Annotated in this window: 56 protein-coding genes and 1 riboswitch (2 of these 57 only partly in view); of the genes, 29 read left to right on the plus strand and 27 right to left on the minus strand. The window is 66.3% G+C overall.

Annotated features, from left to right (window positions below; all coding sequences use genetic code 11):
- The 4 genes from EDF57_RS09035 to EDF57_RS09050 all read left to right on the plus strand — a co-directional run.
- A protein-coding gene (locus EDF57_RS09035; protein ID WP_166675218.1) for a polysaccharide biosynthesis tyrosine autokinase crosses the window boundary here: on the plus strand, window positions 1–1,622 show its 3' portion. The gene continues 607 nt to the left of window position 1, outside the view; only the last 1,622 of its 2,229 coding nucleotides appear in the window; its start codon lies beyond the left edge, outside the window; the stop codon is at window positions 1,620–1,622.
- A 6-nt stretch (window positions 1,623–1,628) separates the two neighbouring features.
- Window positions 1,629–2,801, plus strand: coding sequence for a hypothetical protein (locus tag EDF57_RS09040; RefSeq protein WP_132268396.1), 1,173 nt, complete (start codon window positions 1,629–1,631; stop codon window positions 2,799–2,801).
- Window positions 2,802–2,994: 193 nt separating this feature from the next.
- Window positions 2,995–4,365, plus strand: a complete 1,371-nt coding sequence (locus tag EDF57_RS09045; RefSeq protein WP_132268398.1) for a UDP-glucose/GDP-mannose dehydrogenase family protein — start codon at window positions 2,995–2,997, stop codon at window positions 4,363–4,365.
- 224 nt (window positions 4,366–4,589) lie between these two features.
- A complete protein-coding gene (locus tag EDF57_RS09050; RefSeq protein WP_166675219.1) occupies window positions 4,590–5,432 on the plus strand; it encodes a hypothetical protein in 843 nt (280 codons plus the stop codon).
- A 91-nt stretch (window positions 5,433–5,523) separates the two neighbouring features.
- On the opposite strand, the gene EDF57_RS09055 is transcribed toward EDF57_RS09050, so the two are convergent.
- The 4 genes from EDF57_RS09055 to otsB all read right to left on the minus strand — a co-directional run bounded on the left by EDF57_RS09055 (window position 5,524) and on the right by otsB (window position 10,221).
- The gene (locus EDF57_RS09055; RefSeq protein ID WP_243654367.1) at window positions 5,524–5,784 is read right to left on the minus strand and encodes a hypothetical protein; all 261 of its coding nucleotides are present in this window, start codon (window positions 5,782–5,784) and stop codon (window positions 5,524–5,526) included.
- A gap of 209 nt (window positions 5,785–5,993) precedes the next feature.
- The gene (otsA, locus tag EDF57_RS09060) at window positions 5,994–7,412 is read right to left on the minus strand and encodes an alpha,alpha-trehalose-phosphate synthase (UDP-forming) (RefSeq protein WP_132268399.1); all 1,419 of its coding nucleotides are present in this window, start codon (window positions 7,410–7,412) and stop codon (window positions 5,994–5,996) included.
- Window positions 7,413–7,513: 101 nt separating this feature from the next.
- Entirely contained in the window at window positions 7,514–9,328 is a 1,815-nt protein-coding gene (locus EDF57_RS09065) for a glycoside hydrolase family 15 protein (protein WP_132268401.1), read from the minus strand.
- Window positions 9,325–10,221: a trehalose-phosphatase gene (gene otsB / locus EDF57_RS09070; protein WP_134093964.1), complete on the minus strand. Its 897-nt coding sequence runs from the start codon at window positions 10,219–10,221 to the stop codon at window positions 9,325–9,327. The genes EDF57_RS09065 and otsB overlap by 4 nt, the downstream gene beginning before the upstream one ends.
- 296 nt (window positions 10,222–10,517) lie before the next feature.
- Here otsB and EDF57_RS09075 point away from each other — a divergent pair, with 296 nt between their 5' ends.
- The 6 genes from EDF57_RS09075 to EDF57_RS09100 all read left to right on the plus strand — a co-directional run bounded on the left by EDF57_RS09075 (window position 10,518) and on the right by EDF57_RS09100 (window position 14,274).
- A complete protein-coding gene (locus tag EDF57_RS09075) occupies window positions 10,518–11,270 on the plus strand; it encodes an HAD-IIB family hydrolase (RefSeq protein WP_132268405.1) in 753 nt (250 codons plus the stop codon).
- Between the two features lie 28 nt (window positions 11,271–11,298).
- Entirely contained in the window at window positions 11,299–11,856 is a 558-nt protein-coding gene (locus tag EDF57_RS09080) for a hypothetical protein (RefSeq protein ID WP_134093965.1), read from the plus strand.
- A 124-nt stretch (window positions 11,857–11,980) separates the two neighbouring features.
- Entirely contained in the window at window positions 11,981–12,439 is a 459-nt protein-coding gene (locus tag EDF57_RS09085) for a DNA starvation/stationary phase protection protein (protein ID WP_132268409.1), read from the plus strand.
- A gap of 197 nt (window positions 12,440–12,636) precedes the next feature.
- The gene (locus EDF57_RS09090) at window positions 12,637–13,257 is read left to right on the plus strand and encodes a 6-phosphogluconolactonase (protein ID WP_134093966.1); all 621 of its coding nucleotides are present in this window, start codon (window positions 12,637–12,639) and stop codon (window positions 13,255–13,257) included.
- 83 nt (window positions 13,258–13,340) lie between these two features.
- Complete coding sequence (locus EDF57_RS09095; protein ID WP_243654368.1) at window positions 13,341–13,736, plus strand: NUDIX domain-containing protein; 396 nt, start codon at window positions 13,341–13,343, stop codon at window positions 13,734–13,736.
- Complete coding sequence (locus EDF57_RS09100) at window positions 13,726–14,274, plus strand: GNAT family N-acetyltransferase (protein WP_166675220.1); 549 nt, start codon at window positions 13,726–13,728, stop codon at window positions 14,272–14,274. The genes EDF57_RS09095 and EDF57_RS09100 overlap by 11 nt, the downstream gene beginning before the upstream one ends.
- 71 nt (window positions 14,275–14,345) lie before the next feature.
- On the opposite strand, the gene dinB is transcribed toward EDF57_RS09100, so the two are convergent.
- On the minus strand, window positions 14,346–15,467 hold the full coding sequence (dinB, locus tag EDF57_RS09105; RefSeq protein WP_134093968.1) for a DNA polymerase IV: 1,122 nt from the start codon (window positions 15,465–15,467) through the stop codon (window positions 14,346–14,348).
- A 172-nt stretch (window positions 15,468–15,639) separates the two neighbouring features.
- Here dinB and EDF57_RS09110 point away from each other — a divergent pair, with 172 nt between their 5' ends.
- Window positions 15,640–16,863 (plus strand): multidrug effflux MFS transporter, encoded by a 1,224-nt coding sequence (locus tag EDF57_RS09110; protein ID WP_243840970.1) that lies wholly within the window; start codon window positions 15,640–15,642, stop codon window positions 16,861–16,863.
- Window positions 16,864–16,990: 127 nt separating this feature from the next.
- Here the strand turns inward: EDF57_RS09110 and EDF57_RS09115 are convergent, their stop codons facing one another.
- From EDF57_RS09115 to crtY, 6 genes are all read right to left on the minus strand, one after another.
- Window positions 16,991–17,140, minus strand: a complete 150-nt coding sequence (locus EDF57_RS09115; protein ID WP_132268417.1) for a lmo0937 family membrane protein — start codon at window positions 17,138–17,140, stop codon at window positions 16,991–16,993.
- A gap of 423 nt (window positions 17,141–17,563) precedes the next feature.
- Window positions 17,564–18,547, minus strand: coding sequence for a phytoene/squalene synthase family protein (locus EDF57_RS09120; RefSeq protein WP_134094168.1), 984 nt, complete (start codon window positions 18,545–18,547; stop codon window positions 17,564–17,566).
- A 51-nt stretch (window positions 18,548–18,598) separates the two neighbouring features.
- On the minus strand, window positions 18,599–19,195 hold the full coding sequence (locus tag EDF57_RS09125) for a TIGR00730 family Rossman fold protein (protein WP_132268419.1): 597 nt from the start codon (window positions 19,193–19,195) through the stop codon (window positions 18,599–18,601).
- A 3-nt stretch (window positions 19,196–19,198) separates the two neighbouring features.
- On the minus strand, window positions 19,199–19,648 hold the full coding sequence (locus tag EDF57_RS09130) for a hypothetical protein (RefSeq protein ID WP_132268421.1): 450 nt from the start codon (window positions 19,646–19,648) through the stop codon (window positions 19,199–19,201).
- Window positions 19,645–21,123, minus strand: a complete 1,479-nt coding sequence (locus tag EDF57_RS09135) for a phytoene desaturase (protein WP_134093969.1) — start codon at window positions 21,121–21,123, stop codon at window positions 19,645–19,647. The genes EDF57_RS09130 and EDF57_RS09135 overlap by 4 nt, the downstream gene beginning before the upstream one ends.
- Window positions 21,120–22,325, minus strand: coding sequence for a lycopene beta-cyclase CrtY (crtY, locus tag EDF57_RS09140; RefSeq protein WP_134093970.1), 1,206 nt, complete (start codon window positions 22,323–22,325; stop codon window positions 21,120–21,122). The genes EDF57_RS09135 and crtY overlap by 4 nt, the downstream gene beginning before the upstream one ends.
- 74 nt (window positions 22,326–22,399) lie before the next feature.
- Between crtY and EDF57_RS09145 the strand changes: the two genes are divergently transcribed.
- The gene (locus tag EDF57_RS09145) at window positions 22,400–22,954 is read left to right on the plus strand and encodes a GNAT family N-acetyltransferase (RefSeq protein ID WP_132268427.1); all 555 of its coding nucleotides are present in this window, start codon (window positions 22,400–22,402) and stop codon (window positions 22,952–22,954) included.
- 118 nt (window positions 22,955–23,072) lie between these two features.
- Window positions 23,073–23,927 (plus strand): MipA/OmpV family protein, encoded by an 855-nt coding sequence (locus tag EDF57_RS09150; protein ID WP_134093971.1) that lies wholly within the window; start codon window positions 23,073–23,075, stop codon window positions 23,925–23,927.
- Window positions 23,928–23,944: 17 nt separating this feature from the next.
- Here the strand turns inward: EDF57_RS09150 and EDF57_RS09155 are convergent, their stop codons facing one another.
- Entirely contained in the window at window positions 23,945–24,538 is a 594-nt protein-coding gene (locus tag EDF57_RS09155; RefSeq protein WP_134093972.1) for a uracil-DNA glycosylase family protein, read from the minus strand.
- Between the two features lie 186 nt (window positions 24,539–24,724).
- Between EDF57_RS09155 and EDF57_RS09160 the strand changes: the two genes are divergently transcribed.
- Window positions 24,725–26,089: an FAD/NAD(P)-binding protein gene (locus EDF57_RS09160; protein ID WP_134093973.1), complete on the plus strand. Its 1,365-nt coding sequence runs from the start codon at window positions 24,725–24,727 to the stop codon at window positions 26,087–26,089.
- Between the two features lie 198 nt (window positions 26,090–26,287).
- On the opposite strand, the gene EDF57_RS09165 is transcribed toward EDF57_RS09160, so the two are convergent.
- The 4 genes from EDF57_RS09165 to EDF57_RS09180 form a co-directional block, all read right to left on the minus strand.
- The gene (locus EDF57_RS09165; protein WP_134093974.1) at window positions 26,288–28,573 is read right to left on the minus strand and encodes a TonB-dependent receptor; all 2,286 of its coding nucleotides are present in this window, start codon (window positions 28,571–28,573) and stop codon (window positions 26,288–26,290) included.
- A 73-nt stretch (window positions 28,574–28,646) separates the two neighbouring features.
- Entirely contained in the window at window positions 28,647–29,882 is a 1,236-nt protein-coding gene (locus EDF57_RS09170; RefSeq protein WP_208324826.1) for an MFS transporter, read from the minus strand.
- Between the two features lie 359 nt (window positions 29,883–30,241).
- Window positions 30,242–31,327 carry an LLM class flavin-dependent oxidoreductase gene (locus EDF57_RS09175; RefSeq protein ID WP_134093976.1) on the minus strand — a complete coding sequence of 362 codons (1,086 nt, stop codon included), beginning with the start codon at window positions 31,325–31,327 and terminating at the stop codon, window positions 30,242–30,244.
- Window positions 31,324–32,244: an aldo/keto reductase gene (locus EDF57_RS09180; RefSeq protein ID WP_243840971.1), complete on the minus strand. Its 921-nt coding sequence runs from the start codon at window positions 32,242–32,244 to the stop codon at window positions 31,324–31,326. Before EDF57_RS09180 ends, EDF57_RS09175 begins: the two co-directional genes overlap by 4 nt.
- A 30-nt stretch (window positions 32,245–32,274) precedes the next feature.
- Between EDF57_RS09180 and EDF57_RS09185 the strand changes: the two genes are divergently transcribed.
- Window positions 32,275–33,363 (plus strand): Gfo/Idh/MocA family oxidoreductase, encoded by a 1,089-nt coding sequence (locus tag EDF57_RS09185; protein WP_208324827.1) that lies wholly within the window; start codon window positions 32,275–32,277, stop codon window positions 33,361–33,363.
- Window positions 33,364–33,960: 597 nt separating this feature from the next.
- A complete protein-coding gene (locus tag EDF57_RS09190; RefSeq protein WP_132268439.1) occupies window positions 33,961–34,581 on the plus strand; it encodes an outer membrane beta-barrel protein in 621 nt (206 codons plus the stop codon).
- Between the two features lie 93 nt (window positions 34,582–34,674).
- Here EDF57_RS09190 and EDF57_RS09195 read toward each other — a convergent pair whose 3' ends face one another.
- Window positions 34,675–35,304, minus strand: a complete 630-nt coding sequence (locus EDF57_RS09195; RefSeq protein ID WP_134093978.1) for an SOS response-associated peptidase family protein — start codon at window positions 35,302–35,304, stop codon at window positions 34,675–34,677.
- Between the two features lie 44 nt (window positions 35,305–35,348).
- Window positions 35,349–35,494, plus strand: a riboswitch (TPP riboswitch).
- A gap of 49 nt (window positions 35,495–35,543) precedes the next feature.
- Between EDF57_RS09195 and thiC the strand changes: the two genes are divergently transcribed.
- The 3 genes from thiC (at window position 35,544) to EDF57_RS09210 (ending at window position 38,641) form a co-directional block, all read left to right on the plus strand.
- Complete coding sequence (gene thiC, locus EDF57_RS09200) at window positions 35,544–37,448, plus strand: phosphomethylpyrimidine synthase ThiC (protein ID WP_134093979.1); 1,905 nt, start codon at window positions 35,544–35,546, stop codon at window positions 37,446–37,448.
- A 135-nt stretch (window positions 37,449–37,583) separates the two neighbouring features.
- Window positions 37,584–37,877: a hypothetical protein gene (locus tag EDF57_RS09205; protein WP_132268444.1), complete on the plus strand. Its 294-nt coding sequence runs from the start codon at window positions 37,584–37,586 to the stop codon at window positions 37,875–37,877.
- Window positions 37,877–38,641 carry a DUF72 domain-containing protein gene (locus EDF57_RS09210; RefSeq protein WP_134093980.1) on the plus strand — a complete coding sequence of 255 codons (765 nt, stop codon included), beginning with the start codon at window positions 37,877–37,879 and terminating at the stop codon, window positions 38,639–38,641. Before EDF57_RS09205 ends, EDF57_RS09210 begins: the two co-directional genes overlap by 1 nt.
- A gap of 42 nt (window positions 38,642–38,683) precedes the next feature.
- On the opposite strand, the gene EDF57_RS09215 is transcribed toward EDF57_RS09210, so the two are convergent.
- On the minus strand, window positions 38,684–39,841 hold the full coding sequence (locus tag EDF57_RS09215) for a phospholipase A (protein WP_243840972.1): 1,158 nt from the start codon (window positions 39,839–39,841) through the stop codon (window positions 38,684–38,686).
- A gap of 307 nt (window positions 39,842–40,148) precedes the next feature.
- On the opposite strand from EDF57_RS09215, the gene EDF57_RS09220 reads away from it, so the two are divergent.
- The 4 genes from EDF57_RS09220 (at window position 40,149) to EDF57_RS09235 (ending at window position 41,995) form a co-directional block, all read left to right on the plus strand.
- Complete coding sequence (locus EDF57_RS09220; protein ID WP_134093981.1) at window positions 40,149–40,784, plus strand: hypothetical protein; 636 nt, start codon at window positions 40,149–40,151, stop codon at window positions 40,782–40,784.
- A gap of 9 nt (window positions 40,785–40,793) precedes the next feature.
- Window positions 40,794–41,165 (plus strand): hypothetical protein, encoded by a 372-nt coding sequence (locus tag EDF57_RS09225; RefSeq protein ID WP_243840973.1) that lies wholly within the window; start codon window positions 40,794–40,796, stop codon window positions 41,163–41,165.
- A 132-nt stretch (window positions 41,166–41,297) separates the two neighbouring features.
- A complete protein-coding gene (locus EDF57_RS09230; protein ID WP_134093982.1) occupies window positions 41,298–41,612 on the plus strand; it encodes a YciI-like protein in 315 nt (104 codons plus the stop codon).
- Complete coding sequence (locus EDF57_RS09235) at window positions 41,609–41,995, plus strand: DUF4440 domain-containing protein (protein WP_134093983.1); 387 nt, start codon at window positions 41,609–41,611, stop codon at window positions 41,993–41,995. Before EDF57_RS09230 ends, EDF57_RS09235 begins: the two co-directional genes overlap by 4 nt.
- 4 nt (window positions 41,996–41,999) lie before the next feature.
- Here EDF57_RS09235 and EDF57_RS09240 read toward each other — a convergent pair whose 3' ends face one another.
- Window positions 42,000–42,614 (minus strand): hypothetical protein, encoded by a 615-nt coding sequence (locus EDF57_RS09240; protein ID WP_134093984.1) that lies wholly within the window; start codon window positions 42,612–42,614, stop codon window positions 42,000–42,002.
- A 137-nt stretch (window positions 42,615–42,751) separates the two neighbouring features.
- Between EDF57_RS09240 and EDF57_RS09245 the strand changes: the two genes are divergently transcribed.
- Window positions 42,752–43,150 carry a hypothetical protein gene (locus tag EDF57_RS09245; RefSeq protein WP_134093985.1) on the plus strand — a complete coding sequence of 133 codons (399 nt, stop codon included), beginning with the start codon at window positions 42,752–42,754 and terminating at the stop codon, window positions 43,148–43,150.
- Between the two features lie 100 nt (window positions 43,151–43,250).
- On the opposite strand, the gene EDF57_RS09250 is transcribed toward EDF57_RS09245, so the two are convergent.
- Window positions 43,251–43,532 (minus strand): hypothetical protein, encoded by a 282-nt coding sequence (locus EDF57_RS09250; protein ID WP_132268458.1) that lies wholly within the window; start codon window positions 43,530–43,532, stop codon window positions 43,251–43,253.
- Between the two features lie 324 nt (window positions 43,533–43,856).
- Between EDF57_RS09250 and EDF57_RS09255 the strand changes: the two genes are divergently transcribed.
- Window positions 43,857–44,330: a hypothetical protein gene (locus EDF57_RS09255; RefSeq protein WP_134093986.1), complete on the plus strand. Its 474-nt coding sequence runs from the start codon at window positions 43,857–43,859 to the stop codon at window positions 44,328–44,330.
- Window positions 44,331–44,561: 231 nt separating this feature from the next.
- Here EDF57_RS09255 and EDF57_RS09260 read toward each other — a convergent pair whose 3' ends face one another.
- Together EDF57_RS09260 and EDF57_RS09265 are read right to left on the minus strand one after the other, a co-directional pair.
- Window positions 44,562–44,870, minus strand: coding sequence for an alkylphosphonate utilization protein (locus EDF57_RS09260; protein WP_134094172.1), 309 nt, complete (start codon window positions 44,868–44,870; stop codon window positions 44,562–44,564).
- 71 nt (window positions 44,871–44,941) lie between these two features.
- The gene (locus EDF57_RS09265) at window positions 44,942–45,370 is read right to left on the minus strand and encodes an OsmC family protein (RefSeq protein WP_132268461.1); all 429 of its coding nucleotides are present in this window, start codon (window positions 45,368–45,370) and stop codon (window positions 44,942–44,944) included.
- A gap of 542 nt (window positions 45,371–45,912) precedes the next feature.
- On the opposite strand from EDF57_RS09265, the gene EDF57_RS09270 reads away from it, so the two are divergent.
- The 3 genes from EDF57_RS09270 (at window position 45,913) to EDF57_RS09280 (ending at window position 47,442) form a co-directional block, all read left to right on the plus strand.
- Window positions 45,913–46,260 (plus strand): hypothetical protein, encoded by a 348-nt coding sequence (locus tag EDF57_RS09270; RefSeq protein WP_132268462.1) that lies wholly within the window; start codon window positions 45,913–45,915, stop codon window positions 46,258–46,260.
- Between the two features lie 217 nt (window positions 46,261–46,477).
- On the plus strand, window positions 46,478–46,789 hold the full coding sequence (locus tag EDF57_RS09275; RefSeq protein ID WP_132268464.1) for a hypothetical protein: 312 nt from the start codon (window positions 46,478–46,480) through the stop codon (window positions 46,787–46,789).
- A 110-nt stretch (window positions 46,790–46,899) separates the two neighbouring features.
- Window positions 46,900–47,442, plus strand: coding sequence for a hypothetical protein (locus EDF57_RS09280; RefSeq protein ID WP_132268466.1), 543 nt, complete (start codon window positions 46,900–46,902; stop codon window positions 47,440–47,442).
- Here EDF57_RS09280 and EDF57_RS09285 read toward each other — a convergent pair.
- On the minus strand, window positions 47,439–48,674 hold the full coding sequence (locus EDF57_RS09285) for a glycosyltransferase family 1 protein (protein ID WP_134093987.1): 1,236 nt from the start codon (window positions 48,672–48,674) through the stop codon (window positions 47,439–47,441). The two genes, EDF57_RS09280 and EDF57_RS09285, sit on opposite strands and share 4 nt — an antisense overlap.
- A 65-nt stretch (window positions 48,675–48,739) precedes the next feature.
- On the opposite strand from EDF57_RS09285, the gene EDF57_RS09290 reads away from it, so the two are divergent.
- Window positions 48,740–49,450 carry a fatty acid desaturase CarF family protein gene (locus EDF57_RS09290; RefSeq protein ID WP_134093988.1) on the plus strand — a complete coding sequence of 237 codons (711 nt, stop codon included), beginning with the start codon at window positions 48,740–48,742 and terminating at the stop codon, window positions 49,448–49,450.
- Between the two features lie 4 nt (window positions 49,451–49,454).
- Here EDF57_RS09290 and EDF57_RS09295 read toward each other — a convergent pair whose 3' ends face one another.
- The 4 genes in view from EDF57_RS09295 to EDF57_RS25955 are tightly spaced (at most 34 nt apart) and all read right to left on the minus strand, a layout consistent with a single transcriptional unit that may run on beyond the window.
- Window positions 49,455–50,735, minus strand: coding sequence for a capsular biosynthesis protein (locus EDF57_RS09295; RefSeq protein WP_134093989.1), 1,281 nt, complete (start codon window positions 50,733–50,735; stop codon window positions 49,455–49,457).
- Window positions 50,732–52,378, minus strand: coding sequence for a beta-3-deoxy-D-manno-oct-2-ulosonic acid transferase (locus tag EDF57_RS09300; RefSeq protein ID WP_134093990.1), 1,647 nt, complete (start codon window positions 52,376–52,378; stop codon window positions 50,732–50,734). Before EDF57_RS09300 ends, EDF57_RS09295 begins: the two co-directional genes overlap by 4 nt.
- Window positions 52,375–53,220, minus strand: a complete 846-nt coding sequence (locus EDF57_RS09305; protein ID WP_243840974.1) for an inositol monophosphatase family protein — start codon at window positions 53,218–53,220, stop codon at window positions 52,375–52,377. Before EDF57_RS09305 ends, EDF57_RS09300 begins: the two co-directional genes overlap by 4 nt.
- Window positions 53,221–53,254: 34 nt before the next feature.
- Window positions 53,255–54,296, minus strand: partial view of a DUF2279 domain-containing protein gene (locus EDF57_RS25955; protein WP_243840975.1) — the 3' portion only. It continues 176 nt past the right edge of the window; only the last 1,042 of its 1,218 coding nucleotides appear in the window; the start codon falls outside the window, past its right edge; its stop codon occupies window positions 53,255–53,257.

Consider the following 54,296-nt stretch of genomic DNA (forward strand, 5'->3'; position numbering starts at 1 on the left):
TGGCGCAGCTCTATGGCGAGCGCTACATGGAGCGGAACCTCAACCAGAAGTACGACAGTTCCTCCTACGCCCGGCGTTTCCTGGCCGACCAGCTGGACGAGGCACGCGCCAAGGTCACTCAGTCCGAGCGCGATCTCAACCAGTATGCCAGCGCCGCGGGCCTGATCCGCGTGACCAGCCAGGGGCAGGACGGCAACCAGGAATCGGTGCTTTCCGTCACCAACAACACGCTGGTCCAGCTCAACGATGCGGCGGCCAAGGCCACGGCGGACCGCATCGCCGCGCAGGATCGCTGGCTGACGCTGGCCAAGGCCGCGCCGCTGGCCATTCCCGAAGTCAACGCCAACCCGGCCGTCTCCACGCTCCTGGCCGAGAAGGCCAAGGTCGAGGCGGACCTTGCCGAGGAACGCACCCGCCACCTCGACGATTTCACCACGGTGAAGTCGAAGCAGGCGGAAATCGCCGAATACGAGAGCCGCATCGGCGCCATCTCGGATTCCATCAAGAAGTCGGCCTATCTCGAATACAAGTCGTCGCAGGAGCGCGAGAAGTCGTTCTCCGGCCAGGTCGAATCGCTGCGCGGCGAAGCGCTCAAGGAGCAGGACCGCGGCGTTCAGCTGGCCGTGCTGAAGCGCATCGCAGATACCAACAAGACGCTCTACGACACCCTGCTCTCGCGCTACAATCAGCTCAACGCCACGGCCGGGGCCTCGTCCAATAACCTGACGCTGGTCGACGGCGCGGAAGTGCCGGCCAAGCCCTACTCGCCGCGTCTGCTGGTCAATATCGTTGCCTCGCTGGTGCTGGGCCTGGTGCTGGCCGCCGGTGCGGTGCTGCTGCGCGAGATCTTCGACGATGCGATCCGCTCGCCCGAGGATGTCGAGCGCAAGCTGGGCATGCCGCTGCTGGGCCTGATCCCGCTGGAGAAGGGGGGCGATGTCGCCAGCCACTTCGACGACCGCCGCTCGCGGGTGAGCGAGGCCTATCGCTCGCTGGTCACCAACTTGCGCTATTCCACCGCGACCGGCCTGCCGGAAGTGCTCATGGTCACCAGTTCGCGCGAATCCGAGGGCAAGTCCACGACCGCCCGCGCGGTGGCGCACGACATCGCCGTGCTCGGCAAGCGGGTGCTGCTGGTGGACGCCGACTTGCGGCGCCCGACGCTGCACAACTTCATGAGCGACCGGAAGGCCACGGGCCTGACCGACGTGCTGACCGGCGAAAAGACCTTCGATGCGGCCCTGCAGCCCACCGAGGTCGCCAGCCTCAGCTACATGTCGGCACTGCCCGCGCCGCCGGATCCCGCGCTGATCCTCTCGGGCGAGGGGCTGCCGCACTTCATGGAGGAGGCGCGCCGCAAGTTCGACGTGGTGGTGATCGACTCCCCGCCGCTGCTGGGCCTCTCCGATGCGGCGCTGCTGGCCAACCATGCGGACGGCGTGCTGTTCATGGTCGATGCCTCCAGCTTCCATCGCGGCGCGGTGAAATCCGCGCTGCGCCGCCTGGCCCTGATCAAGGCCAACATGCTGGGCGTGGTGCTCAACCGCTTCGACCCCAAGGTGGGCGGAGAGGACTACAACTACTATGCCGCGAGCTACTACAGCTACGGCGAAAAGGACTGACGCGAGATGACCTCGCTGATCGGTCGCACGGCGTGGATCGCCATCCTGGCCCTGGCCGCCATCGTGGCGGTGGGCGTGGAGATGGACCGGGAAGGGCGGCGCAATTTCGCCGTGGCCCAGCTTGTAGCCCGCTTCGTGCCGGCCTCGCTCCAGTCTTCCTCGCTGGAATCGCTGGCTCACGAGGCTTACGATAGCGGCGATGCGGCAAGGGGTGTGGCACTGTCGCAAGCCTTCGTGCGCCGCCGTCCGGTTCCTTCGGAAGGGCTGGCGCTGCTCGCTTACGGGCAGCTTCAAAAGGGTGAGCAGGACGCCGCGCTGCGTTCGGTGGTCCTGGCGGGGGATCGGGGCTGGCGCGACCGCTTCACGCAGGAGACGCTGGTGATGCTGGCGCTCCAGGCCGAGGAATGGAGCATCGCCGCCCAGCGCACCGTGGCGCTCTGGCGGATCGGGCTCAACGACGATCGCCTCAAGGACATGACCGCCGACCTGCTTTCGCGCCCTCAGGGGGTGGATGCCTTCGCCGCACAGGTGGGCCAGGAGAAGTACTGGGCCAACGCCTTCCTGCCCTGGGCCGGTACCGCGATCAGGCCCGAGGCGCTGAAAACGGTGGCCTCCACCATGGCCCGCAAGGGTGCCAGGGTGGACTGCGCCGCGCTTTCCCCGCGCACGCTGATGCTGGTCCGCTCCGGCCGCGCCGAAGCGGCGTCGATCCTGTGGCAGAACCTCTGCGCGAATGGACACTTCACACGGGCCGCCGATTTCGCCTTCCGCGAAGACCTGGGAGACGGCGCGCCGATCGGACCGTTCGACTGGCAATATCCCGAGGAATCCGGGCTGGATCGCAGCTTCACCGGCAGCAAGGCGGGCACCGTCCTGCATTACCGCAACCGCGAGCCGCTGCGCAGCGTGATCGCCAAGCGCAATGCGCTGCTGGCACCGGGCAACTACCGCGCCCGGATGGACGGGGCTGCTCATGCGGAAGCGGGCTTCCGGCCCATCGTCCTCCAGATCGTCTGCTATGCCGAGGATGGCACGGCGCGGCGTCTCGGCGATGCGGAAATGACCTCAGGCTCTACCGATTTCTTCATTCCGGACACGTTCTGCGCGAGCCAGGAACTCGTGATCCTCTCCGGCCGGGGCGAAGGCGAGATCGGCAGGCTGGAGATCGACCCGGCCTAGAGCGCCTTTTCGATGTGATGGTCCCGGCCCGGCGTCTTGCCAGGTTTTCCGCTTCGGAAAGGAACGACCCTGATGGGGCGAAACCGCCAAGTCGAGAGAGAATTCGGTTAAGTACCTGCCCGAATGGCTGACTTGCCGACCGGGCGGGGGACAAGGATAACTTCCCCAAAGTTCATAAGGAAATGGAAGCGCCATGAAGATTGCGATGGTAGGTTCGGGCTACGTCGGCCTTGTCTCGGGTGCCTGTTTTGCCGATTTCGGCCATGAAGTGGTCTGCATCGACAAGGACGAGACCAAGATCCAGCGGCTGCTCCACGGCATGATGCCGATCTACGAGCCGGGCCTTGCCGAGCTGGTGGAATCCAATGTGGCCGCCAAGCGCCTTTCGTTCACCACCGACCTGGCCGAAGGCATTGCCGGCGCGCAGGCGATCTTCATCGCCGTGGGCACGCCTTCGCGGCGCGGTGACGGCCATGCCGACCTCTCCTACGTCTACGCCGTGGCGCAGGAAGTGGGCGAGCACCTTTCCGGCGATGCCGTGATCGTCACCAAGTCGACCGTGCCGGTGGGCACTGGCGACGAAGTGGAACGCATCATCCGCGCATGCAATCCGCCGCACCGCGTTGCCGTGGTCTCCAACCCCGAATTCCTGCGCGAAGGCGCTGCCATCGGCGACTTCAAGCGGCCCGACCGCATCGTCATCGGCGCCGAGGACGATTTCGGCCGCGATGTCATGCGCGAGGTCTACCGCCCGCTGTTCCTCAACGAATCGCCGATCCTTTTCGTCAGCCGCCGCTCGTCGGAACTGACCAAATATGCCGCCAACGCCTTCCTGGCCGTGAAGATCACTTTCATCAACGAGATGGCCGATCTTTGCGAGAAAGTGGGCGGCAACGTGCAGGACGTGGCGCGGGGCATCGGCCTCGACAACCGCATCGGCGGCAAGTTCCTCCATGCCGGACCCGGCTATGGCGGCTCCTGCTTCCCCAAGGATACCCTGGCCCTGCTCAAGACGGCGGAGGACTACGACAGCCCGGTCCGCATCGTCGAGGCGGTGGTCAAGGTCAACGATGCCCGCAAGCGCGCCATGGGCCGCAAGGTGGTGGATGCCCTGGGCGGCGTGGACGAAGCGCGCGGCAAGCGCGTGGCCATGCTCGGCCTGACCTTCAAGCCCAATACCGACGACATGCGCGATTCGCCGTCGATCGCCATTGCCCAGACGCTGGCCGATGCCGGGGTGACCGTGGCCGCCTACGATCCCGAAGGCATGGAGCAGGCCCGCCCGCTGATGCCCGAAGTGGAGATGAAGGAAGATCCCTACGCCGCGATCGAAGGCGCCGACGCCGTCGTCCTGGTGACCGAATGGGACGCTTTCCGCGCGCTCGACCTTGTCCGCATCAAGGCCATCGCCAAGGCGCCGGTGCTGGTCGACTTGCGCAATGTCTACAAGCCCGAGCATGTCCAGGAAGCGGGCTTCACCTACCTCTCGGTAGGACGCGGCACGCGTCCCAAGGAAAAGATCCGGAACGACGGGGAACAGGCACCCAGCCCCGTGCCGGCCTGATGCGTTTCGCCTGAGTTGCCACCGGCCGAACCCGGATCCGAGCCAGTCTCGGGTCCGGGCCAGGTTCGGGCCCGATGTCTGTCATCCGGGCCGGCATCCTTTCGGCAGAGCACATCCCTTGCCATTGGACAGCCTCCGGCGCGGGCCATGGACCATGTTCTTCAAGGCGTCGTGATGCCTTGCACCATGCGGAATCTGTCGTCGTTCGAAGGGGAACCAGTCCGATGTCGCTCGTCAGGATATCCATGCCCATGCTGGCGCTGGTTCTTGCCCTTTCGGCACAAGCGGCCGGGGCGCAAGCGCCGCAAGGCCTGGCCGATCTCGTCGGTGCCCGCGCCGCGGGCGGCGAAACAGAGCTGCGCGCCCGCGGCTACGAACGCGTCAAGGCCGAGAAAAGCGACGACCGCAGCTACACTTACTGGTGGAGCGCTTCCCGGTCGCAGTGCCTTTCGGTCGCGACGAGGGAGGGGCGTTACGATTCGATCGTTGCCACCCCGGCGCCGGACTGCGGACGCAGCGCCCGCAGCGGGAATGACCGCGACCGCTCGGCCTATTACCCCGATATCGGCTACAACGCCGCCCCCTCATCGCAGCGCCAATCGCCCAGCTACGTCCAGGACCGCGACCGCTATCAGGTGGAGGGCCAGAACGTGGACCTCGGGCTGGTCTGCTTCGGGGACGGCACCCGTCCCGGCATGGCCACGAGCTACGGCTGGACGTGGAACAGCCGCACCGAGCGATACGACTACGGCAATCGCACGGAGATGACGGGGCAGCAGTTCGACGCATCGCTGATGGTGCAGCTCTGGTCCGGCGGTGGGCGCATCCGCCTGCCGAAGAAGCTGGTCCCGCCGATCAACAGCCGGGGGCAGGACGGCTGGTGGGACCTCTACGATGTGGAGCAGGGGCCGGACATGATCCGCGCCAGGTATCGGCTCAACGGACTGAACAAGCCCCAGGTCACCATCGACCGCCGCAGCGGCCGGATCAGCGTGCAGGGCACCGCGCCTTATGCTTTCAGCGGCATCTGCGATCTGGTGGATGGCAGTGATCACCGCCGCTTCTGAAGCCCTGCGGTAATTCCGGGAGGGTTTGGCGCGGCGATGAATCGCGCCGATCCTGGCGGCTCTCAGTCTTGGCGGCGTCTCGTCCGCCCCATCAGATCAGGGCGAAGTGCTGCACGATCTGCCGGTCCAGCGGCTCGGCGAAGCGGACGGAAAGGCTGCGCGAATCGCGCCGCGTGGCCGTGGCCGCGAACGGGCCTATGGCGCCGATCCAGAGCGTGAGATCGCCCTCGATGCTGGCGGCCGGGGCATCGGTCTCCACGGCGCAGCCAAGGCTGGCGAGATCGGAAATGCGCACCGCGGTGGAACCGCCAGCGCTGACGCACTCGCCATAGAGAGTCGTATTCATATTCATTCTAGTGCCTGTTCTTCTTGGGTCCGGTTTCCCGGATCCCTTTCTGGTCATCCTGCAGCCCGCGGCTTTGCCGCGTGACCTTGCGGAGTCGCCTCCGCATTTCCCTTTCTAGCGAGTTTAGAGGTCAGATTGGTGGCAGGCGAGTTACGTTTCGCAAATGACAGGCGATTTCATGATGGACGACCGTTCTTCCGGGTCGAACTGAAACGTCAGGCCACTTCGTCCTGCCTGGTCGTGCTGGTCCGCTGCGGGGGCTTGCCTTCCAGCGCTTTCACGAAGTCCTCGCGCCAGCGCTGGACGTCATTGTCGCGCACGGAAGCGAGCAGCTTGGCGTGGCGCTTGCGGCGTTCGGCCAGCGGCATGTCGAGCGCCTTGCGAATTGTTTCCGCAACGTGCTCGATCGAGTGGGGATTGACCTGGAGTGCGTCCTTCAGCTGATGCGCGGCGCCCGCGAACTGCGAAAGGATGAGCACGCCGGGGTTCTCGGGATCCTGCGCCGCGATATATTCCTTGGCGACGAGGTTCATCCCGTCGCGCAGGGGCGTGACGAGGCCGATGTCCGCCGCGCGGTAGAACCCGGCGAGCTGGTCGCGCGGATAGCCGCGATTGACGTAGCGGATCGGGACGAAGGCGACATCGGCATAAGCGCCGTTGATGTGCCCGGTCTTGCGCTCCAGGTCCTCGCGGATCTGCTGATAGCTGGCGACGTCCCCGCGCGAAGGGGGCGCGATCTGGAGCAGCACGGCCTTGCCGGCATCGTCCGGGTTGTCGGCCAGGAAACGACCGAAAGCCTCGAAGCGCTCGCCAAGGCCCTTCGAATAGTCGAGTCGGTCGACGCCGATCAGGATCTTGCGGCCGCGCACGCTGGACTTCAGCCGGTCATGCGCTTCCTTGGCCCCCGGGCCGGCGGCGGATTCGGTGAATTCCGCGAAGTCGATGCCGATCGGGAAGGCGCGGGCGATGATCTTGCGGCCCTGGTACTCGACGGAATTGTCGAGATTGACCTTCAGGCCCATTTCCTTCTGCACATAGTGCAGGAAGCTTTCCAGCCATTCGGTGTTCTGGAAACCGATCACGTCGTATTCCAGCATCGAGGCCACGAGGCGTTCGTGGAACGGCAGCGAGACCAGCAGGCGCGTGGGCGGCCAAGGCGTGTGGAGGAACAGGCCCATGCGGTTCTTCACGCCCTTTTCGCGCAGCTGCGAGCCGAGCGGGAGCAAGTGATAGTCGTGGACCCAGACCAGGTCCTCGTTCTCGATCAGCGGCAGCACCGAATCGGCGAAGCGGGCATTCACCCGTTCATAGCCTTCGCCGAAATTGCGGTCGTATTCGGTCAGGTCGATGCGGTAGTGGAACAAGGGCCAGAGCGTGCGATTGGCATAACCGTTGTAGTATTCCTCGATATCCTGCGGTTCGAGGTCGATCGTGGCAGTGGTGATGCCGTCGTTGCGCTGCATGTCGAGGTGGCCGGTGAAGTCCTCGGTCTCCTGCCCGGACCAGCCGAACCATATGCCGCCATGTTCGCGAAGTGCGGAGTTGAGCGCCACCGCGAGCCCTCCCTGCGCCCCGGCGGCCCCAGCCGCCTTGGGAACCGAGACCCGGTTCGAGATGACGATCAGTCTACCCATTTACATTCCCCTGTGACGCGTCCGCGAGCACAGAGCGGACGCGTTTTGCGGGACCGGCGAGCATTCCGCGAAATTCGCCTGAGGCAAATCTCGAAACGGACTCAGCGCCAGTCCCGCCAAGACCGGGACAGTTGCCCGGCACAATTGATGATACCTACTAGCGAATAGGTCTGCGGAAAGTTCCCCCACAGCTCGCCGGTCTCGAAATCCATGTCCTCGGAAAGCAGGCCGGAGCGGGTGCGGTGATTGAGCATGGCCTCGAACAGGCGGCGCGCCTCTTCGTCCTGGCCGCTGCGGTGCAGCGCCTCGATCAGCCAGAAGGTGCAGATGTTGAAGGCGGTTTCGGGCAGGCCGAAGTCGTCCTCGCTATCGTAGCGCAGCATGTGTTCGCCGCGGCGCAGGGCCTTCTGCACCGCCTGGAGCGTGGCCTGGAACCGCGGATCGTCGGCATCGACGTAGCGCAGCTCGACCATCTGCAGCAGGCTGGCGTCGAGCTGGGATCCGCCGAAGCTGGCGGCATAGTGGCCCCCGGCACCGCCATCGTCGAAGTCGGCGCCCTCGACCGCGTGCCAGGCATGTTCGTCGATGTTCTTGCGCACGGTGGCCGCACGCTCGCGCCAGATCGCGGCGCGGTCGTGCAGTTCCAGGAACTCGGCGGCATTGGCCAGGCGGTCGCAGGCGGCCCAGCTCATGACGCTGCTATAAGTATGCACGGCCGTGCGGGTGCGCAGTTCCCAAAGTCCGGCGTCGGGCTGGTCGTGAGTCTTCCAGGCCATTTCGCCCACTTGTTCCAGGCTGGCGAAATCCTCGTGCGTGGCGATGCGCAGCAGGCGCTGGTCGGAAAACGCCTGGATCGCGGGCAGGACGATCTGCCCGTAGCAGTCGTTCTGGACCTGGTAATAAGCCGCATTGCCGATGCGCACCGGACCCATGCCGCGGTAGCCTGCCAGGTCCGGCGCTTCCCATTCGATGATCTCGCGTCCGCCGCTCACCGCATAGAGCGGCTGGATCGCGCCGCCCTCGGCATCGTCGATGATGTTGCGCAAGTAGGAGAGGTATTTCTCCAGCACGTCCAGCGCGCCCAGGTGGTTGAGGGCCTGGACCGTGTAATAGGCGTCGCGGATCCAGCAATAGCGGTAGTCCCAGTTGCGCTGGCTGCCCGGCGCTTCGGGAATCGAGGTGGTGAGCGCGGCGACGATCGCGCCGGTCTCCTCGTGCTGGCAGAGCTTGAGCGTGATCGCGGCGCGGATCACCGCGTCCTGCCAGTCCAGCGGGGTGGCCAGCCCGCGCACCCAGAGCCGCCAGTAGTCGCCGGTGTGGCGCAGCATCGATTCCAGCTCGTGCTCGATATCGCCGGTGAAGGGCTCGTCCGGGCCGAGGAAGAAGTGCTGGGTGGTTTCGAGCCGGTAGTAACGCTCGTCCAAGACGTAGCCCACCGGGGCATTGGTGGTGAGCCGCAGGGTGTTGCGCTCCACCAGGTAGCGGATGTGGTTGGAGCCGCGCGTGACGGGCGCGAGCTGCGCGCCGTAGCCGCTCATCGGCGTCAGCACCGTGCGGATGCGCGGCGAACCGCTGACCGGGCGAACGATGCGCGCATAGGCGACAGGGCGATAGGTCCGGCTCGAGCGTTCGAACCGAGGGCAGAAGTCGATGACTTCCACCACCCCGCCGCCCGCGTCTTCCAGCCGGGTGATCAGGATCGGCGTGTTGCGCGAATAGCGCTGGGTGACCGAGACCTGGTTTTCCAGCTCGAAGCGCCAGGTGCCCGCGTCCTGCCCTTCCGCGCCGCGGAGCAAGGCGCAGAACGTGGGGTCTCCATCGACCCGGGGAACGCAGCCCCAGACGAGGGCGCCGCTGGTGTCGATCAGGCCGGAGACCTGGCAATTGCCGATGGGCCAGAGTTCGAGCGAGCTCATGCCGGGCTGTTCTCCCTATTCGAATGTGAAGCGTGGTCTGGCGTGGCGCCCGCGAGCCAGTCGTGCACGGCGGGTACACCGTCCAGCCGCCAGCGGGCGAGAGTCCGGCGCATCGGCCCGACAAGAATTCCCGCGCCGCCGAGCCGGGTCACGGCCGCGAAAGCGTCCTCGTCGGTCACGTCATCGCCTGCGAAGAGCGGCCTGGCACCGGCGAACGGCGCCATTTGCATGAAACGATCGACCGCGCTGCCCTTGTCGGAACCGGGCATCGACAGTTCGATCACCTGCTTGCCGTGCTTCAGTTTCAGGCCGAACGCCTCGCCGGTCTCGGCCGCGCAGGCGAGCAGGGCGGGCATGGCTTCGGGCCGGCGGCGGTAATGGACGGCGATGCTGAACGGCTTCGGCTCCACCAGCAGGTCGCCGTTGGCCCGGGCAAAGTCCGAAAGGCGCTGCGCGACCACCGGGGGCAGGGGCTGGGCGAGCGGGACGACATCGCGGGTGCCCGCGGCCCGAAACTCGCCGCCATGCGATCCGGCGACCGCCACGTCGAGCGGCCCGAGCATGGCTTCCAGCGCATCGAGCGAACGCCCGGTCACGATCGCGAAGCGTCCGTCCAGGCGCTGCGACAGGCGCGCGATCCTTTTCGGCAGGTCGGGGGGGACGATCACCCCGTCAGGATGGTCGGCAATCTCGACGAGCGTGCCGTCGAAGTCGAGGAACAGCGCAATCGGTTCATCCGCGTCGAGGAGAGCGGAGACGACCTTGGCTTCCGTGTCGAAGGCTTCCGTGTCGAATTCCGGGCGAAATCCGGGCGTCAGAGGAGGAGGAGGCGGCAGATCGCGCGGAATTGCGCCATGTTCCGCCAGCGATGGACTTTCGCGTGGATCGGTCATTACGTTCAGTCTTGCACCTTCGAAAGAGGATGGCCACCCCTCTTGCGGCGAAACTTGCGCCGGATCGGCCGAATGTCGCAGTGCAACGAACGGTCGTCTCCAGGGTTCCAAACCGGCCCGAGAGCGCGTCCCAAAGACGGGCGAAATCAGGTGCATTTTGGCGCCAAGAGGCTGCGGTTCATGGAATTTTCCGCACAAGTCGCAGAAATTGTCATCGTATTGGCGCAGGAACACGATTTCCTTCTCCCGCCGTTGATGGCAGGGCGCTCTCACACGCAAATGCGAAAAGGCATGGAATGAAGCAGATCATCGCATTCGATCTCGACGGAACCCTGGCGCTGAGCAAGCAGCCGCTGACCGAAGAGATGGCGCAGCTCATGGCCGGACTGCTGGAAGTGGCGCAAGTCGCCGTGATTTCCGGTGGCGACTGGCCCCAGTTCGACAAGCAGGTGGCCAGCCGCCTGCCCGCCCATGCCGACCGTTCGCGGCTTTGGCTGATGCCGACCAGCGGCGCCAAGCTCTACGTCCACAAGGATGAGGCCTGGACCCCGGTCTACGCCGAACTGTTCACCGACGAACAGAAGCGCGAGATTCTGGAGGCTTTCGACGCCTCGCTCGCCGCCACCGGCTTCACCCCGGAAGAGACCTGGGGCGAACGGATCGAGGATCGCGGCAGCCAGATCACCTTCTCGGCGCTCGGCCAGCAGGCCCCGCTTGAAGCCAAGGAAGTCTGGGATCCCGACTTCGCCAAGCGCAAGGTGATCCAGGCCGACCTGGTGAAGCGCTTGCCCGGCGTTTCGGTGAATCTCGGCGGCGCCACTTCGGTGGACGTCACCCAGCCCGGTGTCGACAAGGCCTGGGGCCTCAAGCGCCTGGCCGAGCACAGCGGCGTGGCCGAGGCCGACATGCTGTTCATCGGTGATGCCATCTTCCCCGGCGGCAACGACTATCCGGCGAAGGCCATGGGCCTCGACACGATCTGCGTGCGCGATGCCGGCGATACCGCCAATGTGATCGCGGCGATCATCGCCTGCCAGAAGGCGGGCTGACGGCAACGCCTCCCGCGCGAACCGGCGGGTGCCTGCCTTCTACCTGACGCTGATCGCGGTCCTGCTCGCCGGCTTCGGCGCGCGGGACCAGGTCACGATCGCCGGTCTTGCCGCACGGCAGGGGCGGCGGCCGGGTGTCCTGCTGGTCGCCCTGCTGAGCGCGGTGCTCACCGCCGCCTTCGCTGCCTGGCTGGCGGGGCTGATGCTGGCGGAACTGCCGCCACCGGCGCGGGCCATATTCGCAGGCATGGCGCTCGGGCTGGCGGGACTGGAATCACTGGTCCTCGTGCCGCGCCGCCGCCCGGCCGAGCCGACCAATTCGCTGGGCGCGCTGCTGCTGGTGCTGCTCGCCAACCAGGCGACTGACGCGGCCCGCTTCCTGATCTTCGGCATGGGCGTGGGCATGGCGGCGCCGCTGGCTTCCGGTGCGGCGGGTGCCGTGGGCGGGGCCGTGCTGGCCGCAGCGGCCTGGGCTGGCCCTCATCTACTCGATCTTGCCGCCTTGCGCTGGGTCCGGCGGATCGTCGGGCTTGGCCTGCTTGCGGCGGCGCTGGTTCTGTTCCTGCGGGAATTTTCGATACTCTGATCGGAAATTGATCGTGAACCGGGGGTTCAATTCCGCGTTCACAAATCTACATAAGACATCGAGGGCCAGGGCCAGATCGCCAAGGCCGGCATGCAACGTCACACAGCAATTGGGGAACCACGGCATGACATCCAAGGACAATTCCAGGGCCGCTCTGATCGACAGCCTGAACGGGCTGCTGGCCGACACCTTCGCGCTCTACATCAAGACGAAGAACTTCCACTGGCACGTCCGCGGCCCGCAGTTCCATGACCTGCACTTGCTGTTCGACACCCAGGCCGGCGAGATCTTCGGCCTGACCGACCTCATTGCCGAGCGCGTTCGCAAGCTGGGCGGCACCACCATGACCTCGATCGGCTCGATCGCCGCGAAGACCTCGGTCGCGAACCAGGACGATACTGGCCTGGATGCGATGGGCATGGTCAAGGAACTGTTCGAAGACAACAGCGCCTATGTCGCGGCGCTCAAGTCCACCAAGGAACTGGCCGGCGAAGCGGGCGACAACGCCACCGACGGCATTATCGACGACTGGACCGACCAGGCCGAGCAGCGCGCCTGGTTCCTGCGCGAAATTCTCGCCTGACAGGAGTGAGGGGCCACCCGCCTGCGGGCTGGCCCTTTCCGGCGCGGAAACGCCGTCCCTTTGCGGGTCCGTTCCGGAAGCAGGATGGCGTCGCTCCCCACCGGGGGCGGCGCCGTTCGCGTTTACAGGTTCGGCCGCCGGGGGCTGGACGCAAGCTCCCTCTCGCGCAATCGGCAAAACCGGCTTAAGCAACGCGGATGCCGAAACTCGAAATCATCGAAGGCGCCGACGATGGCGCCATCGCCGCCTGGTTTGCCGAGCGCCTCAGGGCCGCGCTGGCGACCAGCCCGGAGGACATCGCGATCACCGTCCCCGGCGGTTCCACCCCGTTCCCGATCTTCGACCGCCTGGCGGCGATGGACCTGCCCTGGCACCGCATCGCGGTCTGGCCGGGAGACGACCGCATCGTCGACGAGGATCATGCCGCCAGCAATGTCGGCAAGATCCGCGCCCGCCTGGAGCCGGTCGGCGCACGGATCGTGCCGCTGACCGAAGAGGCCCAGCCGCCGCACTTTGCCATCGCCTGGCTGGGCATGGGCGGGGACGGGCACATCGCCTCGCTCTTTCCCAACACGGACCCGCAGGTCGACGATCCCCACGCGGTCCGCCGGATCACCCCCGACCCACTGCCGCCCGAAGCGCCGTTCGACCGCCTGAGCCTGACGATCCCGGCGCTGACCGACAGCGACGAGATCGTCTTCGTGATCCGCGGTGCGGACAAGCGCGCCGTGTTCGACGCCGCGATCCGGGGCGAGCATGACCTGCCCGTCGCCCGGCTGCTGCGCGCGGCCCGGCACAAGGTGACCTGCTTCTGCTGAACGGCCTGCTGAACCTGCTCCCGGCGCCGCTGCACCGGACGCTCTACCGCCTGGCCCACTGGGGCCGCAGGCAGGTGTGGCGGGTGCGGCGCCCGCGTCTCGACGGGGTGCGGGTGCTCGCGCTCGATGCCCGGGGACAGGTGCTGCTGGTGCGACATTCCTACGGTTCGGGAAAATGGATGCCGCCGGGCGGCGGTCTCAACCGGGGCGAGGAGGCGGTCACGGCGGCGCGCCGCGAATTGCTGGAGGAAACCGGCTGCACGCTGGCCGATGCACGGCTGCTCATGGTCGCCACCGAGGACCTCGTGGGCGCGAGCAATCACGTCCACATCGTTGCGGGCCGGACGCAGGACAGCCCGCATGTCGATGGCCGCGAGATCGTCGAGGCCCGTTTCTTCGCCCTCGATGCCTTGCCGTCACGGATGGCCGCGCGGCTACCGGGGGAGCTGCAGCTGTGGGTGTCCGAATATGCGCGATGACCGGGTGGAGGGCGCCAAGGCTGTGCCGATCGGCCTCGAAACGGAGCGCCTCCTGCTGAGACGCCCGATCCGCTCCGATTTCGAGCCGATGCGCCAGATGTTCTGCGATACGCAGGTCGTTGCCCATATCGGCGGATCTCCGCTTTGCCGTGCCGAGGCCTGGGCGCGGTTCCAGCGCGATGTCGGGCACTGGACGCTCGAAGGCTTCGGCCAGTTCACGGTGCTGGAGAAGGCGTCGGGCCGTTATGTCGGCAAGCTCGGCCATGCCCGCTTCATGCGCGACTTGGGCGCGCGGGCGGAAACCGAGGTGGAAATGACATGGACCCTGGCCTCCGGGTTCCACGGCCAGGGTTATGCCACCGAGGCCGGCCGCGCGGCGCTTGAATGGTTCGATGCGCACGGGGCGCGGCGCACGGCCTGCATCGTCGCGGAAGCGAATCGGGCGTCGCTGAAGCTGGCGGAAAAGCTGGGCTACCGCGAGGTCGAACGGCTGGCGGGCGCCAGCGGCGCGCGGGTCGTGCTGGTGCGCGAGGGGTGACGGGGGCGGGGTTGATGGCGGAGGGGTTGATGGCGGGCCGGGACGACCGTCCGGCCGGATCGCGCCTTCTGCTAGAGTAGCGGCAATTGCCCATCCTTGGGCGGCCGGCTGTCTTCCTCGCCGCGTTCCAGCGCCGAAAGCGTCAGGCCCATCAGCCGGATCGGCTGGGGCAGGGGCAGCAGCTCCTCCAGCAGCGCATGGCCGAGGGCGGAGAATTCCGCCTTGTCCGCCACGAAATGGTGCAGCGAACGTGCGCGCGTGAGCGTCTGGAAATCGGCGTAGCGCAGCTTCAGCGTGACCGTGCGCCCGCGGGCTTCGGCGCGCTGCACCCGGTCCCAGACGATGTCGACGATATTGCCGAGCGTCTCGCGCAGGGCCTCGGTGCCCTGGATGTTGTCGAAGAACGTGCGCTCGCCCCCTACCGACTTGCGCGGGCGATTGGCGCGCACTTGCCGCAGGTCCACCCCGCGCGCGGCCTGGTAGAGGTATTCCGCGAAGCTGCCGAACTGCGCGCGCAGGAAGCCGATGTCCCGGGCGCGCAGGTCCGCGCCGGTCTCTATGCCGAGCCGCGCCATCTTCTCGGCCCCGCGCGGGCCCACGCCGTGGAAACGGCGAACCGGCAGGACGGCCACGAACTGGGCGCCCTGGCCAGGGCGGATCACGCAGAGCCCGTCGGGCTTGTTCTGGTCGCTGGCGAGCTTGGCCAGGAACTTGTTGTAGGAAACCCCGGCGCTGGCGGTCAGGCCGGTTTCCGCCTTGATGCGCCGGCGGATCTCCTCGGCGATGCGGGTGGCGGAGCCGATGCCCTTGAGATCGGCGGTGACGTCGAGATAGGCTTCGTCCAGGGAGAGCGGTTCGACATGCGGGGTATAGTCGTGGAAGATCGCGCGGATCTGCTGGCTCACCTCGCGGTAGACCTCGAAGCGGGGCTTGCGGAAGATCAGGTCCGGGCAAAGCCGCGCCGCCCGGACCGAGGGCATGGCCGAACGGACGCCGAAAGTGCGCGCCTCGTAGCTGGCCGCGGCCACCACCCCGCGCAGAGAGGAGCCGCCCACCGCCACCGGCTTGCCGCGCAGGGCGGGATCGTCGCGCTGTTCCACACTGGCGTAGAAGGCGTCCATGTCGACATGGATGACCTTGCGCAGGCCGTCCGCTTCGTCCCCGGCGGCCGATTCGGTTTCGTGCGCTGCCATGACGGTCCTATAGGCCGCGGCGATATAGGCCGTATACGTCCAAGAGCAGGGACCGGCAAAAGCACGGGCCGGTAAAAGCATGAGCCAAGGCGCGAAAAAGCTGGCCAGTCCGGTCCAAGTGCTGCATGCGCCGGGGATGACCTCCGACACAGCGAATCCCGCGCCGTTTCCGATGCGGGGGGTCGAGTTCGTCGTCCTCATGGCCGCGCTGCAGGCTCTCCAGGCGCTCTCGATCGATATCATGTTGCCCGCTCTGGGCGAGATCAGCCGCGACCTTTCGGTCGTCGATCCCAATCAGCGACAGCTGATCGTAGGGGTGTTCCTGATCTGCACGGGCCTCGGCTCGCTGTTTCCCGGCGCCATCGCCGACCGTTACGGACGCCGGCCGGTGCTGCTCTTCGCAATTGCCGCCTATGTCCTGAGCGCGCTGGCCTGCGCGGTGGTGACCACGTTCCCGATGATGCTGGCCGCTCGCGCCGTGGCGGGTCTGTGCACTTCGGCGCTGATGGTCATGCCGATGACGGTCATTCGCGATCGCTTCGAGGGCGACCGGATGGCGAGCATGCAATCGCTGGTGTCGATGACGTTCATGGTCGTGCCGATGATCGCGCCGATGGTGGGGCAGGGCGTCATGCTGGTGGCGGGATGGCGCTGGATATTCGGCCTGATCAGCGTGCTGGGCACGTGCGTCTGCATCTGGACGGCGCTGCGCCTGCCCGAGACGCTCCACCCCGATTACCGCCAGGAAATCCGGCCCAGGGTTATCGCCACCAACATGGCGCTCACCCTGCGCACGCGTGAGGCCGTGGGCTATCTCTTCGGCGTGGGCTTCGTGCAGGGCGCGATGTTCGGCTATATCAACAGCGCGCAGCAGCTGGTGGCCGAGCACTTCGGCGCCGGCTTCTTCTTCCCCGCGGTGTTCGGCGGCATGGCGCTGGTCATGGCCTCCACCAACTTCGTCAATTCGCGGATCGTGCAGCGCTACGGCGCGCGGCGCGTCTCGCAGACGGCGCTGTTCGGCTATATCGCCAGCTCCGTGCTGCACTTCTTCCTCGCTCTCGAGGGCGAGACGCTGTGGGTCTTCATTCCGCTGATGACCTTCTCGATGTGCATGATGAGCTTCATCGGCTCGAACTTCCAGTCGATCGCGATCCAGCCTTTCGCGCGCACGGCGGGGGCGGCGGCCTCGATCATGTCGTTCGTGCGGATGGTGATGGGCGCCGTGCTGGGCGCGCTGATCGGGCAGGCCTATGACGGCACGCCCCGGCCGATCCTGGCATCGATGGTGGCAGCAGGGCTGACGGCGCTGATCTTCGTGCTCTATTCCGAGCGCGGCAGGCTGTTCCGCCGCCTCAACTATCCTCCCGGCTACTACGCGCCCGGCAAGCGTCCCTGAGACGCGGCCGCTGCGCGCTTTCGGCGGCGCCGGACATGAAAAAGCGATCCAGGGCGCTTGGCCCCGGATCGCTTTTTCGTGCCATCCGCCTCACTTGTGGCAAGGCGGAGCGATCACCGTGTCGGTACTAGACCGCTCGGCCGCCGCGGAAGAGCTGGACGAGGCCGACGACGATCGCGATGACCAGCAGGACGTGGATCAGCGCGCTCGATACGTGGAATACCACGAAGCCGAGGAGCCAGAGGACCAGCAGAATGGCGGCAATGGTGAAGAGCATGGCGGTTCTCCCTAATTGTTACAAATTGTGAAACGCACCGGGGGGCGGGAGGCTCCCACCGGTTCGCCGTAGTTTTCATATGTTTCATGGCGCTTGAGGCGAATCCGGGCAGGATCGGGCCGCGCAACGGTTCGTCTCAGGCGCGGCGCGGGCGGCAGATTGGCAGGGGCGCTCCGGTTGTCCGCCGGGGCGAGTCGCGGCATGGTCTCCCTGCGACCGCGAATCGCCCTTGGGCGCATCTCGCCGCGAGTTCCTCGGGTCCACCGCATATCGTTTCGCAGAGCCGCAAGGTCGGCCGCGACGTCCAGCAAGCCGGAGCCTTCGGGCTTTCGTTTTCCCGGATCCCCTGTCGTCCTGTCACGCGCAAGGCAGGCGTGACCCCGGCTTTCTCAGTGGATGGCCGTGCGGCGCATCCCCCGTTCATCAAATCTTGGCCAGGGCTCTCAATTGCCGCCGCGAGAGAGCGGGGCGGGGCGCGTCCCCTGCCGCGTCGGACAGCCTGCGCGCTTCTTCGAGCGCCGACCAGACATGAGACAGCTTCTCGCCGCGCGAGGTGCTGACGCGGTGATCCCAGGCATGGGCGCCGAGGCGTTCGACTTCGCGGGCGATGCCGCCGTAGATATTGGCTGCCGAGAGCACGGCCCAGCGCTGGCGGAAGGCCAGGCGCGTCGCGCCCACTCTGGCGGAGCTTTCGTAGTCCCGCGCGAGGGCGCAGGCGCGGGCCACCATCGGCACCAGTACCGCCCGGTAGTGCGGCTTGGTCACTTCGCCGGGCGGAATGTCCGCCTCCACCAGCCATTCGATCGGCAGGTAGCAGCGCCCCTGTGCGTCGTCTTCCCAGAGGTCGCGGACGATATTGGCGATCTGGAAGGCGATGCCGAGGTCGCAGGCACGGTCCAGTGTATCGTCGTCATCGGGGGCGACGCCCATGACCGCGGCCATCATCACGCCCACCGCGCCGGCGACGTGATAGCAATAGCGCAGCATGTCCGCCTGTGTCCGCGGGCGCCAGTCGGCCGCGTCGAGGGCGAAACCGGCCAGGACATCCTCGACCATGGCGTCCGTCAGCGGCACTTCGCGCGCCAGTTGGCCGAGTGCGTCGAAGGCAGGCGTTCCGGTGGTTTCGCCCGCCATCGCCAGTTCGGTGAGGGTGCGGATCGTCGCCAGCCGGTCTTCGGGCGAGAGCCGGGTGCCAAGCCGCACCGGGCCGGTGGCGCGGCCATGATCCTGCTCGTCGGCAATGTCGTCGCAGGCGCGGCACCAGGCGTAGAGCAGCCAGACGCGCTCACGCGTCTCGCGGTCGAACAGGCGGCTGGCGGCGGAGAAACTCTTCGATCCCTTGCGGATGGAGCGGTGGGCCTCCTTGACGAGGCGGGCGCGATCGAGCGCCACCCCGCCCTGGAGCATGCCGTTCCGGGCCGCGGTTTCGAGGAGGTTGTCAGTCGCCACCCGCAAGCCTCACAGCGTGTCCGGGTCCATCCTGACGATCGGGACGATCGGCTCGTGGGCCTCCATGCGTTCGAGCAGGAGGTCGAGTTCGGTCTCGGCCAGGATGATGCCCTGGTGGGCCGGGCGGACGAAGCCGACTTCGGCCATGTGGCGGTTGAAAGCCAGCAGCCCGTCATAGAAGCCGAAGGAATTGAGCACGCCCACCGGCTTGTCGTGATAGCCGAGCTGGGCCCAGCTTACCGCTTCCCACAGCTCGTCCATGGTGCCCACGCCGCCGGGCAGCACCAGGAACGCGTCGGACAGGCGCGTGAACTCGGCCTTGCGCTCGTGCATGGTCTTGACGACGTGAAGCTCGGTGCAGTCGTGGTTGGCCACTTCGCCGCCCTTGCCGCCGGCGCCGGTGAGGGCCTCGGGGATCACGCCGATCACTTCGCCGCCCTGTTCGAGAGCGCCGGCAGCCACGGCGCCCATCAGGCCCAGGCGGCCGCCGCCGTAGACGACGCCGATGCCGCGGGCGGCAAGGGCCGAGCCCACGTCGCGGGCAAGCTGGACGTAGCGGGGATCGGCGGGGGTGGCGGAGCCGCAGTAGACGGCGATGCGTTTCATGACTCAGGTAGCCTTCAGTTGTACCCGCGCGCCGTCCGGCAGATCGCGGGTCTGCCGGGCGAGGTCGCCGGTCAGGTAGATCAGGTCGACGAGGTCGATCCGGACCAGGTTTTCATGCCCATAGTCGCCGGACAGGATCGCGGAAAGCGTCCGGCTATAGACTTCCCCCAGGACCGTCAGGCCAAGCCGCTGCGTGGCCGCATCGACCAGCGCATCGGCGCGCCAGATGGCCTTGGTTTCGGGTAGCGCCATGTGGCGCCGCGCCGCGGATTCGTCTCCCAGAGGAGTCACGGCCAGGATATCGGGATCGACGTAGTGGAACGTTCCCTTGCGGTCGATCGCCAGCAGGTGCCCCATCAGGCTCTGGCCGGCGATCTCGGCGAAGTCCACGCCGGTCCAGCCCCAGGCCAGGTTCAGGGCGTGGAGCGCCCTGGCCGGCTCGGCTACCGTCATTTCAACCCTTCCAGCATCAGCTTCGCAGTCGCCTTGGCCGAACCGACGACGCCGGGAATGCCCGCGCCGGGATGGCAGCCGGCACCCACCAAGTAGAAGTTCTTCAGCTTGTCGTCGCGGTTGTGGCCGCGGAAATAGGCGCTCTGGGTTAGCAGCGGTTCGAGGCTGAAGCCGTTGCCGTTATAGGCGCCAAGGTCGCTTTCGAAGTCCGGCGGGGCGTAGTGGAAGCTGGTGACGATGCGGTCGTCGATGTCCGGGATCAGCCTGCGGCCGACTTCGGCCAGGATCCGCTTTTCCAGGATCGGGCCGACTTCCGCCCAGTCGATCGGCAGCTTGCCCATGTTGGCCACGGGGACCAGCGCGTAGAACGTGCTCTTGCCCGCCGGGGCCATCGATGGGTCGGTGACGGTCGGGTGATGGAGGTAGATCGAGAAGTCGCGCGGCAGCACGCCGTGTTCGAAGATGTCGTCGAGCAGGCCCTTGTAGCGCGGGCCGAACAGGATCGTATGGTGCGGGATGCCGGGCCAGGTGCCTTCCAGGCCGAAATGGACCACGAAGAGGCTGGGGGAGAAGCGCTTCTTCTTCAGCTTGTGCGCCATGTCCTGCCCGCGCTGGTTGCCCGAGAGCAGCTCGCGGTAGGTATGCATGATGTCGCCATTGCTGGCGATCGCGTCGAAGCGCTGCTTCCAGCCGCTTTCGGTTTCGACCTCGGTGACCTGATCGCCCAGCGTGTGGATCTGCACGACCTTTTCGCCGAGGCGCAGCGTTCCGCCCAGCCGCTCGAACAGGCGGGCCATGCCTTGCGCCAGCTTGTTGGTGCCGCCCCGCGCCCACCAGACCCCGCCGTCCTTTTCCAGCTTGTGGATCAGGGCGTAGATCGCGCTGGTGGTCATCGGGTTGCCGCCCACCAGCAGGGTGTGGAACGAGAGCGCCTGGCGCAAGTGCTCGTCCTTCACATAGTGGCTGACCATCGAATAGACCGAGCGCCACGCCTGGTAGCGGGCCAGCGCCGGGGCGGCTTTCACCATGCTGGAGAAATCGAGGAAGGCCTCGTGCCCCAGCTTGACGTAGCCTTCCTGGTAGACCCCGGCGGCGTAGCGCACGAATTCGTCGTAGCCTGCCGCATCCCGCGGGGCGACGCGGGCGATCTCGCGGCGCAGGGCCACTTCGTCGTTCGAATAGTCGAAGGTGACGCCGTCGGTCCAGTTGAGCCGGTAGAACGGCATGACCGGCATCAGGTCGACGTCGTCCGCCATGTCCTGCGAGGAGAGCGTCCACAGTTCGCGCAGGGCATCGGGATCGGTGATGACGGTGGGGCCGGCGTCGAAGGTGAAGCCCTCGCGCTCCCAGACGTAGGCGCGGCCGCCCACTTTGTCGCGCGCTTCCACCAGCGTGGTCTCGATGCCGGAGGTCTGCAGCCGGATGGCAAGGGAGAGACCGCCGAAGCCGGCGCCGATGACACAGGCCTTCTTCATCGGTTACGGCTTTCGGTTGCGGGCGCAAGGTCCGCCAGCGGATAGCCGTGTCCTGCAAGGCTGGCCATCGCCGCGCCCAGCGGCACCGGCGGCTTGCCCGCCAGCACGCGCGCCATGTCGGCCAGGGCGGGACGGCCCGCGTAGAAGCGCTCGATCAGCGTTTCGGGAAGGGTGTAGAACCGCGCGAGCACGGCCCGGCGTTCCTCCGGGCGCGCGGCCCCGAAAAGCATGCGCGTCAACATCCGGTAAAAGCGCCCCCCGCGCCAGTGATTTGCGGCCCATGCATGACTCGTCCTTCCTAGGCTGTCGCCGGAGAGGTTGTCGAGAGTGGTCAGGTGCATGGCAAATCTTACAGCATCGGGAAAGGAATAGGATGTCATCGGGTTAAGCAGTGCGGCGCGCGTTCCGGCCCGGGCAACGGACGGATCCGGCGCGCAGTTCCAGAACTTCTCGAAATCGCCGCCCGCGATGACCGGCAGCACGCCCGTCTCCTCATAGGTGACGGAATCGACATGCCAACCCATGCCCTGGGCGTAATCCCCCACGCGCTGGCGCAAGGCGGCGGCATCGAGCCGGTGGTCGCTGGAATAATAGGTGTCCTCGACGAAGACCTCGCGCGCGCCGAAAGGCAGGCAATAGACGAAACGGTAGCCGTCGAGCTGGTCGACGCGGGCATCCATCACCACCGGCCGTTCCAGGCCGTGCGGCACCGAAAGATGCAGCATCTGGCCGAGGAACTTCTGCCAGCCCCCCGCCATATGGGGCAGGCCGTGAGTACCGCGCGCGTCGATCACTGCCCGGGCATTCAGGCGCCGGCCATCGCCCAGCACGACGTGCTGCGGGCCGGCTTCGGCCACGGCCACGCCGGTGAGCAGGGCCTCGGCGGGCAGGGCGGCGCGGACCATCATGTCCAGCCGCTGGCTGGTCACGCTGGCATAAGGCGTGGCCAGCATCCGCGAGTAGCCGGGAAAGTGAACGTCGTAGCCGCTCCAGCGCCGGGCGATCAGCGGCTCCACCAGGTTGCGGTGCGCGGGCGCCACGTCGGTCTCGAAGAAGGACCAGACATGATCCCCGCCCAGCCGGTCTTCCCGCTCCACGAGGAGGACGCGCAAGTCCGGCCTGTGCCGCGCCATGGCGAGCGCGATCAGCGATCCGGCGAGGCCGCCGCCCAAAATTGCCAGATCGGAGGAAAAAGTGGCCATCGGAGTACCGTTTAAGGACAGGTTATGCCTGCCGCAACTTGGCAGGGCACGGGCTTTGCGGCATTGTGATGACAATGACCGAGGAATTGACCGTCTGCAGCGCTTCTATCGAGGATGCCGCAGCCATTACCGAGATCTATGCACACTATGTGCTCGAAAGTACCGCAACTTTCGAGACGGAGCCGCCTGACCTTGCGGAAAGCGAGCGCCGGATCCGCGATATCGTCGATGCCGGCTATCCATTCCTCGTCGTGCGCGAAGGCGGCGCGGCAGGCGAGCAGGGCCGTGTGATCGGCTTCGGCTTCGCCCATCGCTACGGCCCGCGTGCCGGTTATCGCTACAGTGTGGAGACGACGATCTACGTCGCGCCGGCCTGCATCGGGCGGGGCATCGGCGGACGCCTGCTCGCCACCTTGCTCGAAGAGTGCGAAACGCGCGGTTTCCGGCAAGCTTTCGCGGTTATTGCCGAGAGCGAACCGGCCTCTGTCGTGCTTCATGCCCGCGCGGGTTTCCGCCCGGTTGCGACGCTGGACGGGGCGGGGTGGAAGCACGGCAAGTGGCTCGACGTCTTCCTCATGCAGCGCCAGCTCGGCGAGGGCGACCAGAGCCTTCCGCAACAGGCCGCATGATCCGGGTCGGATAAAGTTCCCGAATATTTTGCCATTTTTTCAATCCATTCCGGAGGTACTCCGGGGCAACCCTTAGGGGTGTGCAGGCGTTGCGCGGGGAAACCTGACAAGGATTCCCATGCGCATACCCCTGATCGCCGCTCTCGTTTCCGGCGCCTGCATCTCCGCTTTTTCGGCAACGGCTGCCTTGGCGCAGGAGGCCGACGCTTCCGACAATGTCTATGAGCGCGATCACCTGACGATCGGCGTCGGTGCCCTCTACGGCCCGAGCTACGAAGGTTCGGACGATGAGACCTTCTCGCCCATCCCGGTGGTGCAGGGGCGGTACAAGGGCATTGAGGTGAATCCCCGTACCCGCGGCCTTGCCTTCAATCTCATCCCCTCGACCCGCGGCTCCAAGATCGACTTCTCGGCCGGTCCGGTGTTCGGCGTGTCGTTCAACCGCAACCGCCGCATCAAGGACGATGTCGTGCGCGCCGCCGGCAAGCTCGACGCCGCCATCGAGGTGGGCGGAACGGCGGGCGTGACGGTCAATCGCCTGCTCAATCCCTACGACTCCCTCACCGTTTCCGCGGATGTGAAGTGGGACGTCAACGGCGCTTACGGCGGCATGGTCTGGCAGCCGCAGGTGACCTACATGACCCCGGTCAGCAAGGCGATGGTCGTGGCGGTGAACGCCCGCGCTCACCATGCCGACGGCGACTACGCCCGCTATTACTACTCGGTGACGCCCGAGCAGTCCGCCGCGTCCGGGCTGCCGGTCTACGAAGCGAAAAGCGGCTGGGACACGGTGGGTCTGGGCGCCCTGGTCGGCTACGACCTCTCGGGCGACTTGCGCGATGGCGGCTTCGCACTGTTCGGGGCGCTCAATTACTCGGCCATGCTGAAGGACGGCAAGAACACGCCCTATACGTCGCTTCGCGGCAGTTCCGACCAGTGGACCGTCGGCGCGGGCATCGCCTACACCTTCTGAGGCGGTCCGACCGCCCTTCAGCCGCGCAGCGCGTGCCGGACGCGTTCGCGCAAGTCCGGCAGCACTTCGGCCTCGAACCAGGGGTTGCGCGCCATCCACATGCGGCTGCGCCAGGCAGGATGCGGCAGGGGGAACAGTCCCTCCGGCGCATCCCGCCATCGGTGCACGGCCTCTGTCAGGTTCGGCGCGAAACCACGCGGCAGGTAGCGCTTCTGCGCGTATTGCCCCACCAGCAGCGTGAGCCGAAGTCCCGGCAACGCCGCGAGCAGGCGGCCGTGCCAGAGCGGCGCGCAGGCCGGCTGCGGCGGCAGGTCGCCGCCTTTACCCTTGCCCGGATAGCAGAATCCCGTCGGCATATGGGCGACGAGCGCGGGATCGTAGAACGTCGCGCTGTCGATCCCGGTCCAGTCGCGCAGACGGTCGCCGCTGTCGTCATCGAAGGCGTGACCGCTGGCGTGGACCTTGCTGCCCGGCGCCTGCCCGATGATGAGCAGCCGCGCCCCGGGCGCGGCCTGCACCACCGGCCGCGGAGCGTGGGGAAGACGGTCCCCGCAGAGGCGGCAGGCACGAATGGCCGTCAGCAGGTCGGGAAGATCGGTGGCAAGCGACATTGTCCTCGTTCAGATGGCGCGCCCCTGGCCTCTCCGCAAGCTGGACCGGAATGAAAGGGCGAAATGCGGAGACCGGACGGCTCGTCGATCCTCAGGGCCGGGATGTCACATTCTCAACCAATTAAGTTGATAATACCCGCCAGCTGTCGCTAGACAGGCACATTGCATACCCAACGGAGCTTGCCCTTGAATACTCAGAACGGAACCGGCGCGCTTCCTGTCGCGATCGTGGGTGCGGGGTTCAGTGGAACCCTGCTGGCGATCAATCTCCTGCGCAACGGCGTCCGCGTCGTCCTGATCGAGCGCAAGGACGCCCAGCTCGCCAAGGGCCTGGCCTTCGGCACCCGCTGGCCCGAGCATCTGCTCAATGTCCGCGCCGCCAACATGAGCGCCTTCCCTGACGACCAGGCCAATTTCCTGCGCTGGATCGGCCATGCCGGAGACGAGCAGGCCAACCGCTTCGTGCCGCGCCTCTCCTACGGGCTCTACTTGCGCGAATTGCTGATCCGGGCGCTGGCCGATGCCGGGCAGGACGCCCTGATCGTCAACGGGGAAGCCTGTTCGACCCGCTTCGAGGACGGCCGCGTCGTCGTCGAGATGGCGGATGGGGATTCCATCGAGGCCCGGGCGCTCGTGCTGGCGCTGGGAAATTTCCCGCCTTCCCCGCACCCCGTCCTCTCCCCCATCCCCGAGGATCGCCGCTTCACCGACCCCTGGCAGTCCGGCACGCTGGAGAAGATCGACGAGATCGACCACGTCCTGCTGATCGGCACCGGGCTGACCGCGGCGGACATGGTGCTCTCGCTCGACAAGGCGGGCTTCAAGGGCCGGATCACCGCCCTTTCGCGCCGCGGGCTCAAGCCGCAGGCCCATTCGGAAAGGGGGCCCTCGGTCGATTACGTGCCAGCGCCCGAAGAGCGCGGATCGCACCTGATCGCCCGCGTTCGCAGGCGCGCAGCGGACATCGGCTGGCGCGCCGCCGTGGACGAGCTGCGTCCGCATACCCAGAATCTCTGGCGCCGCCACGATGAGGCCGGGCAGCGCCGTTTCCTGCGCCACTTGCGCCCTTACTGGGATGTCCACCGCCACCGCCTTGCCCCCGACGTTGCGCGCCGCATTGCCGAGATCGAAGCCGAAGGGCGGCTGGAATTCGTCGCCGGCAAGCTGGTCGGCGCCGAGGCGACGGACGGGGGAGTCGCCGTGACGTACCGCCCGCGCGGGGAGGACCGGCTGGTGCGGCTGGACGTCTCGCGCACCATCAACTGCACCGGGCCCGAGGGCGACCTCCTGCGCAGCGGCGCGCCGCTGGTGAAGGACCTGCTGACCCAGGGCAGGGTGCGCTCGGACGCGCACCGGCTGGGGCTGGACGTCGATCATCTCGGCCGGGTTCGAGATGGCGGCGGCGAGCCGCAGGACACGCTCTTCGCGGTCGGCCCGGTGACCAAGGGAGAGGCCTGGGAGATCGTTGCGGTGCCCGATATCCGGCGGCAGGTGTGGAACCTTGCGCGCTATCTGGCGGATGCGCACTGGGTTGGGGGTGAGGGGCTTTAAGGCAAGGAGAAGACCCGGGGGATGATCCCCCGGACCCACGGAATGTCACCGTTGCGCGCACCCTGTCCGTCGTGCGCTCCCTGCGGCGCAGCCATTATGTCTCCCGACGCAGCCATGGGCGCACTACGCTATTGGCCCGCGTGACCTGGACAGTGTTGGGGGTGCAGGGGGTGTTGACCCCCTGCTTCTCCCTTTTCCTCAGAACTCCTTGCGCAGCATGATCCCGCCGTAGCGCTTGTCGTCACGCGGGACGTAGCGGACGATCCCGGCCAGCGTGCCGTTGGCAAGGAAGTTCGAGTAGCTCTGGTTGGTGATGTTCTTCACGAAGCCGCGCAGCTGCCAGCCGTCGTTCGCGCCGATCAGCGCCACGCTGCCGTTCCAGATGTAATAGCCCGGCTGGATCGTGCCCGGCGTCTCGGTCAACTGGTACTGGGTGCGGCTCTTGAGCGTGATGTCGGTCTGCACTTCGAGGTCGATCGCGTCCGACAGGGCGAAGCGGTAGGCGGCATTGCTGTAGAGCTTCCACTTCGGCGCGAACGGCAGGACTTCGCCGTTGATGTTGCAGCTGGACGGCGCGCCTTCGGGGCAGATGAAGTTCAGCACCTTGGCGTCGGTATAGGCCACCGAGGTGTCCAGCGAGAGACCCGGGATCGGGCGCAGGCCGAAGTCGAGTTCCACGCCCTTGGTCTGCACGGTCCCGGCGTTGATCAGGCGGGTGACTTGCGCGCCGCCGACCACGTCGTTGTAGTTGGCCTGGTAGTTGTGGAACTTGGTCGAGTAGACCGCCAGCGCATACGTGATCTGGTGACCCAGCGCCGAGCCCTTGATGCCGCCCTCGAACGAGTCCGAGGTTTCCGGCTTCAGCGCGATCTCGTCCAGCGGCGTGGTCGCGTTGAGCGAGCGCATGTTGAAATAGGCGTTGTAGGCCGGGCCCTTGTAGCCGCGCGAATAAGTGAAATAGGCCTGGTTGTTCGGCAGGAAGTCCGCCTGGAGGCCGCCGCGATAGGAATCGCCGCGGGTCGAGGTGGAGCCGGCCGAATTGTGATAGGCACGGATGCCCGCCACGTCGAGCGCGGTCGATCCCGAATTGGTCGGGTCGTTGCTCGACGTGCGGACGTGGTAGTAGCTGAGGTCGTCCCAGGTCGAACGATAGCCGGCGATGGCACGCAGCCAGGGGGTGAAGTTGAAATTGGCCTCACCGAACAGGGCGTAGTTGTCGCTGGTCACTCCATAGTTCGCCACGCCCGACACCACGTTCTCGGCACCGGAAATCAGGCGGGTGAGCGTGCGTGAATAGACTTCGTCGGTCTTGGCGTGGAGGTAGTAGGCGCCCACGACGTAGTCGATGAACTTGCCCTTGGGCGAGGTCAGCCGCAGTTCCTGCGAGAACTGCTTGTTGTCCACGATGCCGCGGTCGTCGCCTTCGGGAAAAGTGGCCGAAAGCTCCGAAAGGGCGTCGTAGTCCTGGTGCTGGCGGTTCTTCCATTCGCGGTAGGCCGTGATCGAGGTGACGGTGTAGTCGCCCAGACCCCACTCCGCGGTCAGCGAGCCGCCGTAGTTCTTGTCGCGCACGTCGGTGTCGAAGTTGGTGCTGACTTCGCGGTTCTCGGCGCCGGGGGTGATGCCCTGGCCGGCGAGGAACGAGGCGAGCGCCGGGGAATTGGTCACCGCGCCGGTGGGATAGGCGATCTGGCTGGTGCGCAGGTAGACGCCGCTCGGGGTGGTGTCGTGCGAGTAGAGGTAGTCGCCCGAAAGGGTGAGCTTCAGGGTGTCGGTGGGCGTGGCTTCGATCTTGGCGCGGGCGCCGTAACGCTCGTAGCCGTTGACCTCGTTGCCGGTGGTGACGTTGCGAACGTTGCCGTCGTAATTGGCGTATAGGCCGTCGATCCGCGCGGAGACGTTCGGGGCAAGGCCGCCGGTGACGCCCGCCTTGATGCGGTATTCCTCATCGGTCGTGGCCGAACCTTCGGCGTAGGCGTGGAATTCCTGCGACGGGGCCGCGGTGACGACGCTGATGACGCCGGCTGAGGCGTTCTTGCCGAACAGTGTGCCCTGGGGGCCGCGCAGCACTTCGATGCGCGAGACTTCGCCAACGTCCAGCGTGGCCTGGCCCGGGCGGGTCAGCACGACGCCGTCGAGCACGGTGGAGACCGAGGATTCCACACCCGGCGAGGTGCTGATGGTGCCGACGCCGCGGATGAAGACCGTGCGGTCCTTGTTGGAGGCGCCGTTGCGGAAGTCGACCGAAGGCACCGTGGCGCTCAGGTCCTGGAGGTTGTGGATCGCGCGGTCGTTCAGCGATGCGCCGCTGACGGCGGTAATGGCGATCGGCACCTGCTGCAGCGATTCGTCGCGGTAGCGCGCGGTCACGACGATCTCGCCGGACGCGGTGTCCGGTGCCTCGTCGGCATAAGCGGCGGCCGGGAACAGTACCGCGGAGGCCAGCAGCAGGGTGCGGGCGGCGCGGAGCGAGGTCATGGTCATTCGGATCTCCCTTGGTCGCGCGGATCTATAGTCAACCGTTTTGGTTGAGAAAGATAGTTTTCCTTTAGTCGCCCTATGCGTGGGACGAGGTGGTGTCCTCTGCCGGGACAATCCGGGGCATGGTGAGCTGAATCCAGCCGAGTGCAAGCAGGTAGGAAACCGCAGCAAAACCGAAGAGCGGACCGTAGCCCAGCCCCGCCGCCAGCACGAGACCGGCGATCTTGCTGATCGCCGTGCCGCCGAGGTTGCCGCAGAACGCGCCGAAGCCGGTCACGCGGCCGACTTTGTGGCGCGGGGTCACGTCGGCGATCAGGCCGAACAGGTTGGTCGAGAAGCCCTGGTGCCCGGCCAGGGTCAGCGCCATCAGGCCGACGGCGGGCCAATAGCCCTCGACATGGAGCGCCAGCGGCACCGGCACCACGCAGAGCGCGGAAATCAGCATCAGCGTCTTGCGCGTGCGGTTGGCGCTCCAGCCGCTGGAAAGCAGGCGGTTGGCCGCGAAGCCCGAGATCAGCGAGCCCGCTGCCGAGCCGCAATAGGCCAGGGCCAGCGGCGGCCCCAGCTCGGTGCCGGAGAGGCCGAACTGCCGGTTGAAGTAGTCCGGCATCCAGAACAGCATCAGCCACCAGGTTGCGTCCGACAGCACTTTGGCCAGCGCGATGGTCCAGGTACGCCCTTCCTTCAGGAACAGCTTGTCGCCCGAAACAAGGTTGCCTTCCACCGTCGGCTGGCGGTCGCCGAAGTCCACCCCGCGCGACGCCAGGAGCCAGGCCGCGACCCAGAACAGGCCGACCACGCCCGCCAGCACGAAGGCGGCGCGCCAGCCCCAGACCGCCGCGACAACCGGGATCGCCAGCGGCGCCAGGATCGCGCCAAGGCTGTTCATCGCATTCGAAAGCCCGAAGCCAAGAGAGCGCAAGTTCGGCGGGAAGATCGTGGCGATGGTCTTCACACCGGCGGGTGTGCCCATCGACTCCGTGGCGCCCAGCCCGACGCGGCAGAGCACGAACTGGCTGAAACTGTGCGCCCAGCCATGAGTCATCGCCGCCAGCGACCACGCCGCCACGCCCGCCGCATTGGCCCATTTCGCACCCAGCCGGTCCACCAGCCACCCCGCCGCGAGGAAGCCGAACGCCGCGCCGGCCTGGAACCAGGCGGCCAGGGTGCCGTAGTCGTCGTCGCTCCAGCCGAGATCGGCGGCGATCGTCGGCTTCAGTACCGAGATGATCTGGCGATCCACGAGATTGAGCACGCCCGCCGTCAGCGCGAGAGCGAACAGCAGCCAGCGGCGGCGCGGGGACAGGGTCATGCGCGGCACGTCCGGGCTTTGGGGAAAATCTGCATCCCGGATCGTCTAGCGATGGGGGAGAGCAGGGGCGAACAAGAAATTCTAGGGCGGAGAGGGAAGAGAAATCCTGGGGGATGATCCCCCAGTCCCTCGGAATGTCGATGCTGTGCGCCGCCTATGCGTCGTGCGCTCCCTGCGGCGCAGCTTGTATGTTGCCGACGCAGTCAATGTCCGCCCCGGCGTCTTATTCTCTCCCAACACTCGTCATTGCGAGGAGGCGAAGCCGACGCGGCAATCCAGAGCGGCGCGGAACCGCTCTGGATTGCTTCGCTGCGCTCGCAATGACGAAGGTTGGCTGGGGTATTGAGGTTTGGCGTGCGTTAAAAAACCAGCGGCCCGTGATCGATCCGGGGTAGCACATGCCGCGCGAACAGGTCCGCCTCGCGCGCATGGGGGTAGCCGGAGAGGATGAAGGCATCGATCCCGGCCTCGCGATAGGCCTGGAGCTTGGCCAGCACCTGATCCGGATCGCCGACGATCGCCGCGCCGCAGCCCGAGCGGGCGCGGCCGATGCCGGTCCAGAGGTTGTCCTCGGCATAGCCGTCGTCGCTGGCGGTTTCCCGCAATGCCGCCTGCGCCTGCACGCCGACCGACTGCGAATCCAGCGAACGCGCACGGATCGCGGCGCCTTCCGCGGCATCGAGGCGCGAGAGCAGGCGGTCGGCCGCGCCGCGGGCTTCCACTTCGGTCTCGCGCACGATGACGTGGACGCGGTAGCCGAAGCGCATGGTGCGGCCGTATTGCGCGGCGCGGGCGCGCATGTCGGCGATGGTTTCCTTCACCGCCTCCATCCGGTCCGGCCACATCAGGTAGACGTCGCAGCCCTTGGCGGCCACTTCGCGGGCGGGTTCGGACAGGCCGCCGAAGTAGAGCGGCGGGCACTTCGAACCCGGCGCGATCATGCGCGGTGCGTCGAGCTTGAGGTTCCAGAACCGGCCCTGATGGGCGAGCGACCGGCCCGAGAGCAGGGTGCGCAGGATCTCGATGGCCTCGGTGGTGCGTTCGTAGCGGGCGGGGCCGTCGAGGGTTTCGCCGGGCATCTCGCTGGAGATCACGTTGATGTTCAGGCGGCCGCCGCCCTCGCGGCCACCGAGGATCTGGTCGATCGTGGCGATCTGGCGCGCAAGCTGGGCGGGCCACATCTCGCCGATGCGCACGGCCATCAGCAGCTTGATGCGGCGGACCTCGGCGGCGATGGCGGCGGCAAAGGCGGTGGTGTCGATGCCGAGCGCATAGCCGGAAGGCAGCAGCACATTGTCGAACCCGCCTTCCTCGGCGGCCATGACGATGTTGCGGCAATGCTCCCAGCTGGAGCGCAGCATCGGATCCGGCTGGCCGAGGAACTCGTAGTCATCATCGCAGAGCGCCGAAAACCAGCTGATCTCGCAAGGGGCCAGCGCGCTCACGGCAGGCGCGCTCCCATCGCGGCTTCCAGCACCGCATACCATTCCGGCGCGGTCCATTCGACCTTCAGCGCATCGCGCGAGGCGAGGATGCGCTCGGGCGTCTGCGAGCCGACGATGGGAATGGCGCGCGAGGGGTGCGCCATGATCCACGATAGCGCGGCGGCGGCGGCATCGGTGCCGTAGCGCGCGCCCTGCGCGGCGATGAGTTTTGCCACCGGGTCTTCCGAACCGGCTGCAAGGCGCCCACCGCCCAGCGGCGACCACGCCAGCACCGCCACGTCGCGGGCCATCGCCTGATCGAGCGTGCCGTCATAGAGCGGCGCATAGCGCGCGGCCGAGAACTCGGGCTGGGTCGAGACGATGGGGAAGGGCAGGTAGGCCTGGAGCGCCTCGAATTCGGCCGGGCTGTAGTTGGAAACGCCGATCGCCTTGACCTTGCCGCTCTCCACCATGGCGGCGAGGGTTTCGGCCACGTCGCGCGGGTGGGCCAGGAAGTCGCGGCGGTGGATCTGGTAGAGTTCGACCGAGGGCAGGCCGAGGCGTTCGAGCGAGGCTGCGAGCGCCTTGTTCAGGTAGTTCGGGCTCGAATCGTAAGGCACGCCCAGGACGATGCCGCCCTTGGTGGCGATGGTCATCCGGTCGCGCAGGTCCGGGCGGGCGGCGAGCGCCTTGCCCAGCAGCAGTTCCGCGCCGCCGAAGCCGAGCGCGGCGTCGCAGCCGTAGATGTCGGCGGTGTCGAACAGGGTCACGCCTGCCTCAAGCGCCGCCTCGATGCGGGCGACGATGGCGCCGATGTCGTCGTTACCGTCGGGTCGGGCGAGCCGCCACATGCCCCAGGCAATCGGGAAAACGGAAATTCCGCTCTTGCCGAGCGGGACGGGTTGGGCCGATAGGCGCATCGTCGATGGGGAGGTCATGGATCGCCACATGGCACACGGAGTTGCGAAATGGTAGATACGCTGCGTTACGGAATTGTCGGAACCGGGATGATGGGTGTCGAGCACATCCACAATCTCAAGATCCTCGAAGGCGCCGAAGTGGTCGCCATCGCCGATCCCGAGCCGACCTCGCTCGGCTGGGCCAAGGATGCCCTGGGCGAGAAGGCCGAGGGCGTGGCGGAATATGCCGACAGCGCCAGCATGATCGCCAATGCCGGGCTCGATGCCGTGGTGGTCGTCTCGCCCAATTTCACGCACCGTGCGGTGCTGGAGCCGCTGCTGGACAGCGACGTGGCGATCCTCTGCGAAAAGCCGCTCTGCACGACGATGGAAGACGCCCGCTGGGTGATGGAGAGAGCCGAGGCCCGCAAGGCGCCGTTCTGGACGGGCATGGAATACCGCTTCAGTCCGCCCGCCAAGGCCTTCATCGACGAGATCCACGGCGGCAAGGTCGGCCGTCTGCAGATGCTCTCGATCCGCGAACATCGCTTCCCGTTCCTGGTGAAAGTGCGCGACTGGAACCGTTTCTCGGTCAACACCGGCGGCACCATGGTGGAGAAGTGCTGCCACTTCTTCGACCTCATGCGCTTGATCACCCGTTCGGAGCCGGTGCGCGTCTATTGCTCGGGCGCGATGGACGTGAACCACGTGGATGAGCGCTATGACGGCCGCCAGCCCGACATCATCGACAACAGCTTCACCACGGTCGATTTCGCGGACGGCAGCCGCGCGCTGCTCGACCTCTGCATGTTCGCCGAGGGCGCCGAGCATCAGGAAGAGATGAGCGCGACCGGCGACAAGGGCCGCCTCGACGTGCTGATCCCGCCGGGCGATCTCGTCTGGTCGCCGCGCGTGCCGTGGCCGGGTCCGAAGGCGGTCGAGCGTTGGCACGTCGCGGTGGACGAAGCGGCGATGGATGCCGGCTCGCACCACGGCGCGACGTTCTACCAGCACGAGGCCTTCGCCCGCGCCGTTCGCGGCGAGGGCGAAGTGCAGGTAACCGCGCGCGACGGGTTGATGGCCGTGGCCATCGGCGCGGCGGCGGAACTCAGCGCGCGCGAGAAGCGCGTGGTGGAGATGGCCGAACTGCTGGGCTGAAGCACAGGCGCTAAATGCTGATTTGAAGAAGGCGTTGAAGAAGGCGTCGTCCCGAACTTGATCCGGGACCGCTGGCAGAGCCGCGCCCAATGTTCAGCGGGGCGCCGTTCTGCCATTTAGCGCCTAAAGAACCGCCAGCGGTCCCGGATCAAGTCCGGGACGACGTGTTTCTCTCCCCAACCTTTCGTCATTGCGAGCGTAGCGAAGCAATCCAGAGTCGCGCAGAGCCGCTCTGGATTGCTTCGCTACGCTCGCAATGACGAAGGGGGAGGGGGGAGGGGCGCGCTTTTTCCTGCATCCTCTCCCTACCTCCAACGCCCGAACACGCGGGCGCCGGACGGAGAGACCGGTTCCCGGCCAAGGCAAAATAAGTTCGGCGACCATTTGGCGCGAAACCGCGATCCCGACGATCAATGGGCTCCAGACCCGCGGAAATGCAGGCAACCGGCCGGAAAATGTCCGGAATTCCGCTTTGTGGAACTGTTGCACAGCCGTCACATATCGACCCACTTGCGCCCGGGATATACCCCTAATGGGCAACTTTGACCGTAGGATCGCCGTTTCCCGGTGACCCCCGACCTACTTCAAGGACCTATTATGAATATCAAAGCCACCACGATCGCCGCGCTTTTCGCGGCGGGGATCGCCGCGCAGCCTGCGTTCGCGCAGGAAGGTTCTGAAGTCGCTTCGAACGGCACGAGTTTCCGCGGTATCCGCGTCGAAGCCAATGCCGGCGGCGATCGCTTCCAGTCCGAAGGCAATCACAACGACAAGTTCGGTTATGGCGGCACCGTCGGCTTCGACGGTACGCTGGGTGACCGCTTCGTGATCGGCGCCGAAGGCAGCTACTGGCGCCCCGGCAACGGCAACGAGAACTGCACCGGCCTGGCCGACGGCAACAGCATCTGCCACAAGGGCTTCGAGGAATGGGGCGCCGCCGTGCGCGCCGGGTATCTCGCCACCCCGCAGCTGCTGGTCTTCGCCAAGGGCGGCTACGTCAACGGCGAACAGCGCCGCCGCATCGACGGCCCGACCGGCGACACCCTCGTCTACGATCACTACAAGGCGGACGGCTATCAGGTCGGCGGCGGCGTGGAATACACGCTCACCCAGGGACGCCTGCCGGTCTACGTCAATGCGCAGTACGTCTATTCGGACTACCACGGCCACTCGGCACGCCAGCGCGTGATGGGCGGCGTCGGTATTCGGTTCAAGTAATCCCGTAATCCGCGATTCTTCGCAGGGAGTGACCCGGGCCGTCTTTGCGGTGGCCCGGGTTTTCCTTGTCCAGCCTTTTTTCTGGGCCCGTTCTCAGGCGCCCGCTACGCGCAGTGTCGTGAGCGAGGACGAATAGGGCACCACCAGCGCCGCCGCACGCTTCCAGTCCCCCCGCAGCCAGAGATCGTGCGCTTCGGGCGGGAGGATCACCGGCATCGTGTCTCGCCCCTCGGCACGCAGCGCAGCATTGGCCTCGCACGTGAGCAGGGCAAAGCTGGGCACTTCGCTGTCCTTCCACACAGCGGCCATCGCGAAGATCGGCTGGTCGGCAGCGCCGAACCAGTTCTGGCGGCGCTTGCCGTCGCGCGGGTCCACCTTGCCCCATTCCATGAACGCAGTGGCGGGGACCAGGCAGCGAAACTCGCTGTTGCGCAAGTTGCCGATCCAGAACGGGCTTTCCAGATTGCGCACGGTGAGGATGCCGTGGCGACGCTCGCCAAAGGCGGCGGGCGGGGGCGGCACACCCCAGAGACGCGGCACCATGCGGCGCGGCTGGCGTTGCTCCGGCCGGGGTCCGGCCACGAATTCGCGCCCCATCGTCACCACTGGCGCGAACCCGCCGCCCGAAACCGGGCCGCCGCGCCACGGGTCCTCTCCGGCTGCGGCGCCCATGGCACGGGCGACATCGCGGGCGGGTGCGTCGAGGCGATAGATGATCGGCATGTCGCCGGTCGGCCTAGACGGACGGGATCGCCCCGTCTATCGTCCGCCCATCCCCGGGGAGCTTGTGCCCAAGGTTTTCGTTTTGCGAGGACCGGAAGGAAACAAATGGCTGAGAGGGGCAGGTCACGCTGCCCGACCCGTTGAACCTGAACCCGTTAACACGGGCGGAGGGAAGGGCGGGCCACAGGACTCATCTGTCGCGACCTTTCTTTCGTCCATAAGCCCTAGGAAAATCGCTTATGGCCGACATCAATTCCACACTGGAAATCCCCCTCCCGGCAGGGCACTTTGATGTTACCACCGGGCCCATTCGCGGGTCGAAGAAGATTCATGTCGGGCCGCTTGGCGTTGCCATGCGGGAAATTTATCTGGAGCCGGGATCGGGCGAGGCGCCGGTGCGTGTCTACGACACCTCCGGTCCTTATACTGACCCGAACGTCACCATCGACATTTCCGCCGGCCTCGCCGCCAAACGTCGCGATTGGATTCTCGCCCGCGGCGATGTGGAGGACTATGCAGCCCGCGCGGTGAAGCCGGAGGACAACGGCCAACTCGGCCCGGACCGCTCGGGCGGCGTCCCGGCCTTCCCCAACGTCGTGAAGCGCCCGCTGCGCGCCAAGCCAGGCATGAACGTCAGCCAGATGCACTACGCGCGGCGCGGGATCATCACGCCGGAGATGGAATACGTAGCCGAGCGAGAGAACCTCGGCCGCGCGATGCTCAAGGAATATGCCCGCGACGGTCAGGACTGGGGCGCCGCCATCCCCGACTACGTCACGCCGGAGTTCGTGCGTGAGGAAGTGGCGCGCGGCCGGGCCATCATCCCCTCCAACATCAACCACCCCGAAAGCGAGCCGATGGCGATCGGGCGCAATTTCCTGGTCAAGATCAACGCCAATATCGGCAACTCCGCCGTGGCCTCCGACGTGGCGAGCGAGGTCGACAAGATGGTATGGTCGATCCGCTGGGGCGCGGACACAGTGATGGACCTCTCTACCGGCCGCAATATCCACGACACCCGCGAATGGATCATCCGCAACAGCCCCGTGCCGATCGGCACCGTGCCGATCTACCAGGCGCTGGAGAAAGTCGGCGGCATTGCCGAGGATCTGACCTGGGACGTGTTCCGCGACACGCTGATCGAACAGGCCGAGCAGGGCGTGGACTACTTCACGATCCACGCCGGCGTTCGCCTGCCTTTCGTGCCGCTCGCAGCCAAGCGCGTGACCGGGATCGTCAGCCGCGGCGGTTCGATCATGGCCAAGTGGTGCCTGGCGCATCACCGGGAATCGTTCCTCTACGAACGCTTCGACGAGATCACCGAGATCATGAAGGCCTACGATGTCGCCTATTCGCTGGGCGACGGCCTGCGCCCCGGCTCCATCGCCGACGCCAATGACGAGGCGCAGTTCGCCGAACTCTACACCTTGGGCGAACTCACCAAGCGCGCCTGGGCGCAGGACGTGCAGGTAATGATCGAGGGGCCGGGCCATGTGCCGATGCACAAGGTGAAGGAGAACATGGACAAGCAGCTTGAGGCTTGCGGCGAGGCGCCGTTCTACACCCTCGGGCCGCTCGTCACCGATATCGCGCCGGGCTACGACCACATCACCAGCGGCATCGGCGCGGCCATGATCGGCTGGTACGGCACGGCGATGCTCTGCTACGTCACGCCCAAGGAACACCTTGGCCTGCCCGACCGCGATGACGTGAAAGTCGGCGTCGTCACTTACAAGCTGGCCGCCCACGCCGCCGATCTCGCGAAAGGCCACCCCGCCGCCAAGGTCCGCGACGATGCCCTCAGCCGCGCCCGGTTCGAGTTCCGCTGGCGCGACCAGTTCAACCTCAGCCTCGATCCCGACACGGCGGAGCAGTACCACGACCAGACGCTTCCGGCCGAAGGCGCGAAATCCGCGCATTTCTGCTCGATGTGCGGGCCGAAGTTCTGCTCGATGAAGATCAGCCAGGAAGTGCGGGATTTCGCGGCAAAGCAGAACCAGCCGAGCACCGGCTTCATCGCGGCGGAAGAAGGCGGCAAGCTCGCCATTTCCGAGGCCGAGGCGGGCATGGCCGAAATGAGCAAGGTGTTCCGGGAAACCGGCAGCGAACTCTACATGGGCGCAGGAGTCCGCGAACACGACTGAGCGTATCGAAGCCGGTTGGAGATAACGTCGTCCCGGGCCCGGCCCGGGACGACGGCCCATTCCGGCCTCAGCAATTCCCCTTCGCAGGAATCGATTGCGCTGCTACCATCGATTTCCATCTCGAAGGGTTCCCGAATGCCCCGCAATTCCAATGGCGACTGGATGAAGCTCGCCCATGACAGCTACTGGCTCTGGGCCGAATCCATGATGGTCATGGGAATGCGTACCACCGACATGATGACCGGGCGGGGCAGCAACCGCGAAAACATGCTGATGGTCACCGAAAAGCTCCAGGCCAATGCCGAACTGGCGATGAAGCTGGCGACCGGCGGTCTGGCCTCTCCGGAACAGACCGCGCACAAGGCCGTGCGCCACTATCGCAAGCGCGTTACCGCCAATCGCCGCCGCCTTTCGCGAAAGAAGGCCTGATGAGCGCCAGGGGGCCGGGCGAAGTGCATGTCGGCATCGGCGGATGGAGCTACGACCCCTGGCGGGAAACCTTCTATCCCAAGGGCGTGTCCAAGGCCCGCGAGCTGGAATATGTCGGCCAGCACCTCACCGGCACCGAGATCAACGCCACCTTCTACGGCCGCCAGAAGCCGGCCAGCTTCGCCAAGTGGCGCGATACCGTGCCGGACGGGTTCAAGTTCGCGCTCAAGGGCTCGCGCTACTGCACCAACCGCAAGAACCTGGCTGAAGCAGGCGAAAGCGTCACCAACTTCGTTGAGCAGGGCCTGGTCGAGCTTGGCGACAGGCTGGGGCCGATCAACTGGCAACTCGCCGCGACCAAGCAGTTCGACCCCGACGAGATCGCCGCCTTCTTCGCCCTGCTGCCGGCAAAGCAGGAAGGGCTGGTCCTGCGCCACGCCATCGAGCCCCGGCACGAGAGTTTCCGCGATCCGGCATTCCTGGACCTCGCCCGCAAGGCCGGCGTCGCGGTCATTCTCGCCGACAGCGCCAAATACCCCGCCTTCGAAGACGCGGCCGAGGACAGCCCCTTCATCTACGCCCGCCTCCAGAACGCGCAGTCGGACCTCGAGCAGGGCTACCCCTCCGCCCAACTCACGCAATGGGCAAAGCGCGCGCAGGATTGGTCGAAATCCGGCAAGGACGCCTTCCTGTTCTTCATCAACGGCGCCAAAGAACGAGCGCCCGCTGCGGCAATGGCGCTGATCGAGAAGTTGAAAAACTGAGCCGCCGAACGAGAGCGCGACGGCTCGTTTCCCTGCCGTCTTTTACCGGGTGATCGCGAAGCCGATACGAAGCCGGCTCATGCGACGGTTGTAGTCGAACAGGCTTTCGCCGTAGCCGGTGAAGCTCTGGACGAAGAGATAGAAATTCGGTCCACCCACGATCCGATCGATCGGATAGGACAAGTCGGTTTCCAGTGCGCCCTTGCCCGAATTGAAGTTATACCGCCCCGAGGCCGAAAGCAGCAGGCCGTCGTCCTTGCCAAGGCTGACGTCCAGCGACGTCGCGCCGCGGTACGTCAGGATGTCCGGGTTGCCTGCTTTGCCGCCCACCAGCAACATTGCGCGCGGGGCCAGCGAGAGCCGGTAGCCATCGCCCAAGTCCTGACTGATGGTAGGCGAGATATAGACATTGTTGACGCTGCGGCCCTGGATTTTGCCTGAGCGACCGTTCGATTCGTGTTGAAGGCCGACCTGCAATCCCGCACCTGTATGCCCGGAGAGGGCGAATTCCGGTGTCCGGTAGAACAGTTCCGGCAGATAGTTGGCATCGCGGAACGACGAATCGGATGCGATGTCCCAGAACAATTTGTTGGTGAAGCCGAAATAGAGGCCATCCCGCCAACTCGGCCGGGCGCCATCGCTATGACTGCCAAGCAAATGATACTTGAAGCTGAGCTGGACGCGCCATTCGCTGTCCTTGGCATTTCCGAAGACGACGTAGCTCGGCTCGTAAGGCGAAAAATCGGTAAGAAAGCCGTTCTCTTCTCTTTCGAGTCGCGATTGCACTGGGCGATGTCCCGCCCCGCTGGTCGCCGCATCAGCCATTGGAGCAGCGGCCGAAGTAGTGGCAGCGGTCTGCTCTGACGCCAGAGCGAGCGCAGGCGCAGATTGCGCCGGACCGGCTGCAACTTGGGCAGTATGCCATAGAGGAATGCTGATGAGCGGGGCTTGTCCTGCGGCCCATGGGTGTCCGCCAGCAGCCAGCCTGTAGTGGGCCTTGGCAAAACCGCCCGGTGCCACTGTCAGGCTGGCAGGCGTATCGATCGACCTTTCGAGAGCGGCGATTTCCACCTTGCTGCTGCGCATTTCGGCATCGATCCTGGCCGGAATGTCAAAGGATCTTCCCGAGTCACCGTCATTGACCAGCAGAACTTCCACCAGGACGGAGCCATCCGCCACGGTCTCGATTTCGGTGATCACTGCTTTGCGAAGAGGTTCCGCACACGCCGTCTGGGCGCAAAGCGCCGCCATCAGGGCGCTAGCGCCCGCAATCGTTTTCAATTTATGTCACCCTGTGCGCCCGATTATTTCTACCGCATCTGCGAAGTGCGGAGAATTTGCAAAGCAAAATCAATCCGTAACGGTTTTTCCGGGTGAGAGATGGGGGCAAATCGGATGCGTTTTCGTAGGCTGTCGAAGGCTCCGGCGCTATTCTGGCGCGATGACCCGCAATCTTGGAAAAGCTCGACAACGCAACCTTTGGCCTCGGATGTGCATTGCGCTGTTCATGAAGAATCTCCTCACTGCATCGATCCTGGCCCTTGCACTTGCGGCCTGTTCGTCCGAGCCTGCGAAGGCGCCCGATCAGGCTGGCGAGCCTACCTCCTCGGCGATGCCGGAAGAGGCCATGTCCGGGGCCGAGGGAGTCGCGCCGGCGTCCGAGGCCACGGCTACGGAGATGCCATCGGGGACTGCCGGACCGGCTGCCAACCCCAAGGTGCTGGCGCTGGAAGGGCTGGGTGATTTGCGGCTGGGGCAGGCGGTGCCCTCAGGCTCATCGTGGGCGGAGCGCGGTGCGCAGGCATCGGATGCTTGCCGTACGGTCACTTCACCGGACTACCCGGGCGTCTATGCCATAGTCGAGAAAGGCAAAGTGCAGCGGATCACGCTTGGCCAGCGGTCGCAGGTCAAGCTCGTGGAGGGGGTCGGCGTCGGCTCCACCGAGGCGGACGTGAAGAAGTGGTTCGCCGGCTTCCGTGAGGAACCGCACAAATACGAGGCCGCGCCGGCCAAATACCTCACCGCACCCAATGCCAGGAGCGGGGATCCGGCCCTTCGCTTCGAGATCGGGCAGGACGGCAAGGTCAAGATGGTCCACGTCGGCATGATGCCGGTGCTGGGCTATGTCGAGGGATGTTCCTGATAGAAGAAGATGGCTGGACATGATCTTCTGACGACGATGATCGTGCTTGGCATAACCTTCGTTTTTGCAGTTGTTTCTGCCTGGCTGTCGGTACGGGCCAATGCCCGCTTTCGGCATCACGAGCGGTTGCCGATGCAATGGTCGCTTGCCGGAACGGTAAATTGGACCGCCCCTCGCGTGCTCGCGCTCTGCCTCGTTCCGGCTTTGGGGATTGGTGTGTTGGCGGTCATCACATTGCTGACCTTCCTGGACGTCAGGCCAAGGCCCGGGCAGGAAAGCATGCTCCTGCCGGTGACAATGCTGATGGCTGCCACTTTCCTCGCGATTCAAATCCTGCATTACGGATTGATCGATAGGACCCTGAACCGGAACCGCCGCTAGAACCGGCCGCGAATGCCCCCCTTTCCGCTTCACGGCCTGGTGCGCTGAAGTGTGCGAATGCGGGCGAGGCGACACATCCGGCGCATTTCGTGTAATGCGGATGGTCACACTTCGAAGCACGAGAGCCTCGCGATGAACCACTACCTTCTGACCTATCACCTCGCGCCCGATTATCTGGAGCGGCGCCCGGCGTTTCGTGACGCGCATCTCGCACTGGCCTGGGATGCGGCGGAGAGCGGCGGACTGGTCCTGGGCGGAGCGGTGGAGGATCCCGTCGACATGGCTCTCCTGCTTTTCGCGGGCGAGGGGCCGGAGGGCGCAGAGGCCTTCGCCCGGGCGGACCCTTACGTCACGTCCGGGATCGTCCAGCGCTGGACGGTGCGGCGCTGGAACACCGTTGTCGGTGCGCGGGCCGCGAACCCGGTGCGGCCCGAGGGCCAGGCATGAGCGGGGCGGAACTGTCCATCCGTGCGCGCCGGGCGGCTTTCAACCGCGCGATTGCCGAAGGCGACGCTGCGGCCATTGCCCCGATTCTCGCGCGCGACTGCGTCATGGTCACCGGGACCGACAGCGCGCTGATTCAGGGGCGCATGAGCCAGGTGAAAGTCTGGCGGCGGGAATTTTCCGGTCCGGCGCGGCTGATCTACACCCGCACGACCCGTGAGGTCGTGCTCTCCCCGGTCGAGCCGATCGCGATGGAGCACGGGCGCTGGGAAGGGATAGACAGCACCTCGGACGTGCTTACCGCTTCGGGCACTTATTTTGCCAAGTGGCGCGAACTGGGCGGGCAGTGGGTGATCGAAGCGGAAGTCTTCCTCACCCTGGCCTGAACGTTCAGGCGCCCTCACGCTCGGCAGCCAGGACGTCCGCCGCGGCGCCAGCCGCGCGGGCTGCAGAATCGGCGGCGGAATCCCGCGGCGCCGAGCCTGAAGTGCGGGTCTGAGGCGCGGCGGGCTGCGGCGCATAGCTGCGCGGTCCCGCTTGGTAGAGGCGCTGTTCGGAGGGCGGATAGGCACGGGGCGGGGCCATGTACGGGCGTTCGCCGCGCTCCGGGAAGGGGGCGCCGCGTTCGTCCCGGTCGCCATAGTGATCGCTGCCGCGGCCGTTGCGCCACGGGCGGGCGTAACCGGGGCCGCCGTCGTCAGCCCAGCCCGGGCCGTCCAGGATCACCATACGTCCGCGCGGCGGTCCGTAGCCGGGCCGGTTTCCGCCAGAGGCGTCGTCCGCATAGCCTTCGTCCGCATAGCCCTCATCTGGCAGGGCATAGTCCTCCTGCTCCCGATCGGCATAGCCGGATCGCCGGTCTTCACGGGCGGCAGGCCGATGCTCGCCCGACAGCGCATAACGATCGGGATACTTCGTGATCTTGCCCGTGGTCATGCCCGCCACGACCACGCCGGCGCCGATTCCACCGGCAGCGAGCACCACGAACCACTTTGCGAAACCCATTTCAACTCCACATCACGCCAGCCCACCTACCTCATATAGGACTAACCGAGGCCCCATGTCGTTGAGGTGAATGCTTCGGGGAATATACCCATGCCTCGGGCAAGCAACCGTTCACGACCGGATGAGATGGTGAACGCATGTTTACGAAACGGTCAGACGCCTATTCGCTCACGCCCTGCTGGTTCACGCGCGTACACGAGCCGGATGGACGGCGCGAGCGGGACGATGACGGCACGCTGGTCTGCACTTGCCGCTATTGCCGCAAGCGTATCCGTTCGCGAGAGGGCAAGACCTGGAACCTGGCCGATGGCCTCGATCTCGATGCACTGGCCGCCTCTTGCATCGCCAGCCACTTCAGCGTGGTGGACGTGGAAGAGGGCATGGTGCTGGCGCGCTACCAGGTGCCGCCGGGCACCGATGCCGGGGCCATTGCCGACATGCGTGCGGCCATCGCAGAAAAACACGGCTTTGTCCCGGGCGGCGATCTGGAGATACGGTTCGTGCGGCACGAAGACGTGCATCAGAAGCGGCACTGAACCGGCGCCTGACGAAACACCCTGCGACATACCACGCGGGCAACAAAAAGGGCGCCGTTCCGATTGGAACGGCGCCCTTTTCTGTCTCAGGGACGAACCCTTACTGCGCAGCGGCGCCGGCCAGAGCGCCCTTGGCGTCAGCGAGGCGGAAGTTCACGTTGCGCGAGTTGTAGGTGCCGGTGACGCGGTTGCCAGCGACGTAAAGGCGGAAGGGAACCTGGCCCGAAGCGGTACCTTCGATCACGGTAACCTTGCCCTTCTGCTCGGTGGTGTAGTTGTAGTGCACGCCGTCGTGCGAGAAATCGCGCGAATCTTCAGCGTGAGCGGCAGTGGTGGCAACGGCGACGAGAGCGGCGCCAACAGCGAAAACGGTCTTCAGCATGGCAAAATCCTTAGTCTGAACGATAGGAGATTGCCTTGGGCACCCCTTATCTTGTTGCAGTGCAACATGGTTTTTTGACACCGCTGTCGCAATGGAATTACTTGCCACTGGTGTTGCAGAAACCGCAATTGTCCGGAAATCTGCGGCAAACGAGCATGTTAGCGGTAACGGAACACCCGGAAAAACTTTCGCACATGCAAAATTTCACCGCCAGCGGAGAGACCGGCGTTCTCTTTCAGGCGAATCGCCCGAGCGCGGCGATGAGCAGAGGGGTGGCCTCATCTGGCGATTGCGCGTTTTGCGCGCGCGGACTAGGCCATGGTCATGGAACTGCGATCCGACGCTCCGCTGAGCCGTGCCGCCCTGGCGCTTGCCGCCGTCATGGTGCTTTCGGCCTGCCACAGCGGTGCCAAAAACGTGCCCGGCGATGCCCAGGACCATGCCCCGTTTCACGAGATCGGTTCGGGCGAGCGCATCCGCTTCGTGGGTACCGAGCCGTTCTGGGGCGGGGATGTCGTGGGAGAGCGCCTGACTTATACTACGCCTGAAAATGTGAAGGGTGAGGCGATCGCCGTCAGCCGGTTCGCCGGGCGGGGCGGCCTGTCCTTCAGCGGCGAGCGCAAGGGCGCCTTGCTGACGCTCGCGATCGGGCCGGGCACCTGCACCGATGGCATGTCGGATCAGACATATCCTTATACCGCGATGCTGAAACTGGGCGACGAAACCAGGCAGGGTTGTGCCTGGACGGACCGTCAGCGGCCCAGCCGGCCTGAGGCGTCGGCAACCGAAAGCCGCTGAGGCTCCTGCGGCCGGGTCGGGGCGAGGTGCTGCTTCCGCTTGGCCGTATAGGCGTTCTCTGCCTTCGTATCGCCTTCCGAACCCGCCGGCAGGCATGCTCCGGCCAGGGCTCCGAAAGCGATGGCGCCGGCAACGGCGCCCATAACATTGATCTTCATCGGCAATGCGGATCTCCGCTCGCCCCCGTCCGATGAGCTAAACGTCGGGGCCTTGCTGCCGTTCCCTTGGCGGTCAGCGCTTGCGGACGAATTCCGCGCGCAGGACCAGGCCCTTGATGCCGGGGTACTTGCAGTCGATCTCCTGCGGATCGCCGGTCAGGCGGATCGACTTGATGAGCGTGCCTTGCTTGAGCGTCTGTCCGGCGCCTTTGACCTCAAGGTCCTTGATCAGCGTAACCTGGTCACCATCGGCCAGCACATTGCCCACGGCATCGCGCACTTCGACGCTGCTCTCGGCGGCGCGCTTGCTCGCCAGTTCGGACGCGGGCATCCATTCGCCGCTGTCCTCGTCATAGACGTAGTCTTCGTTGTCGCCTGCCATGGTCGTCCTTTCCATCAGGACGGACCCGCCATCCTCAAGGCAAGCGCCATGGCAGGCGCCACGCGGCTTTCCTAGCCCTCCAGCGACTTTTCGAGCGTGATCTCGCAATTGAGCAGCTTGGAGATGGGGCAACCGGCCTTGGCTTCGTCGGCCAGCTTCTCGAAGTCCTCGGCGCTGATGCCCGGCACGCTGGCCTTCAGGGTGAGCGCGGACTTGGTGACGGCGAAGCCGCCGTCAGCGCTGTCCAGCGTCACGGTGCACTGGGTGTCCAGCGTGCCGTCCGAGAAGCCCGCCTTGGCCAGCGCGAAGCTGGTGGCCATGGTGAAGCAAGCTGCATGGGCGGCGGCGATCAGTTCTTCCGGATTGGTGCCGGGCTGGCCTTCGAAGCGCGTGCCGAAGCCGTAGGGCTGGTCGCTCAACACCCCGGAACGGGTGCTGATGGCGCCTTTGCCTTCCTTGCCGAGGCCCGAATAGCGTGCGGAGGCGGAATTGGTCGTCATGCCGGATTTCCTTTCATGAGGATCGTGCGTGCTTGGGGATGGAATCTTTCAGCCCGAGCCCGGTCGAATGGGGTTCGGGCGCGACGGGCAAACGCAAGGGCGGCGCGCCCTGTTCCCGATTCGCTGGATGGGGGCCCGGATCGGTGTCCAGGAACGGCCGAGACGCCGCGCCGGTGCACTGGACCGCATCCGCGAAGAGGAAATCGACGTTAGCGGGTGCAGCATCGAATCGCCTCCAGGCCGGGCCGTGGGGCGGAAGCTATCGCGCCGAGGCGGGCCTTCACAAGCGCGATCCTGTCCGTGATCGACGAAGAACCGGCCGCCGGGGCGGGGGCAGGGCATGTCGGGCCTGCGCGGGGAAGAACAGAGCGGGTTCCAGCGTGGTGTTCGCGAGTGCCATATCTTTCTGTCGCAGCGCAAAATAACGGATTTCTGCGGGTTTGCGCCAATGACCGCTTCCGATTCTCCGGGGTGGATGTTATGTCTCCAGGACAAGAGAGGCGGCCCGCGATGATGGAGCCGCCAGGGAAGAGGATGGTGTCATGAAGCGATTCCTGACAGCATTGCAGGTGGGACTTGTCCTGTGCGCTGCGGCTTCGGCCGGCGCGGGCTGGGCAAGCGATTCCGGATCGGAGCCCACCGCGATGTCGCCGAACATGATCGGCGCCTACTTCATGAGAGAGAGTCTGGTTCCCCGAGCGGACGATCTCGCCCTCATCCAGCGCAAGCCGGCGCTCTACCTTGCCAGTTTCAACGACGGCATGGCGACGGTGGCCTATTCGCTGGATGATGGGCGGATCGTCTATCGGGTGGTTTCGGGTACAGTCAACGATACGGCGCGCGACGCGATCGACCGCGCTCTGGTAAGGCTGCAGCGCAAGCTGGCCTGACCGCAGGGAGAACAGGCGGCGCAAGCCGCAACGGCCGAGGGAAGGGAGAAGGTCAGGGCGCGGCGGACCAGAGTCCACGCGCCCTGATACCGTATTTGGCCTGATACCCTATCTGGTTTGCCGGCATTGATGTATTGCCGCCACGATCTCCGGAATTTCCACCGTATCCGAGCCTGTCGAGGCTGGACCGTCCTGGTGCGCCGCAGCATAAGGCGGCATGGAATTCGTCCACCATTACGAGCGCGCGATCACCTGGATCGTTGCGCAGTGCCCGGCCCCCGACAAGTTCGCGCATACTTATGCGGGCCTCACGATCTGGCTGCTGACGGCCATCGTGATGAAGAAGAAGCTCAGCTCCGCCTGGCCACTGGCGATGGTGGTGATCCTGGAGGCGGGCAACGAATATATCGATCGCCTGGCCCATGGCTCCTGGAGCTGGCACGACACCATTCGCGACGTGATCGCCACGCTGTTCTGGCCTTTCGTCATCTCCTTCGCGATGCGGCTGCGCCCCGCCATTCGCGGCTGATTTTTGGCCCCCGTCGAAGCGGGGCGGCATCAGGATTTGCAGCGCAGGCGGGAACCGGCGATGCTCGGGCGCGATTCGAAGAGACTTTCGAACGCGAAGGAGGAAGCCCGATGCAGCATCCGGACCCGCGCCCCTGGCTGGCCGGCGCCACTCTAGTCCTTGTCATGGCCGGTCTGGCCGGGTGCAAGGGCGGTTCCGAGCCAAGCCCCGCAGCCTCTCCCACGATCGCGGAACAATCCGCCGCGGCCGAAGTGGAGCCATCAGAAGCCAGCGAGACGCCTTCGGGCGCGGTCGACAGCCTCTCGGTCTATGTCGGCAAATATCCGCTGGACAAAGTGGGGGACTACACCTTCTTCCAGCATCCACGGGTGCAGGAAGGCGTTTCCCGCGCCGTGACCGACCCCAAGGTGCTCGATGCCATTGCCGCGATGAAGGGGCCGGTGGGCCCGGTCATGCGCAAGGACAACGATATCGGTGCCTCGCAGTGCGAATTGCACAATTGCGGCGCGCATAACTATGCCGTCCACGTCGATGCGACCACGAATGCGGTCTCTTCGGTCTGCTATTACGACGAAAAGGCCGGTCCGATCGCCACCTGGTACCGTCCCGACGGGTCCAAGACCAGCGAGGGCGGCGGCTGCTCGATCGGCTAGAGCCGGCCCAGCCACGCCTCGACAAGCGCCATGTGCCCCGCCCAGTCGGGCGCGCGGTAGTCCTGCAGCAAGCGGCGCTGGCGCGCGGCCTCGGTGCTGTCGCCCAGGCAGGCGATCACGGCATCCTGCCAGGCCTGTTCGTCGTCGGCGGCCAGGAACAGCGGAATGCCGGGCGCCAGTTCGCGATAGACCGCAAGGTCGGTGGCGATCACCGGCGTGCCGCGCGACAGTGCCTCCAGCACGGGCAGGCCATAGCCTTCGACATGGCTGGGCATGAGCAGGGCCCGGGCATCGTCGAGCCAGGCGGCCAGTTCGCCGTCGGTGCAGCGGGCGAGTTCGACGATCCGGCCATGATCGTGGCTTTCGGAATCGAGCAGGTCGAACGTGTCCTGCGCCTCCCACCCGCGCTGGCCGATCAGCACGAGATCGGGCGTGTTCGCGCCCAGCGTCCGGCGAAGGCCCTTCCAGGCGCGCAGCAGCAGGATGTGGTTCTTGCGCGCCTCGATGGTGCCCAGGCACAGGAAATAGGGCCGGTCCGTCGGCGCCGCTTTCGCACTCTCCGTAAAGGCGACGGCAGAGGCCGGCGCAGCGAGCGGCTCGATTCCCAGATGAGCGACGAGCGTGGGGGCAGGTTCCAGCCCCAGGCTGCGGGCGAAGCGGGTGAGGGCCCTGCCGGTATCGGCCGAATTGACGATGAACCCGTCCGCCGCAGCCAGGGCGTTACGCATCCTGGCAGCATGGCGCTCCGCCTCGCCGGCGCGGCAATATTGCGGGTGAGTGATCGGGATCAGGTCGTGGATGAGGAAGACCGGCCTCAGCGCCCGTGCGGCCAGCCAGTCCACCAGACCCGCTGCGTTCAGCCCGGTGTGGCCGACGTTGAGGTAGATCTTGCCCGCGACTTTCGGGGGGCGAACCAGAGCGGCGGGAATCGCCGAAGCCAGCTGCGCGACCAGCGCCCCCCGGATCGGCTTGCCGACCCCGGCGCTCAGCACTGCGAAGAGGCGGTCGCTGGCACGCGGGCCGAGCACGATCCGGTGCTCGCGCCATTGCAGCATGGCCAGGGACCGGTCCGCGAACTCTTCGAGATAGGCCAGGCACACCCGGTCGATCCCGGTAGGCAGGCGCCCGGCCCAGAGGCGCCAGATCAGGCGGCTGACGTCGAGCACGAAAGGACGCGGATCGGCGCCGGTTCCAGTGCGGGATGTGGCGGTAGCGGGCGCCCGAGAAGACATGGCGGGCGCGTAGCAGCGGTCAGGATCGATTGGCAAGCGGCGCGCGAAGGGTTACTGGCGGGAGCATGTCCTTAGTGCAGCGTATTCTTCTCTGGGCCTTCCTGGCCTCGCTGGCCGGCAGCATGGTGCTGGCGTTCGCGGATCCGAGCTGGCTTGCCATCCCCGCGATGCTGGTCGCCTGGTATCTGGCGGATCTGCTGTCCGGCGTGATTCACATGTACATGGACTATCGGCCGTGCCGCCCGGGCATGGGACTGGACACGATCTTCTTCTACGAAGGTTCGCGTGAGAGCGAGGAGTACCAAGGGCTCTTCCGCGAGCGGATGCGGCGGCTCAACCCGTTCGAGCGCATTTCCTACGATTTCAAGAACCACCACCCGCGCCCGGATGCGCTGGGGCGGCGGCAGCTGTGGCGGCTGATCGGCTCCACCGTGATCGCCGGCGCCCTGCCGATCTCGCTTCTGGGCAATGTGGCCGCGCTGATCTGGCCGATTCCCGGCTGGTTCATGGCCGGATTCGCCGCGTTTCTCGTGGGCGGGGCTTTCGCCCAGTATTTCCACGGGACGCTGCACCGGCTGGACAACCCCTGGTTCATCCGCGGCATGCGCAAGCTGGGCCTGCTGATGTCGCCGGAGGCACACCAGATCCACCACGACACGCTGAAGCGCGACTTCGCCACGAATTCGGGCTGGTCGAACCCGCTGGTCAACCGCCTGTTCCGTTTCCTGCGTTCGCAAGGGCACTTGCCCGACGCGAACCTGGAGCCGTCTTCCTGAAGGCTCAGGGCAAGTTGAACGCCGGGGGATAGCGACGGCGCACGGCGGGGCCTTCGGGGGCTTCCACGGGGACCAGCAGCCGGTCGACACTGTTTTCCACCAGGATGCGCGTGGCCGATTCGCTCGCGAGGCCGCCGCGCACCAGGCACTTGGCATGAAGCACTTTCTTGAAGGCTTCGTAGAGCTTGCGGTCGGGCAGTTCGGGGCTGCGCCAGAAGCGGTCGAGCGAGGCCTGGTGCGTGATGCCCGGCACGTCGTAGACGGCATCCCCCAGCACGATGACCGGCGTTCCCGAGGCCAGCGCCAGGGTGCCCGAGGTGCTGTTCACGCAGACCATGCCGATCGAATTCTCGCAGAGCGGCTGAAGATCGCCGCCGTCGATATGCATGACCCGGCCGGCCAACCCGAAATGGGCGGCGCGGCGGCGGATCGCCGAGCGCCAGTTGCGGAATCCGACGTCGAGCGGATGCTCCTTGATCACCAGCAGCGCATCCTTGGGCGCATGGCGCGCGAAGCTGGCCAGCACGTAGTCCAGCGCCATGGCCATCGACAGGAATGGCGAGTGCGACCGGATCTGGAAGTCGCCCGAAAGCTGGAGCGGGAACAGGAAATAGCGCTTGCCGTCGATCTCGCGCAGGGTGTCCTGCGCCTGCCGCGCGCGGCGGCCCCGGAGCGAGAAGCGGCGGATCCATCCGAAGCCCTCGAGCACGATCGATCCCTGGCGATGGGTGCGATAGAACGGGAAGCGCAGCAGCAGCCGGCCGGTCACGACATTGTGGTAATGCCAGTAGCTGTCATGCGCGCGCCGGTTGAACGAGGCGGTGATCGACGGGAGATCGGGAATATCGGGAAGCCTGGCCGCCGCGGAGAGCAGGTTCTGCGGATCGCGGTCGAACGAGGAATTGCCGTTCACGCCGTCACGCTCCAGCGTCATCCAGTCGGGCCGGATATAGCCTTCCTCGAAAACGTGGAAGTGGATGCCGCGCAGGCGCGCCAGGCGCATCGCCCGCATGTGCATGGGGCGGCAGTCCCCGAACAGGACCACGTCGGTGATGCCATGTTCCTGCACGTAGCGGTCGAAAAACAGCGGCCAGTCGCGCATCAGGCCACGATAGTCGGTCGAACCGTCCGGCCAGTCGCGCCGGTCGCCTCCGGACAGGTTGATGCGATGGACCGCCGCGCCGCGACGGCGCAGTTCTTCGCCCAGGGCGCGGAAAAACGGGCCGGGTGGTCCCTGAAGGAACAGGAACCGGCGATCCCCAGTCGTCAGCAGCAGATGCTTCATCGCCGGGTCATCCATCCAAGCACGCGGTTCATCCTCCCTTGAACTTCCCGCAGGCGAATAAGTGCTGATCGCACGTTGGCCTGCCCGCTTGCAATCCTGTCCACCAGCGTTTCCGGCCCGCACGGCAAACGCGTGACGGGATCGAGGTAGCGGGGATAGAGGATCAGCGTGGCCGCGACCAGTTCGTCCAGCGTCCGGCGGCGGGTGCGGCGCGCGGGTACTGCCCCAAGGTCGCGCGTCAGCCCCCAGCCCGCGTAGAACGGCACCCCGTGCGTGACGACCTCGCGCCCGCGCATCAGCGCCTCGAACCCCGCCAGCGAGGTCAGAACGTGGACGGCATCGACTTGATCCAGCAGCGCCGCGATCGAGGATGTCCGGTCGATCGTGTCGGCGAATTCCAGCGCGCGCGCGTCGGGGACATGACCCTTGCGATGGCCGGCCTCCACGTCGGGATGCGGCTTGAAGATGATATGTGCGCCAGGTTCTTCGGCGCGGGCGCGGCGCAGCAGTTCCAGATTGTCCAGCCCGCCGCCGCCGCGCAGCACCGAGCGGTCGTCTTCGACCTGCCCGGTCACGAGCACGCGCTTGCGGCTGCCGTTCCGGGCACCGCCTTCGTCGTCTGCCCGCGGCGCGCGCTCCGCGTCGAGGCCGTACTTGCTGATCCCGCCCGAAACGAGCCGTTCGCGCAAGGCACCGGCCCGTTCGATGACGGCCCGGGGGATTGCCGCGGTTTCGAGAATGATTTCGAGTTCGCTGGCCTGGGCCGGGTCGAAATGGGGGCCATTGGCATCGACGACGATCGAGAGCGGCGGCACGCAATTGGCGCCGAGGCCGGTCGAGCGGATCATGCCGTCCTCGATTTCACCGATGCGGATGCCGCGCGCTTCGAGATCCGCGAGGGCCTGCGCATCGCTGCGCGCGATCCAGGCCAGCGCCAGGGAGCCTTCGGCAGCCACTTGCGCGCCCTCGGCATGGCGCACCGGGCCGCTGCCGTCCCACAGCAGGTTGTCGGCAGTGATCCGCTTCCAGCGGGCGATGCCGTAGACGCCGGCGACCTTGCGGTTGGCGTCGATCAGGGTGCGCCAGCCTGCCAGCAGTCCAATGGCTTGCGCAGGTTCCAGCCTGCCTTCGCCAAAGGGGTCGCGATAGGTCCAGCGGCCAATTTCGCGGGCTGCGACGGCGTCCAGCGCCGCGGGATCCGAAAGCGCGGCGAAGCGCCCGGCCCCCAGCGGCGCGACCTTGCACCCGCAGAGGGCGGCGACCAGCAGCAGTTCGTCTTCGGCATCGGCTATGACCAGCGAGGCCGATGCGCAGGCGGTCCAGGGGTCGCCGTCCGACGGGAGGGAAGGGAGGTTTTCAAGGCCGACAATCGCACCGCGCGCGGCCGCGCGTTCCGTCAGCCCAAGGTCGCCCAGATGTCTCGCGACTTCGCCGGCTGCCGCGGTGCTGGATGCGGAGGCCAGAACGTCGCGGCCTTCGGGCAGCACAGCGGAGGCTCCCCAGAACGTACTGCCGACGCGGGCCTGGCGCAGAAGCGAGGACAGGTCCGTCGCGGCAAGTGCTTCTCCGGAAGCGGGCTGAGCCAGGGGTGGTGCGCGGTGGCCCGGGAAGGGCGGGATGCGCAGGAACGGGGTTGCCGTCATGCCGCCTCGACCGTCAGCGCCAAGGTTTCGCCCAGGCTTTCCAGCCGGCGCGCCGTACGGTCCCAGATGACCGGATCGACGGCGGCGATCAGGCCCTCGCGCCGGTCGTCGCAGCGATAGGGGGTGCCGTCGGGCCGGGCGGCCCGGCCGCCTGCTTCATTGAGGAACAGTACGCCTGCGGCATGGTCCCAGGGGAGCGTGCGGGTGAACAGCGTGATGTCGTTCTCGCCCCTGGCGATGCGGGGGTACTGGTCGGCAGCGCAGCGCGGGCTGTCTATCACTTCGGCGCCTTCGGCCAATTCGGCCAGCAGTCGGGCGCGCCGGTCGGGGTTGGGAAAGAGGCGCGTCACGGCCATTACCGGGCGCGCGCGCGCTGCAGGAGCGGTGCGAAAAGCCAGGCCGTCGATGGTGGCGCCCTGGCCGGACAGGGCGGCACAGAACCGGCCGGACAGGGGATCGAGTATCCAGCCGCCGACCGGAATGCCGTTGTCCGCCAGCGCCACCAGCAGCCCGAAGGGCCCGATGCCCGCCGCGAAATTGGCAGTGCCGTCGAGCGGATCGACGATCCAGCACGTTCCGGCGCCGAGCCTGTCGAGCAGATCCGGCCGGTGATGCACGGCCTCTTCACCCACCACATGAGCGCCGGGGATCAGGCCGGCGAGGCGTTCGCTCAGGATCGCCTCGCATTCGCGGTCTGCGGCGGTAACCGGTTCGCTGCCACCATTGCCTTCGCGCTTGTCGGCCACGAGCGCGGCGCCCGCCGTGCCGAAGCGCGGCATGACGGCGAGGCGCGCTGCGTCGCGCATCGCCTGCTCGACGGCAGGCGTAAGGCTTTGGTTCATGATCAGCGTGCCTCGATGGCGTGTGATCGCCCAGTTACCAATGGCCGAACTCTCCATGCGTATCGACACGAACCGAGGTGTAGGGAAGCTGAACGTGATCGAGCACGGAGTAGGCGGCCTTGCCGAAGCGCGACTGCGAATTGCCCCAGAACAGCTCGCCCAGGTTCAGGCCGACGCCGAAGAACAGGTGCCGCTTGGGCTCGATGCCCTTTTCGCGGTCGCTGTTGAGGAAGTCGGTGGCGTAATAGCCGACCTGGAGGTCCAGGAACCGCAGCGGCGTCTTCTGCAGGCCTTCGAAGCCCGCGCCCTTGAGCGAGAGCATGAAGCGCTGCTGGGCGTAGTGTTCCTTGCCGACGTGGCTGTAGATCTGGTCGTTCGGCATGATCTCGATCTTGAAGGCGATCTTTTCCTTCAGGCCGGGAATCGTGTTGCGCAGCACCGAGAGCGTCGCGCCGGTCAGGTTCATCGCGATGTCCTGCATCGAGTAGCCGCTGTCGGGCTCGATGGCGTCGGACACTTCGTTGAGCGCCATCAGGCCCGCGGCCAGCACGCCGGCCGTGACGGCGTCGCCTTCCGAGGCATTGGTGTTCTTGTGAAGGCGGGCATGAAGAATGTCCGCGATCAGGTAAGTGTTGAAGGCATGGGTCAGCTTGTCCATGCCGATGCTGGTCGTATCCTTGCCGAACCAGCCTTCGTCCTTGAAGTGGAACGGCGCGGTTTTCTTCGTCAGCTTGGGGATCGTCTGCACGCCCATGTAGACGGCCAGGACCGCCAGTTCGGTCGTGATCGTGCCCGCCTGCTTGAAGAAGCCGCGGTACTGGGCATATTCGCGCGGAACGTGGCCGGTGCCGTTGAGGCTGACGCCGGGGGGCAGCGATGCGGCCGGGCCGGAAACCACCTGGTTCGTGGGGCCATAGACATCGGCCGGCGCGGCCGGCTCGGGCTCCAGGGCGGCGGGCGGCAGGGTCGTCAGGTCCGGCACCGCGCGGGGTGAGGAGATGTCGGCCAGGTTCCACCGCGAGACGGCGACGAGCTGCGGATCATTTCCGTCGCAAGGCGCGGCACTGCCGATGCAG

Origin of the sequence: Novosphingobium sp. PhB55 (genome assembly GCF_004368805.1) — a bacterium.
Classification (GTDB): Bacteria; Pseudomonadota; Alphaproteobacteria; order Sphingomonadales; family Sphingomonadaceae; genus Novosphingobium.

Bases quoted from the DNA above. Each gene is read 5' to 3' on its own strand.
- EDF57_RS09040 (WP_132268396.1), top strand. From the start codon at position 1,629: ATGACCTCGCTGATCGGTCGCACGGCGTGGATCGCCATCCTGGCCCTG.
- EDF57_RS09045 (WP_132268398.1), top strand. From the start codon at position 2,995: ATGAAGATTGCGATGGTAGGTTCGGGCTACGTCGGCCTTGTCTCGGGT.
- EDF57_RS09050 (WP_166675219.1), top strand. From the start codon at position 4,590: ATGTCGCTCGTCAGGATATCCATGCCCATGCTGGCGCTGGTTCTTGCC.
- EDF57_RS09055 (WP_243654367.1), bottom strand. From the start codon at position 5,784: ATGAATATGAATACGACTCTCTATGGCGAGTGCGTCAGCGCTGGCGGT.
- otsA (WP_132268399.1), bottom strand. From the start codon at position 7,412: ATGGGTAGACTGATCGTCATCTCGAACCGGGTCTCGGTTCCCAAGGCG.
- EDF57_RS09065 (WP_132268401.1), bottom strand. From the start codon at position 9,328: ATGAGCTCGCTCGAACTCTGGCCCATCGGCAATTGCCAGGTCTCCGGC.
- otsB (WP_134093964.1), bottom strand. From the start codon at position 10,221: ATGACCGATCCACGCGAAAGTCCATCGCTGGCGGAACATGGCGCAATT.
- EDF57_RS09075 (WP_132268405.1), top strand. From the start codon at position 10,518: ATGAAGCAGATCATCGCATTCGATCTCGACGGAACCCTGGCGCTGAGC.
- EDF57_RS09085 (WP_132268409.1), top strand. From the start codon at position 11,981: ATGACATCCAAGGACAATTCCAGGGCCGCTCTGATCGACAGCCTGAAC.
- EDF57_RS09090 (WP_134093966.1), top strand. From the start codon at position 12,637: ATGCCGAAACTCGAAATCATCGAAGGCGCCGACGATGGCGCCATCGCC.
- EDF57_RS09100 (WP_166675220.1), top strand. From the start codon at position 13,726: ATGCGCGATGACCGGGTGGAGGGCGCCAAGGCTGTGCCGATCGGCCTC.
- dinB (WP_134093968.1), bottom strand. From the start codon at position 15,467: ATGGCAGCGCACGAAACCGAATCGGCCGCCGGGGACGAAGCGGACGGC.
- EDF57_RS09110 (WP_243840970.1), top strand. From the start codon at position 15,640: ATGCGGGGGGTCGAGTTCGTCGTCCTCATGGCCGCGCTGCAGGCTCTC.
- EDF57_RS09115 (WP_132268417.1), bottom strand. From the start codon at position 17,140: ATGCTCTTCACCATTGCCGCCATTCTGCTGGTCCTCTGGCTCCTCGGC.
- EDF57_RS09120 (WP_134094168.1), bottom strand. From the start codon at position 18,547: ATGCTCCAGGGCGGGGTGGCGCTCGATCGCGCCCGCCTCGTCAAGGAG.
- EDF57_RS09125 (WP_132268419.1), bottom strand. From the start codon at position 19,195: ATGAAACGCATCGCCGTCTACTGCGGCTCCGCCACCCCCGCCGATCCC.
- EDF57_RS09130 (WP_132268421.1), bottom strand. From the start codon at position 19,648: ATGACGGTAGCCGAGCCGGCCAGGGCGCTCCACGCCCTGAACCTGGCC.
- EDF57_RS09135 (WP_134093969.1), bottom strand. From the start codon at position 21,123: ATGAAGAAGGCCTGTGTCATCGGCGCCGGCTTCGGCGGTCTCTCCCTT.
- crtY (WP_134093970.1), bottom strand. From the start codon at position 22,325: ATGGCCACTTTTTCCTCCGATCTGGCAATTTTGGGCGGCGGCCTCGCC.
- EDF57_RS09145 (WP_132268427.1), top strand. From the start codon at position 22,400: ATGACCGAGGAATTGACCGTCTGCAGCGCTTCTATCGAGGATGCCGCA.
- EDF57_RS09150 (WP_134093971.1), top strand. From the start codon at position 23,073: ATGCGCATACCCCTGATCGCCGCTCTCGTTTCCGGCGCCTGCATCTCC.
- EDF57_RS09155 (WP_134093972.1), bottom strand. From the start codon at position 24,538: ATGTCGCTTGCCACCGATCTTCCCGACCTGCTGACGGCCATTCGTGCC.
- EDF57_RS09165 (WP_134093974.1), bottom strand. From the start codon at position 28,573: ATGACCATGACCTCGCTCCGCGCCGCCCGCACCCTGCTGCTGGCCTCC.
- EDF57_RS09170 (WP_208324826.1), bottom strand. From the start codon at position 29,882: ATGACCCTGTCCCCGCGCCGCCGCTGGCTGCTGTTCGCTCTCGCGCTG.
- EDF57_RS09180 (WP_243840971.1), bottom strand. From the start codon at position 32,244: ATGACCTCCCCATCGACGATGCGCCTATCGGCCCAACCCGTCCCGCTC.
- EDF57_RS09185 (WP_208324827.1), top strand. From the start codon at position 32,275: ATGGTAGATACGCTGCGTTACGGAATTGTCGGAACCGGGATGATGGGT.
- EDF57_RS09190 (WP_132268439.1), top strand. From the start codon at position 33,961: ATGAATATCAAAGCCACCACGATCGCCGCGCTTTTCGCGGCGGGGATC.
- EDF57_RS09195 (WP_134093978.1), bottom strand. From the start codon at position 35,304: ATGCCGATCATCTATCGCCTCGACGCACCCGCCCGCGATGTCGCCCGT.
- thiC (WP_134093979.1), top strand. From the start codon at position 35,544: ATGGCCGACATCAATTCCACACTGGAAATCCCCCTCCCGGCAGGGCAC.
- EDF57_RS09205 (WP_132268444.1), top strand. From the start codon at position 37,584: ATGCCCCGCAATTCCAATGGCGACTGGATGAAGCTCGCCCATGACAGC.
- EDF57_RS09210 (WP_134093980.1), top strand. From the start codon at position 37,877: ATGAGCGCCAGGGGGCCGGGCGAAGTGCATGTCGGCATCGGCGGATGG.
- EDF57_RS09220 (WP_134093981.1), top strand. From the start codon at position 40,149: ATGAAGAATCTCCTCACTGCATCGATCCTGGCCCTTGCACTTGCGGCC.
- EDF57_RS09225 (WP_243840973.1), top strand. From the start codon at position 40,794: ATGGCTGGACATGATCTTCTGACGACGATGATCGTGCTTGGCATAACC.
- EDF57_RS09230 (WP_134093982.1), top strand. From the start codon at position 41,298: ATGAACCACTACCTTCTGACCTATCACCTCGCGCCCGATTATCTGGAG.
- EDF57_RS09235 (WP_134093983.1), top strand. From the start codon at position 41,609: ATGAGCGGGGCGGAACTGTCCATCCGTGCGCGCCGGGCGGCTTTCAAC.
- EDF57_RS09240 (WP_134093984.1), bottom strand. From the start codon at position 42,614: ATGGGTTTCGCAAAGTGGTTCGTGGTGCTCGCTGCCGGTGGAATCGGC.
- EDF57_RS09245 (WP_134093985.1), top strand. From the start codon at position 42,752: ATGTTTACGAAACGGTCAGACGCCTATTCGCTCACGCCCTGCTGGTTC.
- EDF57_RS09250 (WP_132268458.1), bottom strand. From the start codon at position 43,532: ATGCTGAAGACCGTTTTCGCTGTTGGCGCCGCTCTCGTCGCCGTTGCC.
- EDF57_RS09255 (WP_134093986.1), top strand. From the start codon at position 43,857: ATGGAACTGCGATCCGACGCTCCGCTGAGCCGTGCCGCCCTGGCGCTT.
- EDF57_RS09260 (WP_134094172.1), bottom strand. From the start codon at position 44,870: ATGGCAGGCGACAACGAAGACTACGTCTATGACGAGGACAGCGGCGAA.
- EDF57_RS09265 (WP_132268461.1), bottom strand. From the start codon at position 45,370: ATGACGACCAATTCCGCCTCCGCACGCTATTCGGGCCTCGGCAAGGAA.
- EDF57_RS09270 (WP_132268462.1), top strand. From the start codon at position 45,913: ATGAAGCGATTCCTGACAGCATTGCAGGTGGGACTTGTCCTGTGCGCT.
- EDF57_RS09275 (WP_132268464.1), top strand. From the start codon at position 46,478: ATGGAATTCGTCCACCATTACGAGCGCGCGATCACCTGGATCGTTGCG.
- EDF57_RS09280 (WP_132268466.1), top strand. From the start codon at position 46,900: ATGCAGCATCCGGACCCGCGCCCCTGGCTGGCCGGCGCCACTCTAGTC.
- EDF57_RS09285 (WP_134093987.1), bottom strand. From the start codon at position 48,674: ATGTCTTCTCGGGCGCCCGCTACCGCCACATCCCGCACTGGAACCGGC.
- EDF57_RS09290 (WP_134093988.1), top strand. From the start codon at position 48,740: ATGTCCTTAGTGCAGCGTATTCTTCTCTGGGCCTTCCTGGCCTCGCTG.
- EDF57_RS09295 (WP_134093989.1), bottom strand. From the start codon at position 50,735: ATGAAGCATCTGCTGCTGACGACTGGGGATCGCCGGTTCCTGTTCCTT.
- EDF57_RS09300 (WP_134093990.1), bottom strand. From the start codon at position 52,378: ATGACGGCAACCCCGTTCCTGCGCATCCCGCCCTTCCCGGGCCACCGC.
- EDF57_RS09305 (WP_243840974.1), bottom strand. From the start codon at position 53,220: ATGAACCAAAGCCTTACGCCTGCCGTCGAGCAGGCGATGCGCGACGCA.